This is a genomic window from Pseudomonas sp. ANT_H12B (assembly GCF_008369325.1).
Taxonomy (GTDB): Bacteria; Pseudomonadota; Gammaproteobacteria; order Pseudomonadales; family Pseudomonadaceae; genus Aquipseudomonas.
The window spans coordinates 403,049-460,719 of the sequence record NZ_VOBI01000003.1 but is presented as its reverse complement, the minus strand read 5'-3'; the positions used below and the strand labels follow the sequence as shown (position 1 = coordinate 460,719).

Genomic DNA, 57,671 nt, shown 5'->3' with positions numbered 1-57,671 from the left:
GTAAACCAGGCTCGCGCGGTCCGGACGTTTGCCCGCCAGGCCGCCGGGGGTGTAGGCGTCATCGGAACGGATTTTCTTGTCGGCGGTGTAGCGGTTGATCATCGAGTCCATGTTGCCGGCCGCGACGCCGAAGAACAGGTTCGGCTCGCCGAGCTTCATGAAGTCGTCTTTGGACTGCCAGTTTGGCTGGGCAATGATCCCGACGCGGAAGCCTTGCGACTCCAGCAGCCGGCCGATGATTGCCATACCGAAAGACGGGTGGTCGACGTAGGCATCACCGGTGACGATGATGATGTCGCATGAATCCCAGCCAAGCTGATCCATCTCCTCCCTGCTCATCGGCAGGAATGGCGCTGGACCGAAACATTCGGCCCAGTACTTGGGATAGTCAAATAACGGCTTGGCTGTTTGCATGACGATGACCGGTGTTGAGATGAAAAATCGCGGGCGCGGAATATAGCACAAAAAATAACCAATTCCGACGGCTATGGTCGGAAATTACAGCGGCGCTTTCACCGGCAAGCCCGCTCCCACAAGAACACTGAGATCCTTGTGGGAGCGGGCTTGCACGCGAAGAGGCCCTATCAGGCGCTACACAACTTAATCGTCGTCGAAGTTATAGCTGCCCGGCGCCAGGTTTTCGAAGCGGGTGTACTTACCGATGAACGCCAGTCGCGACGTGCCGATCGGACCGTTCCGCTGCTTGCCGATAATGATCTCGGCGATGCCTTTATGCTCGGTTTCCGGGTGATAAACCTCATCCCGGTACACGAACATGATCACGTCAGCATCCTGCTCGATCGCTCCGGATTCGCGCAAGTCGGAGTTGATCGGGCGTTTGTTCGGTCGTTGTTCCAGGGAGCGGTTGAGCTGGGACAGCGCCACCACCGGGCAGTTGAATTCCTTGGCCAGGGCCTTCAAGGAACGGGAGATTTCGGAAATCTCGTTGGTCCGGTTGTCGCCGCCCGAACCCGGAATCTGCATCAGTTGCAGGTAGTCGATCATGATCAGCGCGACATCGCCGTGCTCACGCACCAGACGCCGGGTCCGTGCGCGCATTTCCGATGGGCTGATACCGGCCGTATCGTCAATAAACAGCTTGCGATCGTTGAGCAAGTTGACCGCCGATGTCAGGCGCGGCCAGTCGTCGTCTTCCAGGCGACCGGCACGAACCTTGGTCTGATCGATCCGGCCGAGGGACGACAACATACGCATGATCAGCGATTCGCCTGGCATCTCCAGCGAGTAGACCAATACGCATTTGTCGCTGCGCAGCACGGCGTTTTCCACCAGGTTCATCGCAAAGGTGGTTTTACCCATGGATGGACGGCCGGCGACGATGATCAGGTCAGACGGTTGCAGGCCGCTGGTCATGCCGTCGAGATCGGTATAACCGGTGGACAGGCCGGTGATGGCGTTGTCCGTGTTGAACAAGGTGTCGATGCGGTCGATGGCCTTGGTCAACAGGTCATTCACGCTCACCGGGCCGCCGGTTTTTGGCCGGGCCTCAGCGATCTGGAAAATCTGCCGCTCGGCTTCGTCGAGAATCTCTTCCGCAGAGCGGCCTTCCGGGTTGAAGGCGCTGTCGGCAATCTCGGTGGCGATGCCAATCAACTGCCGCAAAGTTGCTCGTGCGCGAACGATCTGCGCATAGGCCTTAATGTTGGCGACGGACGGCGTGTTTTTCGCCAGTTCGCCAAGGTAACCGAGACCACCAACTTGCGAGGTCTGACCTTCCTTGTCCAATTGCTCGGCCAGGGTCACGACGTCGATTGGCGAATTCTGGTCCGCCAGTTTGGCGATCGCGCGGAAGATCAGGCGGTGGTCATGTCGATAGAAATCACCGTCCGACACCTGATCCAACACGCGTTCCCAGGCGTTGTTGTCCAGCATCAAACCACCGAGCACGGCCTGTTCGGCCTCGATGGAATGGGGCGGCACCTTCAGGGCAGCGGTTTGCAGGTCGTATTGCTCAGGAGCGGAGATATCGTTCATGGCCACTTGAATAGTTTTGTGAAAATCAGGAACTGCAGAAAGACAAAGGGCACGACCTGTAAACAGGATCGTGCCCGATGTTACCGGCAAGCACCCGAGGGTGCCAGCCGACAAGTGCTGCTTAAGCTGCTACCACGACAACGCGTACGGTGGCTTCAACTTCGGCGTGCAGGTGCACGGCTACGTCGAATTCGCCTACGTTGCGGATAGTGCCGTTCGGCAGACGAACTTCGCTTTTTGCAACTTCAACGCCAGAGGCGGTCAGTGCATCAGCGATGTCGTGGGTGCCGATCGAACCGAACAGCTTGCCTTCGTCACCGGCGGTGGCAGTGATAGTCACTTCCAGCTCAGCCAGTTGGGCGGCACGGCTTTCAGCCGAAGTTTTACGGTCTGCTGCGGCTTTTTCCAGCTCAGCGCGACGCTCTTCGAACGCAGCCAGGTTGGCAGCGGTCGCAGCGGTAGCTTTGCCGTAAGGCAGCAGGTAGTTACGACCGTAACCAGCCTTAACGTTCACTTTGTCACCCAGGTTGCCCAGGTTGGTGACTTTTTCCAGAAGGATCAGTTGCATGTGAAAATCCTCTTAACTTTTAACCTTCACCGTTCGCGCTATCGGCGTCTTTCGGCGCCGAACGACCGCGAAAATCAATCAGGCTGTCGACGATGGCCAAGACCACCAGCAACGGATAGATCAGCTGCATGAATAGCAACAGCGTGACGTACAACCCCACCAGCCAGAACCTGGCCAGTCGCTTTTGCGCCACCAGCCCGTGAATCAGGGCCAGCCCGGCGAACACCAGCGGTACACTGCACAACGGCGTCAACATGGCCATCTGTGGACCGATGTTCGGCCCAAGAAGCATGCACGCCAGCAGTAACATCGCCGGCAGAAGCGGGAACCGGATGGCGCGAAACTCGCGACCAAAACCACCCGGGTTGTACAACAACGCCTGCCAGTAGCGCCCGACAATCAGGCTCAGCACACTGACGATTTGCAACAAGGCCGCAATCAGGCCGGTCAGGACCGGTGCAATCAGGGACGCAAAATGCGCTTGCTCGTCTACCGACAACTTCTGGTAGACATCACCGAGTAGCGACGGCATGACTTTTATCAAAGCCTGCGCCAGCATCTCGATTTGGGGAGCAAAAACTGTCCCCAGCACCACTGCAAACACCAACCCCATCGCTATGCTGACCAGCAGCACGCGGTTCCAGGACTCACTTGCGCGCAAAACCAACGCAAGGCTCCAAGACCCCAGCAACACCAGAAGTGAGCGTGGGTCATCGGCGTAAAGCCACCAGATCAATGCCGGCAGCAGTCCCAGAGCAAGAACGCTCGAGGCGTCCTTCAATCCGCGCCGCAGGAGCACGAAGCATCCAGCGGCAGCACCCAACCAATACAACAACGGCAATGCTGCGCATCCAGCCACTACCAGAGTGGCCTGCATACGGCCGCGCATGATGAACTCAGCTAAGGCACGCATGCTTTCAATCCTTTGCTACGTGTCGACTGCCCGGTCTCAGCGGCCGTGGCTGTCGGTGTAGGCCAGCAGGGCCAGGAAGCGGGCGCGCTTGATAGCGGTGGCCAGCTGACGCTGATAACGTGCTTTGGTACCGGTGATACGGCTTGGAACGATTTTGCCGGTCTCGGATACATAAGCTTTCAGAGTGTTGAGATCTTTGTAATCGATCTCTTTCACGTCTTCAGCGGTGAAGCGGCAGAATTTACGACGACGGAAGAAACGTGCCATGTAATAGGCTCCTCAAAAGGTCCGTGGATTACTCGTCAGCGTTATCGCTGTTGTCGCTGTCATCACTATCAGCGCTTTCAGCGCCTTCGTGCTCAGGACGGTCGCGACGCTCACGGCGCTCACTGCGGTTTTCTTCAGCCTTGAGCATCTCGGATTGGCCGGTAACGGCTTCTTCGCGACGGATGACCAGGTTACGGATCACTGCATCGTTGTAGCGGAAGTTGTCTTCCAGCTCGGCCAGGGCCTTGCCAGTGCATTCAACGTTCAGCATCACGTAGTGAGCCTTGTGAACATTGTTGATTGCGTAGGCCAGTTGACGACGGCCCCAATCTTCCAGACGGTGGATTTTGCCGCCGTCTTCTTCGATCAGCTTGGTGTAACGCTCTACCATGCCGCCGACTTGCTCGCTTTGATCCGGGTGGACCAAAAAGATGATTTCGTAATGACGCATGAATGCTCCTTACGGGTTGTAGCCTGCCGCTCAAAAGCGGTCAGACAAGGAGTGAATGACACTTATGGACTTGCTTGCGATAGACACATGCGTGCCTGCCGTCACAGCAAGGGGCGCAATTGTAGAGAAGGGACAGGAGAGGCGCAAGGCAATTGGTGATTATTTGAACAACCACGACTAATTGCCCAAAACACAAACCACTGTGGGAGCTAGCCTGCTAGCGATGAGGAAATAACATTCAATATTGATGTTGAATGTGACTCCGCCATCGCTAGCAGGCTAGCTCCCACAGGAGGGTTTACCGCTGGATCAGGACTTCTTGGCAGTTCCGGCAGCCTTGACGCTGCGCTGGCGCTGGGCTTCAAACAGGCAGACGCCGGTTGCCACGGAAACGTTGAGACTGCTGACGCTGCCGGCCATCGGCAGGTGCACCAGGTAGTCGCACAGATCACGAGTCAGACGACGCATGCCGCTGCCTTCAGCACCCATGATCAGGATGGTCGGGCCGGTCATGTCGTGCTGATACAGACTCTGCTCGGCCTCGCCCGCCGTACCGACGACCCACAAGCCGCGCTGCTTGAGCTTTTCCAGGGTGCGCGCCAGGTTGGTCACGGCGACCAGCGGAATCACTTCCGCCGCGCCACAGGCGACTTTTCGTACCGTCGGGGTCAGCGTGGCTGACTTGTCCTTCGGAACGATCACCGCCAATGCGCCGGCCGCATCGGCCGAACGCAGGCAAGCACCAAGGTTGTGCGGATCGGTCACGCCGTCGAGCACCAGCAACAACGGTGCGCCTTCGGTGCGATCGAGCAGCTCGTCGAGCATCGCCTCGCCCCAGACCTGGCTCGGACTCACGTCCGCCACCACGCCCTGGTGCACGCCTTCAACCCAGGCATCCAGCTCACGGCGCTCGGCGTTGCCGACGGCCACGCGATTTTCGTTAGCCAGCTCGATCAGCGTCTGAACCCGCGGATCACTGCGGCCTTCGGCCAGCCAGATTTGCTTGACGCGTTTTGGGTGGTGACGCAGCAACGCTTCTACAGCGTGCACGCCGTAGATCTTTTCCAGACTCATGGCTTGACCTTCGGTTTACGCGCCCCGCCGCTTTTGGCGGCTGGAGCAGAACCCGCTTTTGGCGGGCCTTTACGGTGTTTGCTCGGTTTGGCTGGCTTGCCGCCGGGAGCCTTGTCAGGCGCCGACCGTCCGGTCGTTCCCCCAGACGCCGCTTTACCGCCGCTTTTCGCGTCAGACAGCAACGCCTGCTTCATTTCACGACTTTTGCGCAGCTCGGCATTTTTTGCCGCGGCATCGCTTGGGCGATAGGCTTCGACAGCTTTTTCCTTGGCAGGACGGCGACCGGTTTTTGCCGGAGCTGGCTCTGCTGTGGTTTTGGCAGCAGGCGCAGCAGTTTCAGCCCCACGTTTCTTGCGACCGATCGGCGCGCTGATGGTTTTTTCAGCCATCTCGAAGTCGATCTTGCGTTCGTCGAGGTCAACGCGCATCACGCGCACCTCAACGGTATCGCCAAGGCGGAAGCTGCGACCGGTACGCTCACCGGCCAGGCGGTGGTGCACAGGATCGAAGTGGTAGTAATCGCCCGGCAGCGCGGTGACGTGCACCAGGCCTTCGACGTAGATATCGGTCAGTTCGACGAACAGGCCGAAACCGGTCACGGCAGTGATCACACCCGGGAACGATTCGCCCACGCGATCTTTCATGAACTCACACTTGAGCCAGTTCACCACGTCGCGGGTCGCTTCGTCGGCACGGCGCTCGCTCATCGAGCACTGCTCGCCGAGCTGCTCCAGGATCGCTTCGTCGTACGGATAGATCCGCGCTTTCGGAATGGTCATCGCGCCAGCACGGCGAACGTGCGGGGTGTCCATTTTCGAATGGATGACGCTGCGAATCGCCCGGTGCGTGAGCAAGTCCGGGTAGCGGCGAATCGGCGAGGTGAAGTGGGTATAGGCTTCGTAATTCAGGCCGAAGTGGCCCTGGTTATCGGCGCTATACACCGCTTGGCTCAACGAACGCAGCATGACGGTCTGGATCAGATGGAAATCCGGACGGTCCTTGATGCTCGCCAGCAATGCCTGGTAATCCTTCGGCGACGGGCCGTCCTTGCCTTTGTGCAGGGACAGGCCGAGCTCACCGAGGAAGGCGCGGAGTTTTTCCAGACGCTCCGGCGGCGGACCATCGTGGACGCGATACAGCGCCGGAATTTCGTGCTTCTTCAGGAATTCGGCAGTGGCCACGTTGGCCGCCAGCATGCATTCCTCGATCAGTTTGTGCGCGTCGTTGCGAACGGTCGGACGGATTTCGGCAATTTTGCGCTCGGTCCCGAAGATGATCCGGGTTTCCTGCGTTTCGAAATCGATCGCGCCACGCACGTGACGTGCCGCCAGCAAAACCTTGTACAGCGCGTAGAGCTGTTTGAGGTGCGGCAGAACGTCGTTGTATTCGCCACGAAGCTGACGCGCTTCGGTGACTTTCGGCGTTTCCAGCATGGCGCTGACCTTGTTGTAGGTCAGGCGAGCGTGGGAGTGAATCACCGCTTCGTAGAAGCAGTAGTCGGTCATCTCGCCGGATTTGGAGATGGTCATCTCGCAAACCATGGCCAGGCGATCGACGTGCGGGTTCAGCGAGCACAGGCCGTTGGACAGCTGCTCAGGCAGCATCGGCACCACGCGCTCGGGGAAGTACACCGAGTTGCCACGAACCTGGGATTCGTTATCCAGCGCCGAACCGATCTTCACGTAGCTGGAGACGTCGGCAATCGCCACGTACAACTTCCAGCCACCGGAGAACAGGCGCAGCTTGCCCGGCTTGGCTTCGCAGTAGACCGCGTCATCGAAGTCGCGAGCGTCTTCGCCATCGATGGTCACGAACGGCAGATGACGCAGGTCGATGCGCTTCTCTTTGTCTTTCTCTTCGACTTCCGGCTTGAGCTTGGCGGCTTCTTTCAAGACCGCTTCAGGCCAGACGTGAGGAATGTCGTAAGTGCGCAAGGCGACATCGATTTCCATGCCCGGCGCCATGTAGTTACCCACGACTTCAACCACATCGCCTTGCGGCTGGAAGCGTGGTGTCGGCCAGTGAGTGATCTTCACTTCGACGAACTGACCGATCTGCGCGTTGGCGTTGCGACCCGGGGTGACCAGCACTTCTTGCTGGATCTTCGGGTTGTCCGCGACGACAAAACCGATACCGCCCTCTTCGAAGTAACGGCCGACGATGGTTTCGTGGGCACGGGAAACCACTTCGACGATCATGCCTTCACGGCGACCGCGACGGTCCAGGCCGGAAACACGCGCCAGGGCACGGTCGCCATCGAACACCAGACGCATTTGCGCCGGGCTCATGAACAGATCGTCACTGCCGTCGTCCGGGACCAGGAAGCCGAAACCGTCACGGTGACCGCTGATGCGGCCCAGTATCAGGTCGAGCTTGTCCACCGGCGCATAAGTACCGCGACGGGTGTAGATGAGTTGAGCGTCGCGCTCCATGGCGCGCAGGCGGCGGCGCAGGGCTTCGATCTGGTCTTCTGTGGTCAGACCAAACTCTTCGACCAGCTGCTCGCGGTTAGCAGGCGAACCCCGGTCAGCAAGGTGCTGAAGGATCAGTTCGCGGCTAGGAATAGGGTTTTCATATTTTTCCGCTTCACGAGCGGCCTCGGGATCGAGGGACTGCCAATCGGCCATTAGAGAGTTTTCACCTTGTCTATATGCGGGTTAGTTTGGCATAGGCGTAATGAAACGGGAAATTTCAAGCTATGACAGCCTATCTAAAGCCCTTTACAAAGCTTTGAAAGTTGATTTGAACGCCACTCGTAAAATTTTCCAGGTTTTTTCGATGCCAGGGGTTTACAGTTAAAAAGACGCTCCGTATAGTGCGCGCCATCGATGACGCAGACGCATTGCCGATATGCCCAGATGGTGAAATTGGTAGACACGCCAGCTTCAGGTGCTGGTGACCGCAAGGTCGTGGAAGTTCGAGTCTTCTTCTGGGCACCAATTTCGAGCTTGAGATTAGATCAATTTCAAGGCTCACACAAAAACCCGCGAAAGCGGGTTTTTTGCATTCTAAGCTTCTGATTTATTAAAACTAAATCAGGGGTTTACAGATCAAAATGCTCTCCGTATAGTGCGCCACATCAACAGCGGTAACGCTTGCGATAATGCCCAGATGGTGAAATTGGTAGACACGCCAGCTTCAGGTGCTGGTGACCGCAAGGTCGTGGAAGTTCGAGTCTTCTTCTGGGCACCAATTCAAATTCAAGGTCATGATCTTGAATTTCACAAAACCCGCGAAAGCGGGTTTTTGCGTTTCTGAGGTTTAAAAAGTTAGGGCGCGGGGCTCTAGCCAACGCCTGTCAGCCCCGCAAGGCGCACTTGAGAAACAATATCGTTTATCATTGTTTCAAGTTTTTGCAATGCGACAGTGAGGAACCCTGCGAATGATGTTTCGAAATACCCTGCGCCGCGGCCTGACCATCACCCTGCTCGGCCTGGCACTCACTACTCCCCTGGTCCAAGCCGCCGACCCGGCTTCCCTGACCCTCTATAACGGTCAACACAAAGAAGTCGGCGATGCCATCGCCAAGGCTTTCGAAGCCAAGACCGGGATTCACGTCAATGTGCGCAAAGGCAGCAGCAACCAGCTCGCCAGCCAGGTTGTCGAAGAAGGTGATCGCTCCCCCGCCGACGTGATCTACACCGAAGAGTCGCCGCCACTGAACAAACTCGGCGAACGAGGCCTGCTGGCGAAGACCGATGCCGCCACCCTTGAAGTGCTTCCCAAAGATTATGTTGCCGGCAACGGCACCTGGATTGGCGTCACTGCTCGGGTTCGGGTCGTCGCCTTCAATCCGAAACTGATCGACGAAAAAGACCTGCCCAAGTCAGTAATGGAATTCTCCGATCCGAAATGGCAAGGCAAGGTCGGTTTCGTACCCACCAGCGGCGCGTTCCAGGAACAAGCCGTGGCAATCATCAAAGTGCACGGCAGGGACGCGGCCGAAGAATGGCTGACTGGCCTGCGCGCTTTCGGCAAGACCTACAGTAACAACATGGTCGCGCTGAAAGCGGTGGAGAATGGCGAAGTCGCCACTGTGTTGGTGAACAACTATTACTGGTTCGCCTTGCAGCGCGAAAAAGGCCAGCTCGATTCGAAACTGCATTACTTCACTGGCGGCGACGTCGGCGGGTTGATCACCGTTTCCAGTGCTGCCGTATTGAAATCCAGCAAACACCCAAAAGAAGCCCAGCAACTCCTCGCCTACATGGCCAGCGAAGAAGGCCAGCGCGTGATCACCCAGACCACCGCCGAGTACCCGTTGCACAAGGGCATGGAATCGGATCGCGGCCTCAAACCGTTCAGCGAACTTGAAGCGCCGAAAGTCACGCCGGCCGACCTGGGCAACGCCGAAGAAGCCCTGGACCTGGAACGTGACGTTGGCTTGAACTGATGAGCGCATCGTTATCCGCCCCCGCCTCGCGCGGGGGTTACGTGCCACGGCGCAAACGGCCGTCATTCTGGCTGTTGCTGCCGGTTTTGCTGCTGGTGTTGCTCAGCCTTTTGCCGCTGGCGTATGTCGGGCTCAAGACCTGGCAGGCCGGTTGGGCCGAGGCGCTGCATTTGTTGTGGCGGCCGTACGTGTTCGGGCTGCTGCGCAACACGCTCGCGCTGATGGTCGGCGTGACGCTGGCTTGCGGCGTGATCGGTCTGTCGCTGGCGTGGTTGCTGGAACGCAGCAATCTGCCGGGGCGGCGACTGTGGGGCGTGATCCTGTGTTTGCCGTTCGCGGTGCCGGCGTTCGTCAGCAGTTTTACCTGGGTGTCCCTGAGCGCACATTTCGAAGGCCTGGGCGGGGCAATTCTGGTGATGACCCTGTCCAAATATCCGCTGATCTTTCTGCCCGTGGCGGCGACCCTGCGCAATCTTGATCCGTCACTGGAAGAGTCCGCCCGAACGCTGGGGCAGAATCGCTGGGGTGTGTTTTTCAGGATCACCCTCCCACTGCTCTGGCCGTCGCTGCTCGCCGGCTCGTTGCTGATTGCTCTGCATATGCTGGTGGAGTTCGGTGCACTGTCGATCATCGGGCTGCAGACTTTCACTACGGCGATTTATCAGCAGTTCGAGCTCGAGTTCAGCAACGCCAATGCGGCGATGCTTTCGGCTGTGTTGCTGGCGCTGTGTCTGATATTGCTATGGCTGGAGCTGCGAGTTCGGGGCAAGGGCCGTCATGTGCGTACGGGTCAAGGTGCAGCGCGGCGTGCGGAGCAAGTCCGACTCGGGCCTTGGGCTGTCGTCGGACAAGCCTATTGCCTGGCGCTGGCGATCATCGGCAGCGGCATTCCGCTGGGGATGCTCGCGTACTGGCTGGCCGTGGGCTCGTCGGCCGCATTCCCGGTGGCAGCCATCAGTGAAGCGCTGCTGTCATCCCTGGCGCTGTCGCTTGGCGGCGCAGCATTGTGCCTTGTGCTGGCCGTTCCGGTGGGATTACTGGTGGTGCGCTACAAAGGCTCATTGGCGATCTGGGCCGAACGCTTGCCGTATCTGCTGCATGCACTGCCAGGACTGGTGATCGCGCTGACGCTGGTGTATTTCGCCCTGCACTATGTGCCGGTGCTGTACCAGACTTCAGCGCTGCTGCTGATCGCTTATGCGCTGTTGTTTCTGCCATTGGCTCAGGCGCCGATTCGTACGGCACTGAACAAAGCGGCACCGCAACTGGAGGAGGCGGCACGCACGCTGGGGGCATCGTCTTTTAGTGCGTTTTGCCGGGTGACATTGCCGATCATCTTCCCGGCGCTGGGTGCGGCGTTTGCGCTGGTATTCCTGGACGCGATGAAGGAGCTGACGGCGACGTTGCTACTGAGTCCGACCGGGCTCAACACGCTGGCGACGGAGGTCTGGGCGCATACCGCGAATGTGGAGTTTGCGGCAGCGGCGCCTTATGCGGCGTTGTTGATTTTGGTGTCGGGGTTGCCGGTTTATCTGCTCACGACTCGGATGTATCTGAGCCGTTGAGACCGCCATCGCGGGCTTGCTCGCGAAGGGGCCAGACCAGAAAACCGATCAGGCCCTGAACTGCCCCAGACTAGCCTTCAACTGCGCCGCCAACCCATCCAGCACCTTGCCGCTGGCCGTGGTTTCCACCACCGCCTGAGCCGCTTTCTCAGCCTGTGCATGAATGGTCTCAACCCGACCACGCACCGCATGCGCACCTTGCGCCTGGTGAGCCGCTGCCTGCGTCGCCAAACCAATCGCCGCATGCACCTGCTCGACCGACGCCTGCACCGACTGCTGCAACCGCGCACTGTCACGCAACACCAGCAACCCTTCGCTGGCCTGACGTCCGGCCTGACCGATCGCCGCCACAGCCTCACGCGCACCTTGTTGCAAGGCAACGATGTGCGCCTGAATGTCGCCGGTAGAGCTTTGCGTCTTGCTCGCCAGCGCCCGTACTTCGTCGGCCACCACGGCAAACCCGCGACCAGTCTCGCCAGCCCGGGCCGCCTCGATCGCCGCGTTCAGCGCCAGCAGGTTGGTTTGCTCGGCGATCCCGTGAATCACCGTCAGCACCACTTCAATCTGCTCACTCTGCTGCGCCAGCCGCTCGATGACTTTCGCGCCGGTATCGACCTGCCCGGCCAGCGCCTCGATCAGGCTGCCGACTTTCGCCGACGTCCGCGTGTTTTCATCCGTGGCCGAACGAATATCCACCACTTGCTGCAAGGCTGCCTGCATGGCATGACTTTCAGACTGGGCTTCGTCAGCCATTTGTGACAACGCACGCAGGCTCTCGGCCACTTCATCGCGCTGCATGCCCGCCGCTTTATCGGCCCCGGCATTGCGCAAGGTCATCGCGCCGATTTCCACGCCAGTGCGCTGGGCGACATCACCCGCTTCGCGCACGATCGGCTGCAACTTATCCACAAAGCGATTGACCGCCGAGGCCATGTCGCCGATTTCGTCCTTGCTGTTGATCTGCACGCGCTTGGTCAGATCGCCCTCGCCCGCCGCCAGGTCATCCATGGCTGCAATCAGCAGCTTCAGGCGATTGACCACGCGACGACCCAGCACCACGGCCAGCAACAGCAACACGCCGAAGCCCACCACCGCCAGGCCCATACCGATGCGCCAGCGCAAGGTACCCGCCGCTTCCTGCACGGTGCTGGTGGTGTTGGCCTGCATCTCCGAAGCCGTGGACTGCGCCGACTTCAGGCGCGCGCCCATCGCTGCTGCACTATCAGCTGCCGCGCCCTTGAGGCTGTCGCCCACCAATTGATCACTGCTGGCGATCAGCGCCGAAAAGCGCTTGTCGAGGGCAGCCAGATCGACTTCCACGGAAGCGGTGGAGACGCCCATCAAGACCTTGCCGATTTCCACGCCATTGGGGCTGATTGAGGCTTCGAGATAGTAGACCGATGGATCGTTTTTCGCCGCATCCAGCACTTTGTCCAATGCGCGCTCGCCCTGGCCCTTCTCCAGCAGCGCTTTGTTGATCGGGTTCTCGCGGTTCAGATAGCGCGTCAGGTGCTGGCCGGTAGCGTCGTCGTAGATCACGAACAACACGTTGGGATTGCGCTGGGCCCGGCGGGCGAATTCGGACAGGGTTGGAACGTCGCTGTCCCACATGGCGCGAGGTGCGACTGAAGCCAGAAGTTGCGCCATATCATTGGCAGAGTCCTTCAGGTCTTTTTCCAATGTCCCACGCAGTTGTGCCTGCTCGTCCTTCAGACGTGACGACAGGCCGGCGGTGAGCCGCTGACGGGTATTGGTCGACAGACTGTCGAGGCTCGACGTGACTTCACGCCCCGCCTGCTCCAGCTCACCAGAGAGCTTTTGACTGTCAGCCCCCAGACGGACGCCCAAGTCGGCTTCCAATGCAGTCACCGTGCTCCGGGTCAGGGCGACGGCAACCAGCACTTGCACCAAAAGGGCGATACCAAGGGTAACGAACACAGGCCGCAGAAGACGGCTTTGTAACAGTGAGAGAATGGCTGACACTTAAAATCCCTCTGCTTGGCGCCATTAAATTGATGGCGCACTGGAAGCGATGCTTTTAATCAACATCACAGCAAAGGTCGTGCCGCCCGACAGACAGAAACGACAAAGGCCCCAAATGAGAGGCCTTTATCTTTTACATCAACGACTTATTAAGCGAACGGATGACGCAGAACGATAGTTTCGTTGCGGTCCGGGCCCGTCGAAATAATGTCGATCGGCGCACCGACCAACTCTTCAACGCGCTTGATGTAAGCACGGGCGTTAGCTGGCAGTTCTTCCATGGTTTTGGCACCCACAGTCGACTCGGTCCAGCCCGGCACTTCTTCGTACACAGGCTGCAGGCCCAAGTAGCTGTCAGCATCAGTCGGGGCAACGGCATTGCCTTGCGCATCTTTGTAGCCGACGCAGATGTTGATGGTTTCGAGGCCGTCGAGCACGTCGAGCTTGGTCAGGCAGATGCCCGAGATGCTGTTCACATCGATAGCACGACGCAGGATAACGGCGTCGAACCAGCCGCAACGACGGGCACGGCCGGTGGTAGCGCCGAACTCGTGACCTTGCTTGGCCAGGTGAGCGCCCACTTCGTCAAACAGCTCAGTCGGGAATGGGCCCGAACCTACGCGAGTGGTGTAAGCCTTGGTGATGCCCAGGATGTAATCCAGGAACATCGGGCCAACGCCCGAACCGGTCGCCACGCCACCTGCGGTGGTGTTGGAGCTGGTCACGTACGGATAGGTACCGTGGTCGATGTCGAGCAACGAACCTTGGGCGCCTTCGAACATGATGTCTTTGCCGGCGCGACGCAGGTCGTGGAGCTCGGCCGTCACGTCCAGCATCAACGGCTTGAGCAGTTCAGCGTACTCTTTGCACTCGGCCAGGGTTTTTTCGAACTCGATGGCAGGCTCTTTGTAGTAACCCACCAGCATGAAGTTGTGGTAGTCCACCAGCTCACGCAGCTTGTCTTCAAAGCGCGGCATGTTGAGCAGGTCGCCCACACGCAGGCCACGACGTGCAACCTTGTCTTCATACGCCGGGCCGATGCCGCGACCGGTCGTACCGATCTTCAGTTCGCCACGGGCCTTTTCACGGGCCTGGTCCAACGCTACGTGGAAGGACAGGATCAGCGGACAGGACGGGCTGATACGCAGGCGCTCGCGCACCGGGACGCCTTTCTCTTCCAGCTTGATGATTTCCCGCAGCAGAGCGTCGGGTGCAACCACCACACCGTTGCCGATCAGGCACTGCACGCCTTCGCGCAGCACGCCCGACGGGATCAGGTGCAAGACGGTTTTTTCGCCATCGATCACCAAAGTGTGACCAGCGTTGTGGCCACCCTGGTAGCGCACTACGGCGGCAGCATGTTCGGTCAGCAGATCAACGATCTTGCCTTTGCCCTCATCACCCCATTGGGTGCCCAGGACTACGACATTCTTACCCATAACACTTGTCCTCATTCGCGCAAACTTGGTGCCGGCGGCGGGCCGGCAGGAAAACTCAAGAAGCCAGTGGCAATACTTGCCAAAGCCCGTTCTGCTGAATCAATTGCCGGTCGCAGTCCGCTTCACGGGCGGCGGCCAAAGGTTGCCCAGGCAACGCCTGAACGACACGCTGACCCTCACTGCGCAACTGGCAAACCTGCTGCCAGAGTGCCGCATCCGTACTGTCAGGCATCCAGATACCGCCAGACGGTAACTCGATCTCAGCACGCCCCAGGGTCACCAGGGTTTTCAAATCGGTGGAAAAGCCGGTTGCCGGACGAGCCCGACCGAAGTCGGCGCCGATGTCGTCGTAACGACCGCCCTGGGCAATGGACTGGCCAACACCGGGTACGAACACCGCGAACACCACACCGGTGTGGTAGTGGTAGCCGCGCAATTCACCCAAGTCGAAGTAAAGCGGTAATTCCGGGAAACGCGTGGACAGACGTTCGGCAATCGCCAGCAAGTCGTCCAGAGCCGCCAAAACTGGCTCCGGCGCATTCGCCAGACGCTCGCGGGCAGCGCTCAATACTTCACGACCGCCACACAGGTCGACCAACGCGCGCAGCATGCCCGACAGATCGGCGGGCAAGCCTTCGGTCAAGGTAATGACCTCGTCGATGGCCTTGCGTTGCAATGCATCGAACAACTGTTGTTCAACTTCACCCGACAACCCGGCCGCGCGGGCCAGGCCACGGTAAATACCGACGTGACCGAGGTCCATGTGCACATCCGGCACGTCAGCCAGTTGCAGCATGGCCAGCATCAGGCTGATGACTTCCACGTCGCTGCTCGGGCTGGCATCACCGTACAACTCGGCGCCCAACTGGATCGGGCTACGCGAGGACGACAAGGCGCGCGGCTGAGCGTGCAGCACGCTGCCGGCATAGCAAAGACGGCTCGGGCCTTCGCGACGCAAAGTATGCGCATCGATGCGCGCCACTTGCGGCGTGATGTCGGCACGGAAACCCATCTGCCGGCCCGATTGCGGGTCGATGACCTTGAAGGTACGCAGATCGAGGTCCTGGCCCGCGCCGGTCAGCAGGGATTCCAGGTACTCGATATGGGGAGTCACGACAAACTCGTAACCCCAGCTCTGGAACAGATCCAACACCTGACGACGCGCTACTTCGATGCGCGCCGCCTCCGGTGGCAGTACTTCTTCGATGCCATCTGGCAGCAGCCAGCGGTCTACCGTTGCCATTACGCCATTCCCCTATGATCCGGGCGGCAAGCCTTTGGGCGAGCCTTGAGTGAAGCAGAAAATGATCGGTTCAGTGCACAAACCACGCGCATGAACAACGCGGCGAAAAGCCTGAAATCGACTTCGCCAACCACTTTCCTCGAAAAACCTGTCGAGTCATTCAACTCGATGTCTTGCATTAAAAACTGCAATCAAACGTGCAGACGCAAAAAAGCCGGGAATTTCCCGGCTGCCGCATCATACACACGTTTTCCCAAAGGATCACCCCGCCCGAGGTGTTAGCCGCCAGGCGGGGGGATGATTCAGGTCAACGCTGTATCAAGGCTTGGCTTTTTCCAGGTAACGGAAGAAGTCACTGCTTGGGTCCAGGACCATGACGTCGGATTTGTTCGCGAAGCTTTCACGGTAGGCGCGCAGGCTACGATAGAAACCGTAGAACTCCTGGTCCTGGCCATAGGCCTTTGAGTAGATCGCAGCGGCCTGGGCGTCACCATCACCGCGAACCTCTTCGGATTCACGATAGGCTTCAGCCAGCAGCACGCGGCGTTGACGATCGGCGTCGGCACGAATGCCTTCTGCCAGTTCGTTACCCTTGGCGCGGTGCTCGCGAGCTTCACGCTCACGCTCGGAGCTCATACGCTCGAACACACTGCGGTTCACTTCTTTCGGCAGGTCGATAGCCTTGACCCGAACATCGACCACTTCGATGCCCAGCTCTTTTTCCGCCATCGTGTTCAACGAAGCGGTGATATCGGACATCAAAGCGTCACGCTCACCAGAAACTACTTCATGGAGCGTGCGCTTACCGAACTGGTCGCGCAGGCCCGATTCCAGACGACGGGAAAGACGCTCGTCAGCAATCTGCTTGAGGCCGGAGGTTGCGGTGTAGAAGCGCTCGGCATCTTTCACGCGCCACTTGGCGTAGGCATCAACCATCACGGCTTTCTTTTCCAGCGTCAGGAAGCGCTGTGTCGGTGCATCCAGCGTCATCAGGCGTGCGTCGAATTTGCGCACCTGGTTAACGTAAGGCACTTTCACATGCAGGCCCGGCTGAACATCAGCCTGGACCACGCGACCGAACTGCAGCAGCACCGCACGCTCGGTCTGAGCCACGATGTAAAAGCAGTTCCAGGCTGCGATCGCCACAACGACAACAACAATAAGGGTGATCAGCGATTTATTGCTCATCAGCGACTCTCCCTGGTACGTGTTGGCTGTTGCTGCAGATCAGCTGCCGCACGTGCATTCGCTTCATTGCTGGTGGCAGCCGCGCCAGTCACTGACGTGCTGGTGTTGCGACCACTTTCGACCATCTTGTCCAGCGGCAAGTACAGCAGATTGCTCTGGCCGTTCTTGTTGCCGGTCACGAGAACCTTGCTGGTATTGCTGAAGACTTCCTGCATGGTGTCCAGGTACAGACGCTCACGGGTCACTTCAGGAGCCTTGCGATACTCGGCGACCAGCTTGGTGAAGCGGTCCGCCTCACCCTTGGCGCGCGAGACGGTTTCGTCGCGGTAACCATTGGCATCTTCAAGGATGCGCTGGGCCTGGCCACGGGCTTCCGGCACGACGCCGTTGGCATAGGTTTCAGCCTGGTTGCGCGAACGCTGCTCGTCTTCACGGGCGCGAATCACGTCATCGAAAGCTTCCTGCACTTCACGCGGTGCCGCTGCGTTCTGTACGTTGACCTGAGTAATGGTGATGCCGGTGCGGTAGGTATCCATGAAGCGTTGCAGACGCTCCTTGATTTCGCTGGCCATCAATTCACGACCTTCGGTCAGCACCTGGTCCATCGCGGTGGAACCCACCACATGGCGCAAGGCACTTTCGGTCGCATGCTGCAGGCTGATTTCCGGCTGATCGACACTCAGCACGAAGTCCTGCAGGTTGCTGATCTTGTACTGCACGGTCAGCGGCACTTCGACGATGTTCTCGTCTTCAGTCAGCATTTGACCCTGCTTGGTGTAGGCACGCTCACGCGTGACGTTCTCCAGGTACTTGCGATCAAGCGGCGGGAAATAGATGTTCAGGCCCGGGCCGACGGTTTCATAGTACTTGCCGAAGCGCAGCACCACGGCTTGCTCCTGCTCGTCGACGACATAGACCGCGCTATACAGCCACACGGCCGCCAACACGACCAGACCGATGCCGAGCAGACCGCCGAAGCCGCCTCTCTTGCCCGAACCACCGCCGTCATCACCACGTTTTTTACCACCACCGAACAACCCGTTCAGGCTTTCCTGCAGCTTTCGGAAGGCCTCGTCGAGATCCGGTGGTCCCTTGCGGTCGCCGTTATTGCGGCGCTTGCCACCCCAAGGATCCTGATTATTCGAGTTGCCACCCGGCTCATTCCAAGCCATAGCGCTCTCCATCTGATAAAGCAAAGACGCACCCACGGCGCGCCGACCAATGCTACAGAATGCCTGTCACCACGGCACAACCGCTTTCTCAGGCTTTTATTGCAAAGTGTGTTGCTCGATGAATTCCATCGGTTGCAAACCTTCACGGCTCACCAGTCGATTCAACTCGACTCGCGGCAAGCGAACGGCCAGCAAACTGATGCCTTCTTCGTCATGTTCTTCTTTCTGCACCGCACCGAGTTCGAAAAACTGCGCACGCAGTCGAGCAAAACGTTGCGGCAAGCGCAAGGTGCCGATAAACAACTCACTGCCCAGCAACTCGGCAATGGCTTGCTCAAGCAATTCCAGTCCACTGCCATCACGCGCCGAAAGCCAGACCCGTTGAGGCTTGCCGTTTTCGTCGCGCTGGATTTGTGGCTCAACGCCTTCAAGCAAATCGAGTTTGTTATAGACCTCGAGGATCGGCAAGTCCTGGGCACCAATCTCGCCCAGCACCACCATCACCTGCTCGATCTGCAACATGCGATCCGGTTCGGCCGCATCGATCACGTGCAACAGCAGGTCTGAGTTGCTCGACTCTTCGAGCGTAGACCGAAATGCCTCGACCAGTTTGTGGGGCAAGTGACGTATGAAACCCACCGTATCGGCCAGGACAATCGGTCCCAGGTCGTCGAGCTCCAGACGGCGCAAGGTCGGGTCCAGCGTGGCAAACAACTGGTCAGCCGCGTACACGTCGGATTTCGTCACGTTATTGAAGAGCGTGGATTTGCCGGCGTTGGTATAGCCCACAAGGGACACGGTAGGAATATCCGCACGCGAACGGCCGCGTCGCGACTGTTCGCGCTGGCTGCGCACTTTTTCCAACCGGCCTTTGATCTGCCGCAGGCGAACCCGCAGCAAACGACGGTCGGTTTCCAGCTGGGTTTCACCCGGGCCACGCATGCCGATACCGCCACCCTGACGCTCAAGGTGGGTCCAGCCACGAACCAGTCGGGTGCTCATGTGGTCAAGCTGGGCCAGTTCTACCTGGAGCTTGCCTTCATGGGTACGGGCGCGCTGGGCGAAAATATCGAGAATCAGACCGGTACGGTCGATCACGCGACACTCGAAAACACGTTCGAGGTTACGTTCCTGACTGGGCGTGAGGATGTGATTGAAGATCACCAGATCTGCCTTTTCGGCATGAACCAGGTCGCGTAACTCCTCGACCTTGCCGCTACCGATCAGGAATTTGGCGGTTGGCCGATGACGCGGTACGTTAAAAAACGCAACGGTCTCGGCGCCGGCCGAATTAGCCAATTCCTGAAACTCCTGCGGATCTTCGCGCGCCTCAGGGTCCTGTCCATCCAAGTGAACGAGGATCACTCGCTCACCACCACCGTGGCGCTCAAAGAACAAAGGAGACTCCTATCAGGCGTTACCTGGCTCAGCGTCACCTGCTTCGGATTCGGTTGCGCTAGGCAGACGAATTGGACGAACCGGCACCACTGTAGAGATAGCGTGTTTGTAAACCATCTGGCTGACGGTGTTCTTCAGCAGGATAACGAACTGGTCGAAAGATTCGATCGTACCTTGCAGTTTGATCCCGTTGACCAGGTAGATAGACACCCCAACTTTCTCTTTACGTAAAGTATTCAAGTAAGGGTCTTGTAGCGAATGCCCTTTTGACATGTGCCGCACTCCTTTAAGGATTCAATATAAAAAATAGGTAAACAGATGGCTTGTGGCCGTCACACCCCCAAGGATAGACGGCAATTGCAAGGACTCAGCTCAATATGGAGATGGTCCCAAGGTATTTCAAGGCGCGCGGCAGATTGTCGCAATCCAGGCTGTCCAACCAGTGTAAATCAGCCCAACTGCGCAGCCAGGTGAACTGGCGCTTTGCCAATTGGCGCGTGGCAATGATTCCACGCTCCTGCATCTCGGCTTGCGTCAGCTTGCCATCCAGGTAGTCCCAGACTTGTCGGTAGCCTACTGCACGTATAGACGGCAACCCGGCATGCAGGTCACTTCGCTTACGCAGGGCTACGACCTCGTCAATGAATCCCTGTTCCAACATTAAAGTGAATCTTTGTTTAATTCGCTCGTGCAGTACCTGGCGATTTGCCGGAGCAATGGCCAAGTTCGCGACAGTATAGGGCAATTGTTGACGTCCCGAAGCGGCTGCTTCAGTACTTTGCGCAGATTGTTGCAAACGAAGAGCGGTCATGCTTTGACCGCTGACGCGATAAACTTCCAGTGCTCGACTGAGCCGCTGAGGATCGTTCGGATGAATGCGGGCGGCGGATTCTGGATCGATCACCGCCAATTGTTCGTGCAGGGCTTGCCAGCCAAGGCGTGCAGCCTCCTCTTCGATCTGCGCGCGGACCTCGGGATCGGCTGCCGGCATGTCCGCCAATCCTTCGACCAAAGCCTTGTAGTAGAGCATCGTGCCGCCTACAAGCAGCGGAATTTTGCCCCGCGCGGTGATCTCCGCCATGGCCTTCAGGGCATCACGACGGAAATCCGCGGCCGAATAGCTCTCTGCCGGGTCGAGAATATCAATCAAGCGGTGCGGGAATTCGGCCAAAAGCTCTTTGGAAGGTTTGGCAGTGCCAATGTCCATGCCGCGGTAGACCAGCGCTGAATCGACGCTGATCAGCTCGCAGGGCAGGACTTTGGTGAGTTCGATGGCCAGGTCGGTCTTGCCGGCGGCGGTCGGCCCCATCAGGAAAATCGCGGGTGGTAGCTGGCTCATCAGCGACCGCGCAAGAACAGTTTGTCCAGATCGTCCAGGCCCAGTTGGGTCCAGGTCGGTCGGCCATGGTTGCATTGACCGCTGCGCTCGGTGTTTTCCATATCGCGCAGCAGACCGTTCATTTCCGGCAGTGCCAGACGCCGATTCGCACGAATCGCGCCGTGGCAGGCCATGGTGCCAAGCAGTTCGTTCAGGTGCGCCTGAATCCGGTCGCTGGTGCCATATTCCATCAGGTCTGCGAGTACATCGCTGACCAGTCGATTGGCTTCGGCCTGCTTGAGCAAGGCCGGAATCTGCCGGATCGCCAGGGATTCCGGACCCAGGCGTTGCAATTCAAAGCCCAGACGCTGGAACCACGCGACGTGCTCTTCGGCGCAATCGGCTTCACGTTGACTGACCGCCAGCGATTCCGGCACCAGCAGCGGCTGGCCGCTCAAGCCTTCGCTGGCCATGGCGATTTTCAGGCGTTCGTACATGATCCGCTCGTGCGCGGCATGCATGTCCACCAGTACCAGGCCTTGGGCGTTTTCCGAAAGAATATAGATGCCTTTGAGCTGCGCCAGTGCATAACCCAGCGGCGGAATATCATCCTGCCCGGCCGGCAGAGCGACCGCGTTCGCTTCTGGCAACGGCGCAAAAAACTCACGGTAGGCGGCCTGAGCTTCAGCCACAGGCACACCCGATTGAGGCCGCGGCGAGTACTGATATTGATAACCGGCACCAGCGCCCGAGCCTGCCGGCGTATTGAACGACGGCTGAGCCTGAGGCTGTTCCAGCAAGGCATTGGCCGCCAGACGCATTTCGCCCTGCGGACCGAACTCGCCAGCATCAATGCCGGTCGGTCGAACGATGGCCGTCGCGACAGGCGCGGCCAGATGGTCTTCCGGCCGCACATCGCCCAAGGCGCGGTGCAGGGTGCCATAGAGGAAATCGTGAACCATGCGCCCGTCACGGAAGCGCACTTCGTGCTTGGTCGGGTGCACGTTGACATCAACGCCTGCCGGATCAACCTCGAAAAACAGCACGAACGTGGGGTGCCGACCGTTGAACAGCACGTCGCGATAGGCCTGGCGCACCGCGTGGGCTACCAGTTTGTCGCGTACGGCACGGCCGTTCACAAAGAAATACTGCAAGTCTGCCTGGCTGCGATTGAATGTCGGCAACCCGACCCAACCCCACAAATGCAGGCCGTTGCGTTCGATTTCAATCGGCAGCGCCTGTTCAAGGAAACCCGAGCCGCAAATCGCCGCCACTCGCCGGGCGCGGGCAGCATCATCATGGGCCTCATGCAGGCTGAGGATGGTCTTGCCGTTGTGGCGCAGATGGAACGCCACGTCGAAGCGCGCCAACGCCAGACGCTTGATCACTTCTTGCAGGTGATCGAATTCGGTTTTTTCGGTTTTGAGAAACTTGCGTCGTGCCGGGGTATTGAAAAACAAGTCACGCACTTCCACCGACGTGCCCACCGGATGGGCCGCTGGCTGCACGCGAGGCGCCATGTCCCGGCCTTCGGTTTCGACCTGCCAGGCCTGATCGGCCTCTTTGGTGCGGGACGTCAGGGTCAGGCGTGCCACGGAGCTGATCGACGCGAGGGCTTCACCGCGAAAGCCCAGGCTCATGACCTGCTCGAGATCTTCCAGGTTGCGGATTTTGCTGGTGGCGTGTCGCGCCAGGGCCAGCGGCAGGTCATCGGCAGAAATGCCGCTGCCATCGTCACGCACCCGCAGCAGCTTGACGCCGCCCTGCTCCACATCGACATCGATACGCCTGGCGCCGGAGTCGAGGCTGTTTTCCAGCAACTCCTTGATCACCGAAGCCGGGCGCTCAACCACCTCACCGGCGGCAATCTGGTTCGCCAGTCTCGGGCTGAGCAGCTCGATGCGAGCCGTGTTGGTCAGCACCTGGTTCATTCTTTGGCCGCCAATTCAGTGCCGGGAATGGTCAAGTGCTGACCGATTTTGAGCTCATCACTCGACAGCTTGTTGGCGTTGCGCAGTGTGGCCGGAGACACCTGATATCGCACGGCAATCATCGCCAGCGTCTCGCCGGGGTTCACCCGATGGTCACGAGGACCTTGTGCGATCCCTCCGGAATCACGCAGCCAGGCGATGTAGGTGCCCGGTGGTGGGTTCTGCTGGAAGAACTGACGCACGCCGCTGCTGATCGAACGCGCCAGCGCTTGCTGGTGGTTCGCTGCGGCAAGCTTGGAAGCTTCTTTGGCGTTGGAGATGAACCCGGTTTCCACCAGGATCGAGGGGATATCCGGCGACTTCAGCACCATGAACCCGGCCTGTTCCACGCGTTGTTTGTGCAGCGGCGTGACGCGGCCGATATTGCTCAGCACCTTCTGGCCGACGTTCAGGCTGGAGGTCAGGGAAGCAGTCATCGACAGGTCGAGCAGCACGCCCGCCAGCATGCGGTCCTTGTCATCGAGGCTGACGTTGCCGGCACCGCCGATCAAGTCAGAACGGTTTTCGCTGTCGGCCAGCCAACGGGCCGTTTCCGAGGTAGCACCGCGATCAGACAGGGCAAACACCGAGGCACCGAAGGCTGCGGCCGACGGCGCGGCGTCGGCGTGAATCGAAACGAACAGGTCGGCGCCCTTCTTGCGGGCGATTTCGGTACGGCCGCGCAACGGAATGAAGTAGTCGCCGGTGCGGGTCAGTTCGGCGCGGAAGCCTTTCATGCCATTGACCTGACGTTGCAGTTCGCGGGCGATGGCCAGTACTACGTCTTTCTCGCGCTGACCGCGAGAGCCCGAGGCGCCCGGGTCTTCGCCGCCGTGGCCGGCATCGATGACTACGACGATATCGCGCTTGCCGGCCGGTGCGGGCGGCAGCTTGACCGCAGGTTCAACCGGCGTGACCGGAACCGGGGCCACCCTTGCGACGTTGGTGGGCGGCGGTATTGGCGCGGCATCGGCGGGGTTATCGAACAGGTCGACCACCAGGCGATTGCCATACTGGGCGTTCGGCGCCAGGGTGAAGCTTTTCGGGGTGACGGCTTTTTTCAGATCGATGACCACCCGCAGGTCGGTCGGGGTGCGTTGAGCCGAGCGCATCGCGGTGATCGGGGTGTTCGAACTATTGACGTTCAATGGCGCCCCGAGACTCGCGCCATTGATGTCGATCACCAGCCGGTCCGGAGCCGTCAGGGTAAAGACGCTGTGCTGCACCGGACCGGTCAGGTCGAACACCAGACGTGTATTGTCCGGCGCCCGCCACAGGCGAACGCTGCTGACCTTCGACTCGGCCACAGCGTCGACGGTCACCGCCAAATACAACATCCCTACGGCAGCAACCAACGCGCGAAAGCGCATACCTAACCCCATCATTTAATTGGATTCCAATGCCAAAGCGGCACACCACGACTCGCCACGCGAGCCCTGGGACAAAATTTTCAGCGAACGCCCGCTGTCTTGCGGGCTAATGGTAATGGTCAGGTCGGGCTTTGGCAAAAAGCCTGCACCCTTCTGGGGCCATTCGATCAGGCACAAAGCGTCGTCGTCGAAGTAATCGCGGATGCCGAGGTACTCCAGTTCTTCAGGATCGACCAGACGATAGAGGTCGAAATGGAAAGCCCGAATGTCACCAATCTCGTAGGGCTCGACCAGGGTGAAGGTCGGACTCTTTACCGCGCCGACATGTCCCAAACCCCGGATGATGCCCCTGGACAGCGTGGTTTTCCCCGCCCCGAGATCTCCCTCGAGAAAAATCAGACCGTGCCCTTTCGTGGTTTGTGCAATGCGAGCGCCAAACGCGGTCATCGCCTCTTCATCAGCCAGGTACAGGGTTACTTCAGACACGGTGCTTGCTCCTCCAACAACTGACGAATGGCTGGGATCAGGTCACTGGCCGCCAGCCCACGGCCAAATTTACCTTCTTGCGCGCCGGCATTGGCGTGCAGCCAGACCGCCAGACAGGCTGCGTCGAATGCCTGCATGCCTTGGGCCAGCAACGCGCCGACCAGACCGGCCAATACATCGCCCAAACCGGCGGTGGCCATGGCCGGATGGCCCTGATGACACAACGCCAGACGTCCATCGGGGCTGGCGATGAGACTGCCAGCGCCTTTGAGAATCACCACAGCTGTGTATTTTTTGCTCAACGCATGCGCGGCAGCCGGGCGATCAGCCTGAACCTGCGCAGTGCTTATCCCCAGCAACCGCGCCGCTTCGCCCGGATGCGGCGTGATGACACAGTCCTTGGGCAAACTCACGTGCTTTGCAGCCAGCAGATTCAACGCATCGGCGTCCCAGACTTGCGGCAGCGGCGCGTTGGCGGCGGCCGACAAAAGGCTGCGTCCCCAGGAAGCCTGACCCAAGCCCGGGCCGACCACCAGCACGGAAACCTTTTGAAGCAGTCCCATCAGTTGATTGGGGGACGATGTGCCCAACACCATGGCTTCGGGAATTCTCGCCAGCGCGGCCGGAACATGTTCGCTGCGCGTGGCCACGGACACCATGCCCGCACCACTGCGCAGGGCACTTTGTGCACTCAGCAGAATGGCGCCGCCAACACCGCGATCACCGCCGATCAGCAATACATGGCCGAATTTGCCTTTATGGGACGCTGGAGCGCGGCCGGCCAGACGCGGCAGGTTACCGGCCGTCAGGCGACGGGCAGTGATGGCCGCTCCGTCGAACAACTCCGGCGGTGCTTGCAAGTCGTTGAAGACCAACTCGCCAATTACGTCCGCCGCATCACCGGTGAAAAGCCCCAGTTTCAAACCAATGAAGGTCACCGTCAGGTCGGCTCGCACCGCAGCACCCAGTACCCGGCCAGTGTCAGCACTCAGACCCGAGGGGATATCCACCGCTACAACCGGCAACGCACAGGCGTTTATCGCAGCGATAACGCTGACATAAGGCTCGCGCACCTCACCGGTCAAGCCGGTGCCCAGCAAGGCATCCAGCACGATGCCGCGCAATTGGGACTGCGCGGTCCAGGCGTCGATGGAAACGTGCTCGGACACAGCCTCGGCGTACGCCAACGCCGCATCACCTTGCAAACGCTGCGGATCCCCCGCCGCCAGCACTCGAACCGTCCACCCGGCCCGCCGAGCCAGCACCGCCACCAGATAACCGTCCCCGGCGTTGTTGCCGTGACCGGCCAGCACACTCAGTTCACTGGCTGTCGGCCATTGACGGACCAACGCACGCCAGGTCGCATGGGCCGCGCGCTGCATCAATTCGAAGCCCGGTGTACCGGCCGCGATCAGGCTCGCATCGAGCCCTCGCACTTGCGCGGCGCTGTACAGCGCGTCGGGTAATTCATCTTTAGTGTGCGGCATGCGTATTCGGGCTCCGATGTCTGGCAGAATTATACGCATCTCAGCTCCGGTTTCTCTCGCCTCATGCCCGCTATTACCACAGACCTGCCCGCCCTCGCCCAATCCATCAAGGACTGGGGCCGCGAGCTGGGCTTTCAGCAAGTCGGCATCAGCGGCCTCGATCTCGCCGAGCATGAGCAGCACCTGGAGCGCTGGCTCGCGGCCGGCTACCACGGCGAAATGGACTACATGGGCGCCCACGGCAGCAAACGCTCACACCCGGAAGAGCTAGTACCCGGCACGCTTCGGGTCGTTTCCCTACGCATGGACTACCTGCCGGGCGACACCGAAATGGCCAAACGACTGGCACAACCGGAAAAAGCCTACGTCTCGCGTTATGCCTTGGGCCGCGATTACCACAAATTGATCCGTAAACGCGTGCAACAACTGGCCGATAAAATTCAGGCCGAAATCGGTCCGTTTGGTTTCCGCGCCTTCGTCGACAGCGCGCCGGTGCTGGAAAAAGCTATCGCCGAACAGGCCGGTCTTGGATGGATCGGCAAAAACACCTTGGTCTTGAATCGCAAGGCCGGCAGTTACTTCTTTCTCAGCGAACTGTTCGTCGACCTGCCGCTGCCGATCGACCCACCACACAGCACCGAACATTGCGGCCGCTGCACGGCGTGCCTGGACATCTGCCCGACCAATGCCTTCGTCGGCCCTTATGTACTCGACGCCCGACGCTGCATTTCCTACCTGACCATCGAATTGAAAAGTGCAATCCCGGAGGATTTACGACCACTGATCGGCAATCGGGTATTCGGTTGCGATGATTGTCAGATCGTCTGCCCGTGGAATCGCTTCGCCCGTCCGTCCGGCGAAAGCGACTTCAAGCCACGGCACAATCTGGACAACGCGGAGTTGGCAGAGCTGTTCATGTGGGATGAGGAGAAGTTTCTCAGCAGCACCGAAGGTTCGCCGCTGCGGCGGGCGGGTTATGAGCGCTGGCTGCGCAATCTGGCGGTGGGACTGGGCAATGCGCCGTCGAGCATTCCGGTGCTGGAGGCGTTAAAGGCCCGCAGGGATTACCCGTCAGAGTTGGTGCGCGAACACGTCGAGTGGGCGCTGAAGCAACACGCCGAACGTCAGGCTTCGTCGTTATAAACGAACTTCGGCATTTCCCAGTGAAATCGGATTGCCAGTAACCGCAGCAGGAAGCCACCAAACAGCGTGATCAAAATTGCCTGTTCGCCGGGTAATTGCAGATAGATGCACAGCATGTAGCACCACGCCGCAGCGAACGAAACGCTGGCGTACAGCTCGCGGCGGAAAATCAGCGGGATGTCGTTGCAGAAGATGTCGCGCAGGATGCCGCCGAAAACCCCGGTGATCACGCCGCTGACCGAAGCCACCAACATACCGTGGCCCATTTCCAGGGCGGTCATGCAGCCGATCAGCGTGAACGCCACCAGTCCCACGGCATCAAGCACCAGAAACAGCGAGCGCAGGTGACGCATCCAGCGTGCAGCGAAGACGGTGAACATCGCCGCAATTGAGGTCAGCACCAGGTATTCCGGGTGTTTGACCCACGTCAGCGGGTAGTGACCGAGCAGCACGTCGCGCACCGAACCGCCACCGAGGGCCGTGACGCAAGCGATCAGCACCACACCAAACCAATCCATGCCGCGACGGCCCGCAGACAGGGCGCCGGTCATGGCTTCGGCGGTAATGGCGATCAGGTAAAGCATCAGCAACATGGTGGCGGTCCTTGCAGGAAGGCGCGCAGTCTACTCACTTCGCTGAGGCACCAAAAGAGGGCGCCAGATAATGTTCGCTGGCCTCAACATCTCTATGTCTGGACCATCCAATCGCGGGCAAGCCCGCTCCCACAGGGTTATCGCAAATCATGTGGGAGCGGGCTTGCCCGCGATGGCGTCAGAACGGACACACCCGAATCAAAATTTGATGAAATGCTTGCGGTAGTGCTGCAGCTCGGCAATCGATTCGCGAATGTCGTCCAGCGCCAGGTGGGTGCTGCCCTTTTTGAAGCTGTCGCGCACGTCCGGCGCCCAGCGTGCGGCCAACTCTTTAAGCGTCGAGACGTCGAGGTTGCGGTAGTGGAAGAAGCTTTCCAGGGATTTCATGTGCGTATAAAGGAAGCGACGGTCCTGGCAAATACTGTTGCCGCAGATCGGGGACTTGCCCTTCGGTACCCATTTCTCCAGAAAAGCGATGGTCTCGGCTTCGGCTTCGGCCATGCTGATGCGGCTGTCGCGAACCCGTTGGGTCAGCCCGGAGCCGCCGTGTTGACGGGTGTTCCACTCGTCCATACCGGCGAGGATCTCGTCGCTGTGGTGGATGGCGATCACCGGACCTTCGGCCAAGGTGTTCAGGTCACTGTCGGTGACGATGGTGGCCATCTCGATGATGACGTCGGTATCAGGGTTCAGACCGGTCATTTCCAGGTCGATCCAGATCAGATTCTGCGGGTTTTGCATGTGTCGGCTCCTAGGCAATGCTGCGCAGTTTAGCCTAGGCCGGCGGCCGGGCGTGCTAAACTCGCGGCCGTTTTACCTAATCGCTGCATTCTTGATACGGAACACCCATGGCCAAACGCCAACTCAATCGTCGTCAAAACTGGCGCATCGAAAAGATTCAGGGCGAACGCGCTGCCCGCGCCGCCAAACGCGAATCCTCGGCTGTCGAGGCACTTGAGGGCGGCGACCTGGGTCCGGAACAAACCGGCCTGGTGATCGCGCACTTCGGTGTGCAGGTCGAAGTCGAAGCCCTCGATGGCGATTTGGCCGGCCAAGTATTCCGCTGCCACTTGCGCGCCAACCTGCCTGCGCTGGTGACCGGCGATCAGGTGGTCTGGCGTGCCGGCAACCAGGGCATCGGTGTGATCGTGGCGCAACTGCCGCGTAAAACCGAACTCTGCCGCCCGGACAGCCGTGGTCAGCTCAAGCCTGTAGCGGCCAACGTCGACATGATCGTCATCGTCTTCGCCCCGCTGCCCGAGCCCCATGCCAACCTGATCGACCGTTATCTGGTTGCTGCAGAGCACGCCGGCATCCGGCCGTTGCTGCTGCTCAACAAGTTCGACCTGATCGACGAGCAGAACGCCCCCGCACTGAATGCCTTGCTGGCGGTTTACCGCACGCTGGGTTATCCGGTGCTGGAAGTTTCGGCGCACCACGGCAACGGCATGGAGCAATTGCAGGCACAACTGGACGGGCACATCAGCGTGTTCGTCGGCCAGTCCGGCGTCGGCAAATCCTCGTTGGTCAACACCTTGTTGCCTGAAGTCGAAGCCCGTGTCGGCCCGCTGTCCGAGCTCTCCGGCCAGGGCACTCACACCACCACCACCGCGCGGTTGTTCCACTTCCCCGGTGGCGGCGAGCTGATCGACTCCCCAGGTATTCGTGAGTTCGGCCTGGGCCACGTCAGTCGTGCCGACGTCGAAGCCGGCTTCATCGAGTTCAACGACCTGATCGGCACCTGCCGCTTCCGCGATTGCAAGCACGACCGCGAGCCGGGTTGCGCTCTGCTCAAGGCATTGGAAGAGGGTCGCGTGCAGCAGCAACGGATGAACAGTTACCGGTCGATCATCGCGAGTTTGCCGGAAACCAGCTATTAAGTAGCTTCCCGCAGAGACAAAAAAGCCGCGAATATCGCGGCTTTCTCGTTTTCAACGTACAGCTTTTTCCAGCGTCCAGCCAAGCACATCCAAGGCATCACAGCCGTCCTGGATCAACATGTGGGCAGCATTGGCGAAATGTTCCAGGTCGTGACCTTCGGCTTCTTTGACGCACAGGCAGGTGACGCTGTTGAGCAGATTGCGTGCGGCTTTGAGTCGGTGGACGGCGGTTTCAAACAGATCGGAAGCGCGGGCTTCGGTGTCGATGTACAGCGTCGGGCCGACGCTGAAGTTGCCTTGGAGTGGGTGATATCTGGACATGGTTTGAATTCCTTCTGAAAAATGAAACTCCCACCCTTTTCGCGGCTAATCGAATGGGTGGCAGCTGTACGTGGGTTAGCCGACCGGTCAGAGGAACCCGGCACACCCCGAAGGTGTCCCACGCACAGCCACCATAGACAAATATGTCAGGCAGCAAATAGCGCCGCAATTATACGGGCGCTCGTGCATTCCTCTCAAACGACCGGCTAAGGTCCATCACCGATTTGTCGGCGACGGGCAAACTATAGGCGGGCCTCCAACGAAGTGAAACCCGGTTTGTACGTCTCGGAGACGCCCTACACCTTTCTCGGAAATGCCTCTTTTTTGGATTTTTTTACCGCTCTGATCGTTCCCATGTTCAGCGTGAGAACGACTACCAGACACAAAAAAAAAGCCGACATTGCTGTCGGCTTTTTTGGGGTCACTGTTTCGGTGGGTCTGCTGGCTTCGGATCATCGAACAGGTTCAACCGCTCCCGAAGCTCATGCGCCGGCAACGGTTCCTTATCTGCCGGCAACGCGTTCGGGTCGACTGGCGTGGCCGGCACTTCACCCGGGCCACCCTGCCCTTGCGTCGGTTGCGGAGCAGGCTCCGGCTCTGCACCTTGCGAACCCTCAATGGCGCGCTGGGCTTTCTTGGTCAGCACCACGATGTCGATTCGGCGGTTGACCGGATTGAACGGTTTCTCGCGATCGAACAAGGCTGACGAGGCATAACCGACGACCCGCGCCACCTGTGCATCCGGATAGCTGCCAGCGATCAGCGCACGACGTGCGGCGTTGGCACGGTTGGCCGAAAGCTCCCAGTTACCGAAATCGCCGGTGCCCATATACGGCTTGGCATCGGTGTGGCCGCTGATGCTGATCTTGTTCGGCACCGCTTTGATGGTGTCGGCCATGGCCAGCAGGATGTCTTCGAAATACGGTTTCAGGCGGGCGCTGCCGGAGTCGAACATCGGCCGGTTTTCGGCGTCCATGATCTGGATGCGCAAACCGTCCTGAGTGATTTCGAAGAGGATCTGATCCTTGAACTTTTGCAGTTGCGGATTTTCATCCACCTTGTTTTGCAGTTCTTGTAGCAACAGTTCCAGGCGTTCTCTCTCAACCTGTTCGGCCATGCCTTCGACCTGATCGGTGTCGGTGGTGATTTTGTCTGGCTGCGGCTGGGATTTCACCTCGGGGTTGAGGGTGTTTTCCGGCGCCAGGGTCGGCGAGCCGCCCAGATCGATGATATAGGGCGTGCCGCTTTCGGAAAAACCGACCGGGTCCTTGAAGTAACCGGCGATGGCGATCTTCTGCTCCGGCGTTGCCGTGGACAGCAGCCACAGCACCAGGAAGAACGCCATCATCGCTGTCGCGAAGTCCGCGAAGGCGATTTTCCAGGAGCCACCGTGATGCCCGGCCGCGTACTTCTTGACGCGCTTGATGATTATCGGCTGGTTGTTTTCCATGACTTAGCGACCGCGAACCGCTTGTTCCAGCTCAGCGAAACTTGGACGGTGCGCCGGGTACAGAACCTTGCGGCCGAACTCCACCGCCAGCGAAGGCGGCATGCCGGAAGCCGACGCGACCAGCGAAGCCTTGATGGCTTCGTAGATGTTCAGTTCTTCCTTGGCGTCGTGGGCCAAGGCGTGAGCCAGCGGACCAAAGAAACCGTAGGCGGCGAGAATACCGAAGAAGGTCCCCACCAGTGCCGCACCGACGTGCAGGCCGATCATTTTCTGGTCGCTTTCACCCAGGGAGGCCATGGTCACCACAATCCCCAACACCGCCGCGACGATACCGAAACCCGGCATGGCATCGGCAATGCCGTTGACCGCGTGGGACGGGTGATCCAGGTCTTCCTTGAGGCTTGTCAGTTCCATGTCGAACAGGCCTTCGAGCTCATGGGGAGCCATGTTGCCGGAAGACATGATGCGCAAGTAATCACAGATGTACGCGGTCATGCGTTCATCTTTCAGGACTGCCGGGTACTTGGCGAAGATCGGGCTCGCGGCAGCATCTTCGATGTCGCCCTCGATCGCCATCATGCCTTCGCGGCGGCTCTTGTTGAGGATCTCGTAGATCAGGCCCAGCACTTCCAGATAGAACGTGTGGTTGAAGCGCGAGCTGAACATTCCCAAGGATTTCTTGAGAACGCGCAGGGTCATGTGACCGGGGTTGGCCTGCAGGAATGCACCGAGTGCCGCACCACCAATAATCATCACCTCGAAGGGCTGAATCAGGGCGGCAATTTTGCCGTGGGAGAGCACGTATCCGCCGAGCACGCTCGCGAATACGACGATGATGCCGATTAATTTAGCCATAGGTAGGAGAGCACTTACTGAGTCGGGTTCAAGGTCATATTCGGAAGTTAAAAAATCTCTTCTTCTCCTTATCGGCAAAACTGCGCCAGACTATAGCCAGTTCAGGCGAAAAGCCAATTTGGCCCACTCCGGGCATAGGTAATGCAGACGATGATCGCGTCCAACCATGGCTAACGAAACGAACGTTTCAACTCCAAAACCGACCACTCTCGAAGGCTGGGTCAAGCTTCTCGATGGAGTGCGCCTGCCGGTCCCGCAAGTCAGCCATGACCTTGTCTGCAAGGCCATCGCCAACAGTCGCAGCTCTCTGCGCGATATCGCCGAACTGATGCAAGACAGCCCGGCCCTGGCCTTGAGCGTGATTCGCGAAGCCAACCGGCACACCCATGGCAGCATGACCGAACCGGCGGAAAACCTTGAGGTGGCGATCAATCGCCTCGGTTTGAAACGCACCGAAGAACTGCTCGCCCGTCTGCCCGCCGAGCCTCAATCGCAAATTCCCGTCGCCCTGCGCCAGCTGCAACTGATCAGCCAACACGCGACCCAACAGGCCAACGGTTTTTTCGCCAGTCGCCTGGCGCGGCTGTGGCAGGACATCCACTGGGGCAGCCTGCTGTTTCTCTCGCCGCTCTGGCCGATGGCGTTGACCCATCCGCAGTTGCTCGAAGAATGGGAGTTGCGGGTCATCCACAAAGGCGAGTCGGCGCGCACAGTCGAAAAGCAATTGTTCGGCGCGCGCCTGCTGGATATCTGCCTGGCGCTCGTGGACATATGGCGTCTGCCGATCTGGGTGCAGCAGGGTTATCGGCTGCTGCTCAACGAGCAACGTGAACTGGTGAAAGTGCTGCGCATCGCTCGCGACAGCGATCATCCGTTGCGCCAGCAAAACCGACTCGATGACGACCCGACCCTGCGCCGCTGGCTCAACCAACCGGCCAATACGGTGCTGTTGGCCAACGGTCTGGCGCTGTCGGCGCAACAGGCCTGGGACACCCCCCACAGTGAACGCTGGCAGTACCTGACCAGCCTTTACCTGCAAATGCCGATGGACGACGTGCAGCAGCAGTTGCACCAGCAGGCCGCCAACAGCGCCCGCCATCACGCCATGCCCGACCTGTGGCACCCGGCGGTGTCGCTGATCTGGCCGTGGGGCATGAACCGTATCCACGCCGGTTTGCTGCCAGCCCCGGCACCGACCGCTGAAGACCTTGCGAAATGGCGCAAGCAATGTGCCGAGCTGCTGGTCGAGCCAAGTCGCTTCACCAATGCCATGCACTTGACCACTTTTGCGCGGGACGCATTAGTCGCGTGCGGCATGCGTCGGGTGATGATTCTGATGGCCGACCGCACGCACGCCAATCTGCGAGTGCACCAGATCGCCGGGTTGCCGAAAGAAGTGGCCGGCCTGAATTTCCTGGTCAGCCAGAGCACTGTGCTGCAACGCCTGCTCTCGCAACAGGCCCAAGTTCGACTGTCACCGGCCAACAATGCACAATTTTCGGCCCTGCTGCCGGCCAGCCTGCGCTCGCAGTTCGGCGGTGAACACCTGCTGCTGCGCTCACTGATCAACAATGGCCGGGTGATCATGATCGTCGTGGCGGATCAGGGCGGTGGGCCGTTCTCGGAAATCACCGTGCAAGCCTTCGGCAAAACCGCGCAGTGCATCGAAAAGGCACTGCACAGCTTTAGTCACCGCGGCCAATGACGCTGCGCTACAATCCTCCCCTTTGTGCTCTGGAGACCTCACATGTCTGACTTCTCTGGTTTGCCGCTGGTGATCGAACCGAGCGACTTGCTCCCTCGTCTCGACGCCCGCGAGCTGATTCTGGTGGACCTGACCAGCAGCGCCCGCTATGCCGAAGGGCATATTCCCGGTGCGCGCTTTGTCGATCCGAAACGCACCCAACTCGGTCACGCACCTGCGCCGGGACTGATGCCGCCGCAAGCGGCACTCGAAGCGTTGTTCGGTGAACTGGGACACAACCCCGATGCGGTCTACGTCGTCTATGACGATGAAGGCGGCGGTTGGGCCGGGCGCTTTATCTGGCTGCTGGATGTCATCGGCCACAGCAAGTACCACTATATCGACGGCGGCCTGAAGGCCTGGCTGGCAGAAGGCTTGCCCATGTCGATCCAGATCCCGGCTCCGGTCGGCGGCCCGGTTGCGTTGACCCTGCACGACGAACCCACTGCCACCCGTGAGTACCTGCAAAGCCGTCTTGGTGCCGCCGACCTGGCGATCTGGGACGCACGCGGGCCGCTGGAGTACTCGGGCGAGAAAGTCCTGGCGGCCAAGGCCGGGCACATTCCCGGCGCGGTCAATTTCGAATGGACCGCGGGCATGGATCAGGCACGCAACTTGCGCATCCGCACCGACATGCCGCAGATCCTGGAGAAACTCGGGATCACCAAAGACAAAGAAGTGATTACCCACTGCCAGACTCACCATCGTTCTGGCTTCACCTATCTGGTGGCCAAATCCCTCGGTTATCCGCGGGTCAAAGGCTACGCCGGTTCCTGGGGCGAATGGGGCAACCATCCCGATACGCCCGTAGAGATTTAAGGTTTTTAAGGACAGTCAATGAATAAGCGTTTGTTTATCCTCAGCCAATACCTGCTGCCCCATCACCTGTTGTCGCGACTGGCCGGCTGCATCGCCGAATGCCGTGTGCGCTGGTTCAAGAACGCCTTTACCGCCTGGTTCGCCAAGCGCTATCAGGTGGACATGTCCCAGGCGCTGGTCGAAGACCTGACTGCCTACGAGCACTTCAATGCGTTCTTCACCCGCGCCTTGAAAGACGGCGCTCGTCCACTTGACGAAACCCCGGGCGCGATCCTCAGCCCGGCCGACGGTGCAGTCAGCCAACTTGGCCCGATCGAACACGGCCGCGTATTCCAGGCCAAGGGTCACAGCTTCAGCGTGCTGGAATTGCTGGGCGGCGACGCGGCCAACGCAGCGCCGTTCATGGGCGGTGATTTCGCGACTATTTATCTGTCGCCAAAGGACTACCACCGCGTGCACATGCCATTGGCCGGCACCCTGCGCGAGATGGTCTACATCCCGGGCCGGATCTTCTCGGTCAACCAGACCACCGCCGAAAACGTTCCGGAACTGTTCGCCCGCAACGAGCGTGTGGCGTGCATTTTCGACACCGAACGCGGGCCGATGGCCGTGGTGTTGGTGGGCGCAATGATCGTGGCATCGATCGAAACCGTCTGGGCCGGGCTGGTGACGCCGCCCAAGCGTGAGCTGAAAACCTTTCGTTATGACGAAGCTGCCCGTGCGCCGATCCATCTGGAAAAAGGTGCGGAACTGGGCCGCTTCAAACTGGGTTCGACCGCTGTCGTACTGTTCGGGCCTGATCAAGTGAAGTGGGCTGAAGAATTGGCGGCCGGCTCGCCGGTGCAGATGGGCCAGGGTATGGGTCTGCCAAAAACCTGATCTTCTGATTCGCCCCCTCGAACCGGTTCGAGGGGGCGAACCATGACCATCTCTTAGCCATAACTGCTAAAGTCCGGTCATTCACTGCCCATTTCCCGGTTGGAGTTTGTCCACGGCATGAATGAGACCAGTCCTCACCTGCTGCTACGCGCCCCGATCCCGACGCAGTTACGCCTGTCGTTCTGTGAAGCCACACCGCGCGACCTAAAGCGCTGGATCGCCAATCTACCCAGAGCCAACATCGGTGAAACCGCTCGCCAGTTGTATCAAGGTTTGAGCGAACTCAACCAACTCATCACGCCCAGCGACAACCGCCTGCAACTGCTCGAACTGCTACGGCCCGAGGTGTATTACGTCTGCAAACACCTGGAGCGGCATTTCCTGCATCAGGCGATTGTTCTCGACGAGCGTTCGCGCAAGATCGCCAACCTCTGCCAGGCGCTGCAAAGTCACCTGGCGATTGGCTATAAACAGATCGTCGTGCGCATTACACCGCGCTTCAGCAAGGATCGTGGGCCGCTACTGGCCCAGGCGCTTCAACGGGCGATTCACTGTCTTAACGGACCGTTGATTCGCTCTACCTCGCTTTATTGTCCGGTGCCGGAAGGCCTGTGGCTGGAACTGCATCAGCTGTATCGGATCGCCTGCGCGCTCCGACTCCAGCATTTGAGCCTGCGAGACGAACAGGCCAGCCAGACGCAAAACCTGAGCATCGAACAGACTTACGTGGTCGCCCTGCTGCTGGGTGCGTCACGCTGCAACCAACTGCGCCAGAACCAGATTGCCCGGGTCGCCGAAGTGCTGGAGCCCTGGAGCAAATGGATCAAATTGCAACCCGACAAATCGGCCGAGGGGCTGTTTGGCGTTGCGCCGGACCTCGACACAGGGCCGCGATACCGCTCCAATTTCCGCCCCGAGCAGCAAGGGAGCTTGCTGGGGATCGACCCGCAGCCACTCGTCGCAGCCATCGAAGCGCACCTGCAAAAAACCGACAGTGCGTCGCCGCTGCTCGTGCCTGCGGGGTTGAGTGCGGATACGCTGCAACATCTTCATGCCGCCTGGGGCCAGACCGCCGAGCGCAGCTTCAAGCGCACGGTCGGCCAAGGCACCTTGACCCTGTGCGTGGGCATGAGCGCGTTGCACTTCTTTCTGGGCGGGCAACGTTCGTTCAGCGACATCCTGAAAACCCCGAGCCTGCGCCCCGCACAATTTTCTGCAACATCCCCGGCGAAACGGGAAAAGGACCAATGGGGCCATGTCTTTGATGCGGCGTCACATGACAGCGCGAGCGCCCTGCTGCCTTACGAAGAAATCGAATACCCACAGCTCCAGAGCGATGACAGCCAAGAAGCGTCCGACCGCAACCGACAGTTTGCGACGTATGTCCTGCCAGTAATCAACCACAGCCCGGGCGGTTATTGCCTGGCCTGGCCGAACGTGGTGCCCACTGAGCTACAGGCTGGCGAGATAGTGGGTATCGAGGATTCGGCTGGCAGTGGCTGGAGCATTGCGGTGGTTCGCTGGATCCGCCAGGTACGGGGTGGCGGTACGCAAATGGGTATCGAGCAAGTCGCGCCTTATGCCGAACCTTGCGGCCTGCAACTGGTGCGCACCCGTGACGACCACAGCCATTATTTACGCGGTCTGTTACTGCCGGCCATCAGCGCAATAGAACTGCCGGCCACCCTGCTCGCCCCTCGGCTGCCCTTTCAGGAAGGCAACAAGGTGATGATCAACACCAATGGCGAGGAACGCCGGGCCGGGCTGGATCGGCGGGTGGCGAGCACCAACAGCTTCAATCAGTTCGCCTATCGCTCACTGGAAAACGCAGAGAGTGGCGCGGTCGGTGTTGAAGATGACTTTGATTCGTTGTGGAAGTCGCTTTGAGTGTGAGTCTGTAGAACCGCGGCGCGCCTTTCGCGAGCAGGCCCGCTCCCACATTTGTTCTCTGTTTGACGCAAATCCAGTGTGGGAGCGGGCTTGCTCGCGAAGAGGCCCTGTCAATCACTACAAGACTTAAAGCTGCCCGTCGCGATCCCGGAAGCCCAGCAGATAAAGCACACCATCAAGCCCAAGGGTAGAAATCGCCTGCTTCGCCGACTGTTTGACCAGCGGCTTGGCGCGGAACGCCACGCCCAGCCCGGCAATCGCCAGCATCGGCAGATCGTTGGCGCCGTCGCCGACCGCAATGGTCTGCTCCAGACGCAAACCTTCCTGGTGCGCCAGCTCTTTCAACAAATCAGCCTTGCGCTGCGCATCGACAATCGGTTCGACCGCTACGCCGGTGACCTTGCCGTCGACCACTTCCAGTTCGTTGGCGAACACATAATCGATGCCCAACTTCGCCTGCAACTGTTTGGCAAAATAGGTGAAGCCACCCGACAGGATCGCTGTCTTGTAGCCCAGACGCTTGAGTTCGGCGAACAGGGTTTCGGCGCCCTCGGTCAGGCGCAACGAAGCGCCGATCGAGTCCAGCACGCTCACGTCCAGCCCTTTCAACAAGGCCAGGCGCTCCTTGAAGCTGGCGCGGAAGTCCAATTCGCCGGCCATCGCCCGCTCGGTGATCGCAGACACCTGATCGCCCACGCCGGCAGCCTTGGCCAGTTCGTCGATCACTTCGGCTTCGATCAGCGTCGAGTCCATGTCGAACACCGCCAGGCGACGATTACGGCGGAACAGCGAATCTTCCTGGAAAGCGATGTCGACGTTCAGTTCCTGAGCGACGCTGAGGAATTCGGCCCGCAGCGCCTGCGGATCAGCCGCTTCGCCGCGAACGGAAAACTCGATGCAGCCCTTGCCCTGATCGGCTGGGGTGTCCAGCGGCATGCGCCCGGACAGACGATCGATGTGGTCGATGTTCAAGCCATATTTGGCGGTGATCGAGCTCACGCGCTGCAATTGCTCGGCGGTCACTTTGCGGGTCAATAGCGTCACGATGTGGCGTTTTTTGCCCTGATTGCCGACCCACTGCTGGTAATCCTCTTCGGACACCGGCGTGAAACGCACCTGCTGATCGAGCTTGTAAGCGGTGAACAGGATGTCCTTGAGCACCGACTTGCCTTGCTCGGTGTCAGGAATTTCAACCAGAATGCCGAACGACAAGGTGTCGTGGATCACCGCCTGACCAATGTCGAGAATGTTCACACCACCCTGGGCCAGAACGCCGGTAATGGCCGCAGTCAGACCCGGACGGTCGACTCCCGTGATGTTTATCAGGACGATTTCGCGCAAGGCGCACCCCCGCAAGTGGAAAAAAACCGCATTCTACCCACATTCAGTGACCATCGGGCACCGTCAGCGCTTTGCCGGTCTAGGGCCTGTCGCTATACTGCGCGTCAACTTCACGGACAAAAGAGCCGAGCTCAAGTGAACCGGCCTACGCCAGTCAAAACCGATAACTTCTTTCTGCTGATCTTCCGTGCACTGCGTCACCGCCGTGTACCGATTGCATTGCGCATCGCCAGCCATAACGTGATCCTGGTCGCTCTGGCCCTGGTGATCTATGCCTGTGTGATGGGTTTGCAGTTCAAGCAGGCCATGCACGAGCAGGCGGATGCCCTGGGCGAAAGCCTGACCACCCAGACTGCCACGTCCGCCACGGAGCTGTTGGTGTCCAACGACATCCTCAGCCTCAACGTGCTGCTCAACAAACTGACCAAAAACAAGCTGGTGGCTCACGCTGCCATCTACAGCATGGATAACCGCATCCTCGCCGAAGCCGGTCAGCGCCCCAAGCACAGCTTGCTGGGCGAAGCCGAAGGCATGTACCAGAGCAAGATCACTTTCCAGGATGTGACCGCCGGGCAACTGCGCATCAGCCTGGACATGGATCAGTTCCAGCAGCCGATGACCATCAGCCTGCAAAGCATGGGTATTTTGAGCGCGATTCTGCTGGCCCTGTCCCTGGCCTTGAGCCTGCGCCTGGGTCGGCACATCTCCACGCCGTTGCTGCAATTGCGGGTGTGGCTGCGCCATATCGACGAATATACCCCGGCCACCGAGCGTCAGGATGAGATCGGCGACCTGGCTCGCCAGCTGCACGCCGACTTCGCGCCGGAGCCGGCCGAGCCGGAACCTGTTCCCGAGCCTGAGTACGACGAAAGCGACTACGAAGACGCGGACGATAACGAGCCGACCTTCGAAGTGCGCAATTTGCGTGACCCGAGTTTCGATGAAACCAAGCCTGTGGCCGGCCTCAAGCCTGCGCCACGGCGCATTGTCAGCACCGTTGATGACGACGACGATGCATTTGCCGACCTGCGTGACGAATCAGCTTCGACCGCGCCGAAACCGGTAGCAAAACCGCAAGTATCGAACGTACCGCAACACAGCGCGGTGCTGGCCGTGCAACTGGGCGCCCAGGATCAGCTGCGGCGCTTGCCCCGTGCTCGCCTGGAAGAACTGCTCAAACGCTACCGCGATTGCCTCGATCAGGCCGCTTCGCTCTATCAGAGCGAACTGCACACACTGAACGACGGCAGCACGCTGATGCTGTTCCATACCGAAGACAGCGGTGATGACTACCTGACCAACGCAATCTGCTGCGGTGAGTTGCTGCGCGCCCTGGGCCATCAGTTGCAGATCGAAGTCGCCGACAGCGGCATCACCCTGCAATTGCAGTTGGGCCTGACGCTGGGCGACGAGCTGTTCGGCCTGAGCCAGATCGACCTGCTACTGACCGAAACCGCCCAGGACGCCCTGGCCTTGTCGCAACACAGCCGCAACCTGCTGCTGGTGGAGCGCAAGATCAGTGACGACGCGCTGATCCGCCAACGTGCTCGGATCCGGCCGATCGCCAGCCCCGAAGGCGCTTGCTGCGTAGAGCGACTGATGGAGCCTTATCCATCGATGCTGGAGCGACAACTGGCGCGGATGCACGAACGCCGGGCGTAATAGCCCTGCTATGAAGAAGCCCGCAGACGAGTGATCGTCTGCGGGCTTTTTGTTGTCTGTCCTGACGCCTTCGCGGGCAAGCCCGCTCCCACAGGTCCTGCATCGTTCGCGCGATAGGTGTACGACACAAAACCTGTGGGAGCGGGCTTGCCCGCGAAGGGGCCAGGTCAGGCAACATGGATCCCAACCTGCAGAAACAACAAAGCCCGCACTAGGCGGGCTTTGTTCTGGCTTCAATCCAGGTTTAGAACCTGAACACTTCCATATCGGTCCGGATCGGCGAGGCCATCGGGATCTTTGGCTGCTTTTCCGCTTCTGCCGCCGGCGCTGCCGGCTTGGCAGCCGGCTTCTTAGGGGCCTCAGCAATCGGTGGCTGATTGGCCAGCGGCTTGAGCGCCGTCGACAGTTGCTCGGCCAGACGCTGCAGCAATACGCCCTGAGCCTGCACCTGAGCCGCGGTGCCGCCAGCGTGCTGTTCCTGCAGATGAATGATGCGGTTATCACGCACCTGCCCACGACGGTCGATCAGGCGCCATTGCGCATCAAGGATGGCCGGCTGCGATTCACCCGAATCCAGACGCGTGATGGTCAGCAGTACCTGAACATCCGGCGTGAAGCCTAAAGTCGCAGGCGCCAGCACTACGCGCTGGCTGTCCAGATGACCCGCTACCTGACGCAGCAACAGCTGATCGATGTCCGACGAAAGGCTACCCGCCCAACGACCGTCAACCGAAGCTTGCAGACTGCCATCCGGCTGACGCTGCAACAGCGTTTCGCGTTGCAGGTAGTCGGCAACCGTTACCGGGCCCAACAATACGGCCATGCCAGCGCTTTGCGCAGGCTCGACCGGACTTCCACTGTCCAGTTGATACAGCGACACCGGTTGGTGAACGCTGCAACCCGCCAGGCCAAGTACCCCAGCGAGCATCAAAATAAAAGGAAGGCGCAGAGCAGTCATCGTCCCGTCCAGGTGATTGCCACAAGGCTAACCACAGTGAAAATACTCAATAAATATGAAGAACGCTCGACCACGCCGGCGCTTGAAAGGCCATATCATCCGTGAATATGCGTTCCGACTCCAGCGGCAAAGTGTCGATCTACGCGTTAAATCGTAGATCGAGCGCTCTGGGACGCCTAATTGAGGTTTTCGACGAGCAGCGCATCTACCCTTTGAAAGCCACGTGGCAGTTTGTTACCACGACGTCCACGCTCACCTTTGTAGTGTTCGAGGTCGTCTGCTTTCAGTGACAAGGTACGTTTTCCGGCCTGCAGCACCAAAGTGGCGCCATCCGGCAGAACGGCGATGTCCGTGACATATTCTTCCCGGCTGGCAACGCGCTCACCGGAAATCCCGATGATCTTATTACCTTTACCTTTACCTAATTGTGGCAGATCGCTGATCTTGAAGATCAGCAGGCGACCTTCGGTGGTCACCGACGCCAGCCAGTTCTGCTCACGATCGGCCACCGGACGCGGCAGAATCACCTTGGCGTTGTTTGGCAGGCTCAACAAGGCCTTGCCCGCCTTGTTCTTGGCTTGCAGGTCTTCACCCTTGACCACAAAACCGTAACCGGCGTCGGAGGCGATCACGTACAACGAGTCGTCTTCGGGCATCAACACGCATTCGAAACTCGCCCCTGGCGGCGGCGTCAGACGACCGGTCAGCGGTTCGCCCTGGCCACGTGCCGATGGCAGCGTGTGCGCGGCCACTGAATAACTGCGACCGGTGGAGTCGATAAACACCGCAAACTGGTTGGAGCGACCGGGCGCCAAGGCCTTGAAACCATCCCCGGCCTTGTAGGACAGCCCGGTGGCGTCGATTTCGTGGCCCTTGGCGGAACGAACCCAGCCTTTTTCCGACAGGACGACAGTCACTTTCTCGTTCGGCAGCAGATCGTGCTCGGTCAGGGCCTTGGCTTCGGCGCGCTCGACGATTGGCGAGCGACGGTCGTCGCCGTAGGTTTCGGCGTCCTTGATCAGCTCGGTGCGGACCAGTTTTTTCAGCTTGGCTTCGCTGCCCAGCAGGGCTTGCAGCTTGGCTTGTTCCTTGAGCAGTTCATCCTGCTCGGCACGCAGCTTCATTTCTTCCAGTCGCGCCAACTGACGCAAACGGGTGTCGAGAATGTAGTCGGCCTGGATTTCGCTCAGGGCGAAACGCGCGATCAGTGCAGCTTTCGGGTGTTCCTCGGTGCGGATGATATGAATCACTTCATCCAGGTTGAGGTAAGCGATCAACAAACCGTCCAACAGGTGCAGGCGACGCTCGACCTTGTCCAGGCGAAATTGCAGACGACGACGCACGGTGTTGACGCGGAACTCCAGCCATTCGACCAGCAATGCCCGCAGGTTTTTCAACTGCGGCTTGCCGTCCAGGCCGATGATGTTGATGTTGACCCGGTAGCTCGACTCCAGCTCGGTGCTGGCGAACAGGTGGGTCATCAATGCATCGTGGTCGAAGTTTTTTCGTGCACCCGGAATGATCACGATCCGGCACGGGTTTTCGTGGTCGGATTCGTCGCGCAAGTCAGCGATCTGCGGAGCCTTGGACGGTTTGGCCTGCATCATGGCCGCGATCTGTTCCAGCACCTTGGCACCGGACACCTGATGCGGCAGCGCGGTGACGATGATGTCGCCGTCCTCGATGTGGTACACGGCGCGCATGCGCACCGAGCCCTTGCCGGTTTCGTACATTTTCAGCAGGTCGGCGCGGGGCGTGATGATTTCCGCTTCGGTCGGGTAATCCGGGCCCTGGATGTGTTCGCAGAGTTGCTCGACCGTGGCTTTGGGCTCATCGAGCAAACGCACGCACGCTGTTGCGACTTCGCGCAGGTTGTGCGGCGGCACGTCGGTGGCCATGCCCACGGCGATGCCGGTGGTGCCGTTGAGCAGAATGTTCGGCAAACGCGCAGGCAACACCAGCGGCTCGTCGAGCGTACCGTCGAAGTTCGGGCCCCAGTCCGCAGTGCCCTGACCCAGTTCGCTGAGCAGCACTTCGGAATAACGCGACAGCCGCGCTTCGGTGTAACGCATGGCGGCGAAGGACTTGGGATCATCCGGCGCACCCCAGTTGCCCTGGCCATCGACCAGCGTGTAGCGGTAGCTGAACGGCTGGGCCATCAGGACCATGGCTTCGTAGCAGGCCGAATCGCCGTGCGGGTGGAACTTGCCGAGCACGTCACCGACGGTACGCGCCGACTTCTTGTGCTTGGAATCGGCGTCCAGCCCCAACTCGCTCATCGCATAGATGATGCGCCGCTGTACCGGTTTCAGGCCGTCGCCGATATGCGGCAAGGCACGGTCCATGATCACGTACATGGAGTAGTTGAGGTAGGCATTTTCGGTGAAGTCAGCCAGTGACCGGCGTTCTACACCGTCCAGGCTGAGATCAAGGGAGTCGCTCATGCGGGCCTCATCGGTTCGTTGTCTGGCGCAGCAGCATGGTGCCACCGCGCTGGGTAAATTCAAGTTTGTTCAGCGCGCTCATACCGAGCAGCACTTGATTGCCGTCCAGGCCAGGCACAACGATGGCGCGAACATCACGCAACACAATGTCGCCCAGTTGCAGCCGGTCGATACGGGTTCTATAGCCTTCGGTACGACCGCTGGCCGTGCTCAGGGTCACCCCGAAGCCTTTTTCCAGTTTCAGCCGTTCGGCCATACCACCCGGGATTGCCACTTCGGTTGCCCCGGTATCGAGCATGAAATCCACCGGCTGGCCGTTGATCTGGCCGCTGGCGACAAAATGTCCCTGGTTGTTGCTGGCCAGTTTCACTTCGATAAAACCTTCGCCCTGCTCCGAGCTGACAACCGCGTTGGGATTTTGCTGACGCTGCTCCCACTGGCCGAAAAACCGCGTCGCCAGAAACAACGCGGCGCACCAGGCCAGCACCATGAACACCCGGCCAGCGCGTTTGCCCGGTGTTTGTTGACTCATGGCTTGGCACTCCAGCCACCTTGCGGCGCGGCGAAGCGCCAGACGATCGGGAGAACCTCGCCATCGACGCGGGTACCGGTGTTGTTGTCGATGCCGATCCAGGCACCGTCGGCGTCCACGATCAGTGCTTCTTCCAGGCCATAGGCCTGTGGATAACGCCGGTTTTCCTGCAACACCTCGGCAGCGTATGACCAGCAGCGCTCGACCTTGGCCGTCTGCGCGTCACGGCGGCAAATCTTGTAGACGTTGCGCTCAAGGGTAAACAGCTTGCCGTTGAACAATGACAGATCGGCAAAATCCCGGGGCAACGCTCTGGCTCTGGGAAATTGTGCAGGTTGCATTTCCTTCCCGGCTTCGCTCAGCAGCACACAGCCGCCATCGCAGTCCCAGACGGTTTGCTTGCGCTTGATCAGCAGCAGCCCGCGACTCCCGCGCTCGGCGGCCAGCCACAATTTGTCACCTTCGGGGTTGATCGCCAGGCCTTCGAACAATGCATTGAAGCGCAGCAACATGCCACTGGCGCGGGCTTCGCGAACCATGATTGGAGAGATTTTCAGCCAGGATGCCGGCCCCGTGGGTGGCACTTGCAGCACCGCCGCGTGGGACTCGCTGACAATGTAGCGATTACCGGCACTGTCACAGGTGATGCCTTCGAAATCCAGATCGCCACCGCGGATGAACGATGCTGCCCACGCTCGTGAACGCAATCCCCCGGGCAAACCGCTGTCCGGCACCGGTGGTACGCCGATGCCGACGGCTTCGGCCTGCCAGACAGTGTTGCGAGTATCGAGGCGGTAGATCTGATCATCATCGCGATCGGAAATCGTCCACAAATCCTTGCCGCACTGGGCCAACCCGGACAGATTGCCGCCGCGCATGCCGTCGACGGGATGCTCTGACAACAGGCGCAGTTCCGGCACGGATTCGGCAAACGCCGAAACCGAGGTCAGAAGTAACGCACACGCCAGGGCAAAGCCAACCCGCATCAGCCAAGAACCTCGGCCAGATTGCCTTTGGATTCCAGCCAGGACTTGCGATCGCCGGCGCGTTTTTTCGCCAGCAGCATGTCCATCATTTCCGAGGTCGCTTCGAAATCGTCCAGCGTCAACTGCACCAGACGCCGAGTGTTCGGGTCCATGGTGGTTTCGCGCAGCTGCGGCGGGTTCATTTCACCCAGACCTTTGAATCGGGTGACCTGCGGCTTGCCGCGTTTCTTCTCGGCCACCAGACGATCGAGGATGCCATCGCGCTCGGCTTCGTCCAGGGCGTAGTAAATCTCTTTACCCAGGTCGATACGGTACAACGGCGGCATGGCGACATAGACGTGACCGGCATCCACCAGCGGGCGGAAATGCTGGACGAACAACGCGCACAGCAAAGTAGCGATGTGCAGACCGTCGGAGTCGGCGTCGGCGAGGATGCAGATTTTGCCGTAGCGCAGCTGGGCAATGTCTGCCGAGCCCGGATCGACACCAATGGCCACGGCGATGTTGTGCACTTCCTGGCTGGCCAGTACTTCACTGCCATCGACTTCCCAAGTGTTCAGAATCTTGCCGCGCAACGGCAGGATCGCTTGAAATTCTTTGTCTCGCGCCTGCTTGGCCGAACCGCCGGCGGAATCACCTTCCACCAGGAACAGCTCGGAGCGCATCGGGTCCTGCCCGGCGCAGTCGGCGAGTTTGCCCGGCAGTGCCGGCCCCGCCGTAATGCGCTTGCGCTCGACCTTCTTGCTGGCCTTCAGACGACGGCCGGCGTTGTTGATCGCCAGTTCCGCCAGCAGCATGCCGGTTTCCGGGTTGGCGTTGAGCCACAGGCTGAACGCGTCCTTGACCACACCGGAAACGAATGCCGCCGCTTCACGGGAGGACAGACGTTCTTTGGTCTGGCCGGAGAATTGCGGCTCTTGCATCTTCATCGACAGCACGAAAGCGATGCGTTCCCAGACATCTTCCGGCGCCAGCTTCACGCCGCGTGGCAGCAGGCTGCGGAACTCACAGAACTCGCGCATCGCATCAAGCAAGCCCTGACGCAGACCGTTGACGTGAGTACCGCCCTGAGCCGTCGGAATCAGGTTGACGTAACTTTCCTGAACGCTGTCGCCACCTTCCGGCAACCACAACAGCGCCCAATCAACCCCTTCTTTATTACCGGCCAGGCTGCCGCAGAACGGCTCGTTGGGCAGGCGCTCGAATTCGCTGACTGCATCTTCCAGGTAGGAGCGCAGACCATCTTCGTAATGCCATTCGACTTTCTCGCCGGTGGCCTTGTCTTCAAAACTGACCAGCAGCCCCGGGCACAGAACGGCCTTGGCCTTGAGCACGTGCTTGAGGCGGCTGATGGAGAATTTCGGGGAATCGAAGTACTTCGGGTCCGGCGCGAAAAATACGCTGGTACCGGTGTTGCGCTTGCCGACGGTGCCGATCACTTCCAGCTCGGTGGCCTTGTAGCCGTTGGCGAAAGTCATCTGGTATTCGTTGCCGTCTCGCTTGACGCGCACCCGGACTTCGGTCGACAAGGCGTTGACCACGGAAATACCCACCCCGTGCAAACCGCCGGAGAACTGGTAGTTCTTGTTGGAAAACTTGCCGCCCGCGTGGAGTTTGGTGAGGATCAGCTCGACGCCCGACACGCCTTCTTCGGCGTGAAGATCCACCGGCATGCCACGGCCGTCATCGCTGACTTCCAGGGAGTGATCGGCGTGCAGGATGACCTGCACCGAGGTCGCATGCCCGGCCAAGGCTTCGTCGACGCTGTTATCGATGACTTCCTGGGCGAGGTGGTTCGGCCGACTGGTGTCGGTGTACATGCCGGGGCGTTTGCGCACCGGGTCGAGGCCCGAGAGGACTTCGATGGCGTCTGCGTTATAAGAGCTAGCGCTGGGAGTGGCCATGGGGTCTCGTCGTCAGTGTTTATTGAAAAAGAGGCGAGGATTCACAAAGCAGTGAAATCAATCGCCTGATACAAATCTGCGCCGATGCCGGCAAAACTCAACATTGCCGGCAATCGCTCGGCAAAGCCTTGGAAACTATGGTCGCCGCCAGCCTGAATGCGCAAGGCACAGGCGCGGTAATACTGCTGGGCGAGGCGATAGTCCAGCGTTTCATCGCCGGTCTGCAACCACACCTGATACCGCTGCGGATCCTGCGGCGCCGGCACCTCCAGCGCGGCCAGGCCCGTCACGTGGTCGTGGGTCATTTCCCAGGCCTCATCGGTATACAGGTTTTTCTGCGTTCCCAGATACCCGTCGAACATCCGGTGCGGACTGACGGCAGGGTTGATCAACAGGGCCTTGAGGCCATGGCGCTCGGCCAAGTGAGTCGCATAGTAGCCGCCGAGTGAGCTGCCGACCAGCAGTGGCCGCCCCAGCTCCTCAATCGCCTTGTTTAGCTGACCGATGGCCTCACGCGGATGGTGATGCAAGGCCGGGACGCGCAACTGATCGCTCAAACCCAGACGTTCCATTACGTGTACCAACTGCGTGGCCTTTTTAGACGAAGGCGCGCTGTTGAAACCGTGGATATAAAGGATCGAACCAGACATTTGAGTTCCCTGTGCGTCGGGTAAAGAGGCGCAGTTTACAGGGAGTCGGGGATATCGGGGATATCCGTGGGAGTCAGGTTGTCTTGGCGGACGCCATCGCGAGCAGGCTCGCTCCCACAGGGGTATGCATTCCAATGTGGGAGCGAGCCTGCTCGCGATGGCCGCGCCGCGGTCTTTCTGAGAGTTCAGTAACCGTTGGAGCCGTAATCGATCTGAAAGTCGAACCCGGTGATGCGCTCCACGCCGGTTTCGAGCTGGCCATCAGGTAAAAGTCGCAACCAGCGATACCCCGGCGCCTGATCCCCCACCTTGAAATCCTCACTCCCCGGTTCGAACTGAATACACGTGGAAGGCGAGGCAATCAGCCGCACACCATTGCGATCCTGGTCGATCTCCTGATGCACATGCCCCCACAAAACAGCCCGCACCTGCGGAAACCGATCCAGCACCGCAAACAACGCCTCAGGATTACGCAAACCGATAGGCTCCATCCACTCACACCCGATCGACACCGGATGATGATGGAAGCACACCAGATGATGCCTCTCAGGCGCCTCACTCAACGAACGGGCCAGCAACTGCAACTGCTCATCCTGCAAATACCCCGGCACCGAACCCGGAACAGCCGAATCGAGCAACGTGACCCGCCAGTTACCAACATCCACCACCGGCTCCAGCAAGGCACTCTGCACGGCAGCCTCGGCCATGATCTGCGGTTCATCATGATTGCCGGGAATCCAGCGCGCCGGCGCATCGAGTTGCCGCGTCAGGTCCCGAAACTGCTGATAGGACTCCAGCGTCCCGTCCTGAGACAAATCACCACTGGCGACAATCAGATCGATACGCGGCTGCTGAAGCCGTACCAGCTCGATGACTTTTTGCAGGCTGTCGCGCGTATTCATGCCCAGCAACGTCCCGTCCGTGTCGGCAAACAGATGACTGTCGGAGAGTTGCACCAGTAACGCCGAATCGGCGGTGGTCAATGTGGATACGCTCGGCAAGGCGTTCTCCCAGGGCTGAATCACGGAATTGAATGAGTGCCGCGATTATGCTGGGGGACGATCAAAAGGGGAAACCTGCGAACCTGACGCAGTTCACATCTATCGAACGACGGCGTATTCGTGCCCACACGCCAGGCAATGGCTCAGCCACTCCCCCAGAAACATATTCAGCTGGGCCTTTTCGTCCGGCTGATGCATCGAAGCGTTCGGGTAAGGATAGATGCCGCGAAAGCGTCGCGCATGTTCGGCGCTGACCACTTCGGCCATGCACGCGTCGTGATAGACCTGAACCTCCAGTTGTGGTACCGGCAGCCACGGCAGGCTGTGTTCCTGGCGCACTTGCAAGGTCGTGGTGTACGGACAAACTTGAAGCACTTCGAGGGCCAGTACACCGAGCATCTGCTCGCCGTGGGTCACGGCTATGCGCCGCGCCTCCGGCTCGTTGCGCATATCGGGCAGCAGTCGCATCAGGCGCGCGTAGTTCGCCTCGCAGGACGCTTGCAGCCCCACCAGGTCCACCCTATAGCGATCGCGCAGCTTGTTTACGACCATAACCCCCTCACTTCAACGCGGTTCAAAGCTAACCATTGCAAGGCAATGATGCTGGCCGCGTTGGCAATTCGTCCGTCGCGTACGGCCTGCAGGGCATCTTCGAACGCCCAGACCGTGACGCGGATATCTTCTGCTTCTTCCTCCAGCCCATGCAGGCCGCCGACGCCGGTGCTGTCGCAACGCCCCAGGTACAAGTGCACAAATTCATTGCTGCCGCCCGGCGATGGAAAGTATTTGGTCATCGGCCAGAGCGCCCCGAACACAAGCCCAGCTTCCTCCTGCGCTTCACGGTGAGCAACTTCTTCCGGCACTTCATCCTTGTCGATCAGACCAGCGACCAATTCGATCAGCCATGGATTGTCGGTCTTGCCCATGGCGCCCACGCGAAACTGCTCGATCAGCACCACTTCATCGCGCTGCGGATCGTATGGCAGCACACACACCGCATCGTGACGAACAAACACTTCACGATTGATCTCGCGACTCATGCCACCGGCAAACAACTCGTGACGCAAGTGCACACGATCGAGCTTATAAAAGCCCTCATAGCACTTTTCGCGCCGAACGATATCAACGGTGGTCGGAATGGCGTTGGCAAAATCAGTCATGACAATCCTCGTTTACTGCAAATCCGATCCGAGGCTCTTTTTTGTTACTTGCAACCTCGACTTCGCGCCATCCTAACGCGCCCGTGACGTTTGATGCAGCCCCTTTCCAGCCATCGGGATAGACGGTGAGGGCGAAACCAACTCTAATTAGCTTAGTGGCGAACTGACTGCTTCGTTGAGAGTCGAAGCGGATAACTTTTCGCCTTTCCCTGTTTTATGAAGGACGCCCATGTCGCTTTTTAAAATCGCCTCCGTGGCTGCAATCGCCCTGACTCTGGGCGCATGCCAGAGCCTGTTCCAGCCCAATTACCGAGCGCCACTGGAAACCACCCGCGACGCCTCCGAACAGCTGAAATCAGGCTGCACCAACCAGGATTGCCCGTTGGTGAACATCGACACCCTGCGCTTCCCGGCCGAACCGCAACTGGATGGCATCATCGAAAAACGTCTGCTGCAAATGACCCGCACCTCTCCCGACGCCCCGGTGGCGCCGACGTTGGCGGCGTATCGCGAGCAATTTTTGAGCAGTGCCGGCCCGCGTTACAGCAGCTATCTGCAAGCCAAGGTACGTGAGCAGCATGACGGCTTGGTGATCGTTGAATTCTCCAGCTACCTGGACACCGGCGGTGCTCATGGCACGCCGGGCCGTAGTTTCATCAACTATTCACGTCAGCAGCACAAGGTGCTGACCCTGTCGGATATGTTGGTGCCCGGGCAGGAAGAGGCGTTCTGGAAAGCCGCGCAGGTGGCGCACAACAGCTGGCTGATCAGCACCAAACTCGATCAGGAACCGGAGTTTGTGAAGAGCTGGCCCTTCGTGAAAACCCAGAACGTGGCGCTGACGTACGGCGGGGTGATCCTCAAGTACGAAGTGAGCACCATCGCGCCTTACGCGCTGGGTCACGTCGAACTGAAGATCCCTTACCCACGCCTGAACGGCATTCTCAAGCCCGAGCTGTTTCCCGGCCGTAACTGAAGGCCCGGCCCAGCACCAGCTGAAGCAGCCCTGCCAGCACCAGAGCCGGCAGGGTTGCGCCGATGTCCGGATACAGATTAGCCAGCAAATGATAGGTGCTCACCCCGCCCAACCAGGCGAGCAACGCCGGCCAGCGCAATGCGGCTGACGCCACCTGAGCACTGCGTTTGCGCAGGATGAAGTGATCCACCAGCACCACGCCGAACAGCGGCGCAAACACCGAACCGATCAACAGCAGGAAATTCTGGTACTGAGCCAATGGCGCCAGCAAGGCGATCAATGTGCAGATCACGCCGATGACCAGCGCCAGATGCTCGACTTTCAAGCGCAACAAAATTCCGCTGGAAACCGCTGCCGAATGAATGTCGGCGAAGGCGTTTTCAGATTCATCCAGCAGAATCAGCAGCAGCGGAATCCCCAGGCCAGCACCGGCCAGTGCCAACAGCAAGGCATTCACTTCACCGCTCGGCGCAAACGCCAGGGTGTAAGCCACGCCCAGACTCATCAACCAGAAATTACCGATAAAGAAACCGATAGCGGTGCCACCGAAGACGTTTTTCGCGCGCTTGCCGAAACGTGAATAGTCGGCAATCAGCGGCAACCACGACAGCGGCATGGCGATGGCAATGTCGAAGCCCACGGCGAACGGCATCGAACCATCACCGGCCTGCGCCCACAACGCGGCCAGATCGGCCTTGGCGAAGAGGTTCCAGGTCAACCAGATGCACGCGGCCAGCAGCAGCCAGATGCCCCACTTGCGCAGGATCTGTCGCACGAAGGTTAACGGGCCACTGACGGCCAGCAAAGTCGCCAAACCACCAAAGAACACAGTCCACAGCAGTGGACTCGACAGCAGACTGCCTTCGCTGAACGCACGCGCGCCGAGCAGGCTGGCGGCATCGCGCATGACGATGATTTCGAACGAACCCCAACCGATCAGTTGCAGCAGGTTCAGCACGGCCGGCAGGCTCGCGCCACGTTTGCCGAGGCTGAGTTTGAGCGCCGCCATGGACGACAGGCCGGTGTCACTGCCGATCACGCCGACGGCGGCCAGCAGTAGAACGCCGATCAGGGTGCCGAGGAAGATCGCCAGCAGCGAGCCGGACAGGCCCAGGCCTGGCGCGAGAAGCGCGCCCGTCTGCAGGACCATCAGGCCGATGCCGAGGGAGAACCACAGGGAAAACAGATCGCGGCCACCGAAGACACGTTTGTCTTTGGGTACCGCGATATCAGGGGAATACGTGCTGGGTTGAATGCTCAAGGGTGTTATCTCAGAGGGACATTTGTTGTTGTGTAGATCGCTATCGCCAGCAGGCTGGCTCCCACAGGGGACTTGTGAACACCACAAATCCAGTGTGGGAGCCAGCCTGCTGGCGATGGGGCCGGTGCAGGCCCCACCTTTTCAGGTCAGATCAAACCTTCTTGTACAGCTGGCTGCCTTCCTGTTTAAACCGCTCGGCCTGTTCCGCCAATCCCCGGGCGACCTCGGCATCGACCGTTTCGATGCGCTGGTTGGCCGCGTATTCGCGGACTTCCTGGGTGATCTTCATCGAACAGAATTTCGGTCCGCACATGGAGCAGAAGTGCGCGACCTTGGCCGAATCCTTCGGCAGGGTCTCATCGTGATACGAACGAGCGGTGTCCGGATCGAGGCCCAGGTTGAACTGGTCTTCCCAACGGAATTCGAAACGCGCCTTGCTCAAGGCATTGTCGCGGATCTGCGCGCCCGGATGCCCTTTCGCCAGATCGGCGGCATGCGCGGCGATCTTGTAGGTGATGATCCCGGTCTTCACGTCATCCTTGTTCGGCAGGCCCAAGTGTTCCTTCGGCGTGACGTAGCAGAGCATGGCGCAACCGAACCAGCCGATCATCGCCGCACCAATGCCGGAGGTGATGTGGTCGTAGCCCGGCGCGATGTCGGTGGTCAGCGGGCCGAGGGTGTAGAACGGCGCCTCGTCGCAGCACTCAAGCTGCTTGTCCATGTTCTCTTTGATCAACTGCATCGGCACGTGGCCCGGGCCTTCGATCATGCATTGCACGTCGTGCTTCCAGGCGATCTTGGTCAGCTCGCCGAGGGTTTCCAGCTCACCGAATTGCGCAGCGTCGTTGGCGTCGGCAATCGAGCCCGGACGCAGGCCATCGCCCAGCGAGAAGCTGACGTCGTAGGCCTTCATGATTTCGCAGATGTCTTCGAAATGGGTGTAGAGGAAGTTCTCTTTGTGATGCGCCAGGCACCACTTGGCCATGATCGAACCGCCACGGGAAACGATCCCGGTGACGCGCTTGGCGGTCAGCGGCACGTAGCGCAGCAACACGCCGGCGTGGATGGTGAAGTAGTCGACGCCCTGCTCGGCTTGTTCGATCAGCGTGTCGCGAAACAGCTCCCAGGTCAGGTCTTCGGCAGCGCCGTCGACTTTTTCCAGGGCCTGATAAATCGGTACCGTACCGATCGGCACCGGCGAGTTGCGGATGATCCATTCGCGGGTTTCGTGAATGTGTTTGCCGGTGGACAGGTCCATGACCGTGTCCGAACCCCAGCGAATGCCCCAGGTCAGTTTCGCCACTTCTTCTTCGATGGACGAACCCAAGGCGCTGTTGCCGATGTTGCCGTTGATCTTCACCAGGAAGTTACGGCCGATGATCATCGGTTCCAGTTCGGTGTGGTTGATGTTGGCCGGAATGATCGCGCGACCGCGGGCGATCTCTTCACGGACGAATTCGGGAGTGATGATTTTCGGCACGCTGGCGCCGAAGCTGTGACCGGCGTGTTGCTGGTCCAGCAGGCCAGCGGCGCGGGCCACTTCAAGCTTCATGTTTTCGCGGATGGCGACGTATTCCATCTCGGCGGTGATGATGCCTTTGCGGGCGTAGTGCATCTGGCTGACGTTGGCCCCGGCCTTGGCGCGGCGCGGGTTGTTCACGTGGGCGAAACGCAGCTTGGTCAGCTCGGCATCGGCGAGGCGTTCCTGGCCGAAGTTCGAGCTCAGACCTGGCAGACGCTCGGTGTCGCCACGGGATTCGATCCACGGCGAACGCACATCGGCGAGGCCTTTGCGCACGTCGATGATGACGTTGGGGTCGGTGTACGGGCCCGAAGTGTCGTACACAACGACAGGCGCGTTGATCTCGCCGCCGAAGTCGGTCGGGGTCACATCAAGGCTGATTTCGCGCATCGGCACGAGGATGTCCGGGCGGGAGCCCTGAACATAGATTTTTTGCGAGCGGGTAAACGGTTGAACCGATTGTTGATCGACTTGGGCCGAGTCACTCAGGTTCGTAGTGTTTTTTAGTTTTATCGTCATCACGGGCTCTCCGAACACATCCAGGCAGTGGATTTTTTGTCGGAGCGAACCTGTAAACGAATGGACGCACGCGTCGCTAAAACTAGCGGGTGCTGTGCTCAGTGCTCGAGGGGTGTTCGATTGTCGAACAACATCCCGGACGAAGCACAAGAGGACTCGCCGGGTGACGAGAAATCTTGTTCCCTACGCAGGCGCTAACCTGATCAGGTTCAACGGGATCCGAAATTATTCGATCTCAGCCTCATAGCAAGGCACCCCGACAAGAACCCGGCCAGTCTAGACACAACCGGCAAAGAACGCCAACACCGCGGTAAACACCGTGATGAATGGCGCAATTACAGGATTGTTGCCGCACGTGTGCGCAACTACACTCGCAACGGCCATGTTGCACATTGACGGTACGTGGCCCGCGCCGTACCTTTGGCGCTCAAATTATCAGCGTAATTTTTTAGGGATCGCCTCATGCTGCGCAAACTCTCACTGGCCGTTGCCGTGTCTTGTGCGTCCAATGGAATGGCCTGGGCAGCAGAAGCGCCCTTATCGACCAAAACCGATCTGGTCAGCGTCTATCAGGAAGCGGTGGACAACAACGCGGACCTCGCCGCAGCCATCGCTCAATATGGCGCCCAGAAAGAAGTTGTGCCCCAGGCTCGCGCCGGGCTGCTGCCCAATCTCTCGGGCGGTGCCGAACTTGCCAACGTGCGCACGGTGATCGATCAGCCTTCGGCCACCGCCAACCGTAACGCTCACTCCTATCAAGCGACCTTGGCGCAACCGCTGTTCCGTGCCGATCGCTGGTTCCAGTTTCAGGCCGCCAAAGACGTCAACGAACAGGCCGCGCTGCAACTCTCGGCGACCCAGCAAAACCTGATCCTGCAAACCGCCGAAAGCTACTTCAACGTGTTGCGCAGCCAGGACACCCTCGCCTCGACCAAGGCCGAGGAAGCCGCGTTCAAGCGCCAGCTCGATCAGTCCAACGAACGCTTCGACGTCGGTCTTTCCGACAAGACCGACGTGCTGCAATCCCAGGCCAGTTACGACACCGCGCGGGCCAACCGGATCGTCGCGCAGCGCCAGGTGGACGATGCGTTCGAAGCGTTGATCACCCTGACCAACCGTCAGTACAACTCGGTCCAGGGCATCGTTCACACGCTGCCGATCCTCGCGCCGGTACCGAACGACGCCAAAGCCTGGGTCGACACGGCGGCGAAACAGAATCTCAATCTGTTGGCCAGCAACTACGCCGTCAGCGCCGCCGAAGAAACCCTCAAGCAGCGCAAGGCCGGCCATGCGCCCACCGTGGATGCCGTGGCGAAATACGAGAAGGGTGACAACGATGCCATGGGCTTCAGCAACCCGAACGCCTTTGGCCAGCCTTACGGTGGCAACGTCGAGCAAACGACGGTAGGCCTGCAATTGAACATCCCGATCTACAGCGGCGGCCTGATCAACTCCCAGGTGCGCGAATCGTACTCACGCCTCGACCAGACCGAGCAGCAACGCGAATCCCTGCGTCGGCAAGTGGTGGAAAGCACCCGCAACCTGCACCGCGCGGTGAACACCGACGTCGAGCAGGTGCAGGCGCGCAAACAGTCGATCATCTCCAACCAGAGCGCGGTGGAAGCGACTGAAATCGGTTACCAGGTGGGCACGCGAAACATCGTCGACGTACTGGATGCCCAGCGTCAGCTGTACACCTCGGTGCGCGACTACAACAACACGCGTTACGACTACATCCTCGACAACCTGCGCTTGAAGCAGGCCGCCGGCACGTTGAACCCGGGGGATTTGCAGGACCTGGCGCGGTATCTCAAGGCCGACTACAACCCGGACAAGGACTTCCTGCCACCGGATCTGGCGAAGGCTGCGGCGGATCAGTTGAAAGCCAGACCGGGTCAGTAAAAAGCAAAAGCTTCGCGAGCAGGCTCGCTCCCACATTGGTTCTGCGAACGACGCAGTCCATGTGGGAGCGGGCTTGCTCGCGAATGCAGGCGACGCGGTCTACCGGTCGGTCAACCGCCCCAACCCCTCCAGCAACCGCTGCAACGCGCCCTGATTGGTGCGCATGACTTTCAACCCCGCCTCCGCCATCCGCTGCGTATCGCTTGGCAACTCGAACAGCCGCTGCACCGCCAGCGCCAGACCTTCGGCATCCTCCACTTCCTGCAACGCGCCAGCGCTACGCAACTGCGCGGCGATTTCGAGAAAGTTGAACAGGTGCGGTCCGCTCAATACCGGTTTGGCCAACGCCGCAGGTTCCAGCAGGTTGTGCCCACCGTTCGGCACCAGACTGCCGCCAACAAAAGCGCTGTCGGCCAAGGCGTAGAGAAACAGCAACTCGCCCATGGTATCGCCCAGCAGCACCGACGTTTGCGCGGTCACCGGCTCGCCCGTGGATCGACGCACGGTGGTGAAACCCTGCTGCCGACACAACTCGAACACCGGGTTGAAACGCTCTGGATGGCGCGGCACCAGAATCAGCAACGCATCGGGATGGTTGGCAAGCAATTGACGATGAGCCGCCAGCACCACTTCGTCTTCACCGTCGTGAGTGCTGGCGGCGATCCACACCGGACGCTCCTGCGCCTGCCATTGCGTACGCAACTCGGTGGCACGCTGAAGCAGTGCCGGGTCGATGGTCAGGTCGAACTTGATCGAACCGGTCACTTCAACCGTTTCCGCTCGTGCGCCCAATTCACGGAAGCGCTGAGCCTCGGCTTCGGTCTGCACGGCAAACAGGCTCATCTCAGCGAGCATCGGCTGGGTCAGTTTACGGAAACGGCCATAGCCCTTGGCCGAGCGCTCGGACAATCGAGCATTGGCCAGCGCCACGGGAATTCCACGTTTGGCGCACTGGTGAATGTGGTTCGGCCAGAGCTCGGTTTCCATGATCACCGCCAG

Annotated in this window: 49 protein-coding genes, 2 tRNA genes and 1 riboswitch (2 of these 52 running past the window's edge); of the genes, 13 read left to right on the top strand and 38 right to left on the bottom strand. The window is 59.8% G+C overall.

All coding sequences use genetic code 11. The annotated features are described in order from the left end of the window. The 8 genes from FQ185_RS07315 to rnr form a co-directional block, all read right to left on the bottom strand. Window positions 1-414, bottom strand: partial view of a YgiQ family radical SAM protein gene (locus FQ185_RS07315; RefSeq protein ID WP_149416925.1) — the beginning only. 1,890 nt of this gene lie to the left of the window's left edge; only the first 414 of its 2,304 coding nucleotides appear in the window; its start codon is at window positions 412-414; its stop codon lies off the left edge, out of view. Window positions 415-600: 186 nt separating this feature from the next. Beyond that, a complete protein-coding gene (gene dnaB, locus FQ185_RS07310; protein WP_149416924.1) occupies window positions 601-1,995 on the bottom strand; it encodes a replicative DNA helicase in 1,395 nt (464 codons plus the stop codon). Window positions 1,996-2,116: 121 nt separating this feature from the next. Next, a complete protein-coding gene (rplI, locus tag FQ185_RS07305; protein ID WP_003197251.1) occupies window positions 2,117-2,563 on the bottom strand; it encodes a 50S ribosomal protein L9 in 447 nt (148 codons plus the stop codon). 19 nt (window positions 2,564-2,582) lie between these two features. Next, window positions 2,583-3,476 carry a hypothetical protein gene (locus FQ185_RS07300; protein WP_149416923.1) on the bottom strand — a complete coding sequence of 298 codons (894 nt, stop codon included), beginning with the start codon at window positions 3,474-3,476 and terminating at the stop codon, window positions 2,583-2,585. 36 nt (window positions 3,477-3,512) lie between these two features. After that, the gene (rpsR, locus tag FQ185_RS07295; protein ID WP_002551829.1) at window positions 3,513-3,743 is read right to left on the bottom strand and encodes a 30S ribosomal protein S18; all 231 of its coding nucleotides are present in this window, start codon (window positions 3,741-3,743) and stop codon (window positions 3,513-3,515) included. A gap of 28 nt (window positions 3,744-3,771) precedes the next feature. Then, window positions 3,772-4,194 carry a 30S ribosomal protein S6 gene (gene rpsF / locus FQ185_RS07290; RefSeq protein WP_003217491.1) on the bottom strand — a complete coding sequence of 141 codons (423 nt, stop codon included), beginning with the start codon at window positions 4,192-4,194 and terminating at the stop codon, window positions 3,772-3,774. A 309-nt stretch (window positions 4,195-4,503) separates the two neighbouring features. Further along, window positions 4,504-5,268, bottom strand: a complete 765-nt coding sequence (gene rlmB, locus FQ185_RS07280; RefSeq protein ID WP_149416922.1) for a 23S rRNA (guanosine(2251)-2'-O)-methyltransferase RlmB — start codon at window positions 5,266-5,268, stop codon at window positions 4,504-4,506. Further along, window positions 5,265-7,895: a ribonuclease R gene (gene rnr / locus FQ185_RS07275; protein ID WP_149416921.1), complete on the bottom strand. Its 2,631-nt coding sequence runs from the start codon at window positions 7,893-7,895 to the stop codon at window positions 5,265-5,267. The genes rlmB and rnr overlap by 4 nt, the downstream gene beginning before the upstream one ends. 225 nt (window positions 7,896-8,120) lie before the next feature. On the opposite strand from rnr, the gene FQ185_RS07270 reads away from it, so the two are divergent. The 4 genes from FQ185_RS07270 to FQ185_RS07255 all read left to right on the top strand — a co-directional run bounded on the left by FQ185_RS07270 (window position 8,121) and on the right by FQ185_RS07255 (window position 11,226). Next, window positions 8,121-8,207 (top strand) — tRNA-Leu (locus FQ185_RS07270). A gap of 166 nt (window positions 8,208-8,373) precedes the next feature. Further along, a tRNA-Leu gene (locus FQ185_RS07265) sits at window positions 8,374-8,460 on the top strand. Window positions 8,461-8,650: 190 nt separating this feature from the next. Then, window positions 8,651-9,661 (top strand): extracellular solute-binding protein, encoded by a 1,011-nt coding sequence (locus tag FQ185_RS07260; RefSeq protein WP_149416920.1) that lies wholly within the window; start codon window positions 8,651-8,653, stop codon window positions 9,659-9,661. Continuing rightward, on the top strand, window positions 9,661-11,226 hold the full coding sequence (locus FQ185_RS07255; protein ID WP_149416919.1) for an iron ABC transporter permease: 1,566 nt from the start codon (window positions 9,661-9,663) through the stop codon (window positions 11,224-11,226). The genes FQ185_RS07260 and FQ185_RS07255 overlap by 1 nt, the downstream gene beginning before the upstream one ends. A 48-nt stretch (window positions 11,227-11,274) precedes the next feature. On the opposite strand, the gene FQ185_RS07250 is transcribed toward FQ185_RS07255, so the two are convergent. The 12 genes from FQ185_RS07250 to FQ185_RS07195 all read right to left on the bottom strand — a co-directional run bounded on the left by FQ185_RS07250 (window position 11,275) and on the right by FQ185_RS07195 (window position 26,280). Then, on the bottom strand, window positions 11,275-13,209 hold the full coding sequence (locus FQ185_RS07250; protein WP_149416918.1) for a methyl-accepting chemotaxis protein: 1,935 nt from the start codon (window positions 13,207-13,209) through the stop codon (window positions 11,275-11,277). A gap of 149 nt (window positions 13,210-13,358) precedes the next feature. Then, window positions 13,359-14,648, bottom strand: coding sequence for an adenylosuccinate synthase (locus FQ185_RS07245; RefSeq protein ID WP_149416917.1), 1,290 nt, complete (start codon window positions 14,646-14,648; stop codon window positions 13,359-13,361). A 55-nt stretch (window positions 14,649-14,703) separates the two neighbouring features. Continuing rightward, the gene (locus FQ185_RS07240) at window positions 14,704-15,891 is read right to left on the bottom strand and encodes an ATP phosphoribosyltransferase regulatory subunit (RefSeq protein WP_149416916.1); all 1,188 of its coding nucleotides are present in this window, start codon (window positions 15,889-15,891) and stop codon (window positions 14,704-14,706) included. 318 nt (window positions 15,892-16,209) lie between these two features. After that, the gene (hflC, locus tag FQ185_RS07235) at window positions 16,210-17,079 is read right to left on the bottom strand and encodes a protease modulator HflC (protein WP_017336255.1); all 870 of its coding nucleotides are present in this window, start codon (window positions 17,077-17,079) and stop codon (window positions 16,210-16,212) included. Then, window positions 17,079-18,251, bottom strand: coding sequence for an FtsH protease activity modulator HflK (gene hflK, locus FQ185_RS07230; protein ID WP_149416915.1), 1,173 nt, complete (start codon window positions 18,249-18,251; stop codon window positions 17,079-17,081). Before hflK ends, hflC begins: the two co-directional genes overlap by 1 nt. Window positions 18,252-18,347: 96 nt before the next feature. After that, window positions 18,348-19,649: a ribosome rescue GTPase HflX gene (hflX, locus tag FQ185_RS07225; RefSeq protein WP_149416914.1), complete on the bottom strand. Its 1,302-nt coding sequence runs from the start codon at window positions 19,647-19,649 to the stop codon at window positions 18,348-18,350. Window positions 19,650-19,661: 12 nt separating this feature from the next. Continuing rightward, window positions 19,662-19,922, bottom strand: a complete 261-nt coding sequence (hfq, locus tag FQ185_RS07220) for an RNA chaperone Hfq (RefSeq protein ID WP_007902656.1) — start codon at window positions 19,920-19,922, stop codon at window positions 19,662-19,664. 94 nt (window positions 19,923-20,016) lie between these two features. Further along, window positions 20,017-20,988: a tRNA (adenosine(37)-N6)-dimethylallyltransferase MiaA gene (gene miaA / locus FQ185_RS07215; protein ID WP_149416913.1), complete on the bottom strand. Its 972-nt coding sequence runs from the start codon at window positions 20,986-20,988 to the stop codon at window positions 20,017-20,019. Continuing rightward, complete coding sequence (mutL, locus tag FQ185_RS07210; protein WP_111449261.1) at window positions 20,988-22,898, bottom strand: DNA mismatch repair endonuclease MutL; 1,911 nt, start codon at window positions 22,896-22,898, stop codon at window positions 20,988-20,990. Before mutL ends, miaA begins: the two co-directional genes overlap by 1 nt. Continuing rightward, window positions 22,895-24,322 (bottom strand): N-acetylmuramoyl-L-alanine amidase, encoded by a 1,428-nt coding sequence (locus tag FQ185_RS07205; RefSeq protein ID WP_149416912.1) that lies wholly within the window; start codon window positions 24,320-24,322, stop codon window positions 22,895-22,897. The genes mutL and FQ185_RS07205 overlap by 4 nt, the downstream gene beginning before the upstream one ends. Beyond that, window positions 24,323-24,793: a tRNA (adenosine(37)-N6)-threonylcarbamoyltransferase complex ATPase subunit type 1 TsaE gene (gene tsaE, locus FQ185_RS07200; RefSeq protein ID WP_149416911.1), complete on the bottom strand. Its 471-nt coding sequence runs from the start codon at window positions 24,791-24,793 to the stop codon at window positions 24,323-24,325. It lies immediately after the preceding gene. Next, a complete protein-coding gene (locus tag FQ185_RS07195; RefSeq protein WP_149416910.1) occupies window positions 24,781-26,280 on the bottom strand; it encodes an NAD(P)H-hydrate dehydratase in 1,500 nt (499 codons plus the stop codon). Before FQ185_RS07195 ends, tsaE begins: the two co-directional genes overlap by 13 nt. A 63-nt stretch (window positions 26,281-26,343) precedes the next feature. On the opposite strand from FQ185_RS07195, the gene queG reads away from it, so the two are divergent. Continuing rightward, window positions 26,344-27,423 carry a tRNA epoxyqueuosine(34) reductase QueG gene (gene queG / locus FQ185_RS07190; RefSeq protein WP_149416909.1) on the top strand — a complete coding sequence of 360 codons (1,080 nt, stop codon included), beginning with the start codon at window positions 26,344-26,346 and terminating at the stop codon, window positions 27,421-27,423. On the opposite strand, the gene FQ185_RS07185 is transcribed toward queG, so the two are convergent. Next, window positions 27,405-28,016 (bottom strand): trimeric intracellular cation channel family protein, encoded by a 612-nt coding sequence (locus FQ185_RS07185; RefSeq protein WP_094469417.1) that lies wholly within the window; start codon window positions 28,014-28,016, stop codon window positions 27,405-27,407. The two genes, queG and FQ185_RS07185, sit on opposite strands and share 19 nt — an antisense overlap. A gap of 198 nt (window positions 28,017-28,214) precedes the next feature. After that, the gene (orn, locus tag FQ185_RS07180) at window positions 28,215-28,757 is read right to left on the bottom strand and encodes an oligoribonuclease (RefSeq protein ID WP_008035288.1); all 543 of its coding nucleotides are present in this window, start codon (window positions 28,755-28,757) and stop codon (window positions 28,215-28,217) included. 107 nt (window positions 28,758-28,864) lie between these two features. On the opposite strand from orn, the gene rsgA reads away from it, so the two are divergent. Beyond that, on the top strand, window positions 28,865-29,896 hold the full coding sequence (gene rsgA, locus FQ185_RS07175; protein ID WP_074873186.1) for a small ribosomal subunit biogenesis GTPase RsgA: 1,032 nt from the start codon (window positions 28,865-28,867) through the stop codon (window positions 29,894-29,896). Between the two features lie 51 nt (window positions 29,897-29,947). Here rsgA and FQ185_RS07170 read toward each other — a convergent pair whose 3' ends face one another. The 3 genes from FQ185_RS07170 to motA form a co-directional block, all read right to left on the bottom strand. Further along, window positions 29,948-30,217 carry a hypothetical protein gene (locus FQ185_RS07170; RefSeq protein ID WP_149416908.1) on the bottom strand — a complete coding sequence of 90 codons (270 nt, stop codon included), beginning with the start codon at window positions 30,215-30,217 and terminating at the stop codon, window positions 29,948-29,950. Between the two features lie 421 nt (window positions 30,218-30,638). Beyond that, window positions 30,639-31,667, bottom strand: coding sequence for a flagellar motor protein MotB (motB, locus tag FQ185_RS07160; RefSeq protein ID WP_149416906.1), 1,029 nt, complete (start codon window positions 31,665-31,667; stop codon window positions 30,639-30,641). Between the two features lie 3 nt (window positions 31,668-31,670). Further along, window positions 31,671-32,522: a flagellar motor stator protein MotA gene (motA, locus tag FQ185_RS07155; RefSeq protein WP_149416905.1), complete on the bottom strand. Its 852-nt coding sequence runs from the start codon at window positions 32,520-32,522 to the stop codon at window positions 31,671-31,673. Window positions 32,523-32,688: 166 nt separating this feature from the next. Here motA and FQ185_RS07150 point away from each other — a divergent pair, with 166 nt between their 5' ends. The 4 genes from FQ185_RS07150 (at window position 32,689) to FQ185_RS07135 (ending at window position 37,851) form a co-directional block, all read left to right on the top strand. Beyond that, window positions 32,689-34,227, top strand: coding sequence for an HDOD domain-containing protein (locus FQ185_RS07150; protein ID WP_149416904.1), 1,539 nt, complete (start codon window positions 32,689-32,691; stop codon window positions 34,225-34,227). A gap of 42 nt (window positions 34,228-34,269) precedes the next feature. Next, window positions 34,270-35,085, top strand: coding sequence for a thiosulfate sulfurtransferase (gene rhdA, locus FQ185_RS07145; protein ID WP_149416903.1), 816 nt, complete (start codon window positions 34,270-34,272; stop codon window positions 35,083-35,085). An 18-nt stretch (window positions 35,086-35,103) separates the two neighbouring features. After that, entirely contained in the window at window positions 35,104-35,964 is an 861-nt protein-coding gene (gene asd, locus FQ185_RS07140) for an archaetidylserine decarboxylase (RefSeq protein WP_149416902.1), read from the top strand. A gap of 117 nt (window positions 35,965-36,081) precedes the next feature. Continuing rightward, window positions 36,082-37,851: a molecular chaperone gene (locus tag FQ185_RS07135; protein ID WP_149416901.1), complete on the top strand. Its 1,770-nt coding sequence runs from the start codon at window positions 36,082-36,084 to the stop codon at window positions 37,849-37,851. A gap of 129 nt (window positions 37,852-37,980) precedes the next feature. On the opposite strand, the gene serB is transcribed toward FQ185_RS07135, so the two are convergent. Continuing rightward, on the bottom strand, window positions 37,981-39,195 hold the full coding sequence (gene serB / locus FQ185_RS07130) for a phosphoserine phosphatase SerB (RefSeq protein ID WP_149416900.1): 1,215 nt from the start codon (window positions 39,193-39,195) through the stop codon (window positions 37,981-37,983). A 135-nt stretch (window positions 39,196-39,330) separates the two neighbouring features. On the opposite strand from serB, the gene FQ185_RS07125 reads away from it, so the two are divergent. Then, window positions 39,331-40,857 carry an AhpA/YtjB family protein gene (locus FQ185_RS07125; RefSeq protein ID WP_149416899.1) on the top strand — a complete coding sequence of 509 codons (1,527 nt, stop codon included), beginning with the start codon at window positions 39,331-39,333 and terminating at the stop codon, window positions 40,855-40,857. Window positions 40,858-41,101: 244 nt separating this feature from the next. On the opposite strand, the gene FQ185_RS07120 is transcribed toward FQ185_RS07125, so the two are convergent. The 9 genes from FQ185_RS07120 to FQ185_RS07080 all read right to left on the bottom strand — a co-directional run bounded on the left by FQ185_RS07120 (window position 41,102) and on the right by FQ185_RS07080 (window position 50,492). Next, window positions 41,102-41,815, bottom strand: coding sequence for a membrane integrity-associated transporter subunit PqiC (locus FQ185_RS07120; protein WP_149416898.1), 714 nt, complete (start codon window positions 41,813-41,815; stop codon window positions 41,102-41,104). 176 nt (window positions 41,816-41,991) lie between these two features. Then, a complete protein-coding gene (gene parC / locus FQ185_RS07115) occupies window positions 41,992-44,259 on the bottom strand; it encodes a DNA topoisomerase IV subunit A (protein WP_149416897.1) in 2,268 nt (755 codons plus the stop codon). A gap of 7 nt (window positions 44,260-44,266) precedes the next feature. Beyond that, entirely contained in the window at window positions 44,267-44,791 is a 525-nt protein-coding gene (locus tag FQ185_RS07110) for a TIGR02281 family clan AA aspartic protease (protein ID WP_149416896.1), read from the bottom strand. Next, the gene (locus tag FQ185_RS07105; protein ID WP_149416895.1) at window positions 44,788-45,777 is read right to left on the bottom strand and encodes an esterase-like activity of phytase family protein; all 990 of its coding nucleotides are present in this window, start codon (window positions 45,775-45,777) and stop codon (window positions 44,788-44,790) included. The genes FQ185_RS07110 and FQ185_RS07105 overlap by 4 nt, the downstream gene beginning before the upstream one ends. After that, on the bottom strand, window positions 45,777-47,681 hold the full coding sequence (gene parE, locus FQ185_RS07100) for a DNA topoisomerase IV subunit B (RefSeq protein ID WP_149416894.1): 1,905 nt from the start codon (window positions 47,679-47,681) through the stop codon (window positions 45,777-45,779). The genes FQ185_RS07105 and parE overlap by 1 nt, the downstream gene beginning before the upstream one ends. 41 nt (window positions 47,682-47,722) lie before the next feature. Then, entirely contained in the window at window positions 47,723-48,331 is a 609-nt protein-coding gene (locus tag FQ185_RS07095; protein WP_149416893.1) for a YqiA/YcfP family alpha/beta fold hydrolase, read from the bottom strand. Between the two features lie 185 nt (window positions 48,332-48,516). Next, window positions 48,517-49,332, bottom strand: coding sequence for a 3',5'-cyclic-AMP phosphodiesterase (cpdA, locus tag FQ185_RS07090; RefSeq protein ID WP_149416892.1), 816 nt, complete (start codon window positions 49,330-49,332; stop codon window positions 48,517-48,519). Window positions 49,333-49,431: 99 nt separating this feature from the next. After that, window positions 49,432-49,884: a DUF1249 domain-containing protein gene (locus FQ185_RS07085; protein ID WP_074873145.1), complete on the bottom strand. Its 453-nt coding sequence runs from the start codon at window positions 49,882-49,884 to the stop codon at window positions 49,432-49,434. Further along, on the bottom strand, window positions 49,875-50,492 hold the full coding sequence (locus FQ185_RS07080) for an NUDIX domain-containing protein (protein ID WP_149416891.1): 618 nt from the start codon (window positions 50,490-50,492) through the stop codon (window positions 49,875-49,877). The genes FQ185_RS07085 and FQ185_RS07080 overlap by 10 nt, the downstream gene beginning before the upstream one ends. 229 nt (window positions 50,493-50,721) lie before the next feature. Between FQ185_RS07080 and FQ185_RS07075 the strand changes: the two genes are divergently transcribed. Continuing rightward, window positions 50,722-51,468 carry an RsiV family protein gene (locus FQ185_RS07075; protein ID WP_149416890.1) on the top strand — a complete coding sequence of 249 codons (747 nt, stop codon included), beginning with the start codon at window positions 50,722-50,724 and terminating at the stop codon, window positions 51,466-51,468. Here the strand turns inward: FQ185_RS07075 and cytX are convergent. Both cytX and thiC read right to left on the bottom strand, forming a co-directional pair. Then, on the bottom strand, window positions 51,437-52,729 hold the full coding sequence (cytX, locus tag FQ185_RS07070) for a putative hydroxymethylpyrimidine transporter CytX (RefSeq protein ID WP_149416889.1): 1,293 nt from the start codon (window positions 52,727-52,729) through the stop codon (window positions 51,437-51,439). The genes FQ185_RS07075 and cytX overlap by 32 nt on opposite strands. Window positions 52,730-52,880: 151 nt before the next feature. Next, window positions 52,881-54,770: a phosphomethylpyrimidine synthase ThiC gene (thiC, locus tag FQ185_RS07065; RefSeq protein WP_149416888.1), complete on the bottom strand. Its 1,890-nt coding sequence runs from the start codon at window positions 54,768-54,770 to the stop codon at window positions 52,881-52,883. Between the two features lie 163 nt (window positions 54,771-54,933). Then, window positions 54,934-55,039, bottom strand: a riboswitch (TPP riboswitch). A gap of 193 nt (window positions 55,040-55,232) precedes the next feature. Between thiC and FQ185_RS07060 the strand changes: the two genes are divergently transcribed. Beyond that, window positions 55,233-56,672 (top strand): TolC family outer membrane protein, encoded by a 1,440-nt coding sequence (locus tag FQ185_RS07060; RefSeq protein WP_149416887.1) that lies wholly within the window; start codon window positions 55,233-55,235, stop codon window positions 56,670-56,672. 99 nt (window positions 56,673-56,771) lie between these two features. Here the strand turns inward: FQ185_RS07060 and waaA are convergent, their stop codons facing one another. After that, window positions 56,772-57,671 carry the 3' portion of a lipid IV(A) 3-deoxy-D-manno-octulosonic acid transferase gene (waaA, locus tag FQ185_RS07055; RefSeq protein ID WP_149416886.1) on the bottom strand. 378 nt of this gene lie beyond the right edge of the window, so the window shows 900 of its 1,278 coding nt (coding positions 379-1,278); its start codon lies beyond the right edge, outside the window; the stop codon is at window positions 56,772-56,774.

Excerpts from the sequence above, each read along its gene's own strand:
- FQ185_RS07150 (WP_149416904.1), top strand. The coding sequence starts at position 32,689 with ATGGCTAACGAAACGAACGTTTCAACTCCAAAACCGACCACTCTCGAA.
- hfq (WP_007902656.1), bottom strand. The coding sequence starts at position 19,922 with ATGTCAAAAGGGCATTCGCTACAAGACCCTTACTTGAATACTTTACGT.
- FQ185_RS07095 (WP_149416893.1), bottom strand. The coding sequence starts at position 48,331 with ATGTCTGGTTCGATCCTTTATATCCACGGTTTCAACAGCGCGCCTTCG.
- FQ185_RS07260 (WP_149416920.1), top strand. The coding sequence starts at position 8,651 with ATGATGTTTCGAAATACCCTGCGCCGCGGCCTGACCATCACCCTGCTC.
- rnr (WP_149416921.1), bottom strand. The coding sequence starts at position 7,895 with ATGGCCGATTGGCAGTCCCTCGATCCCGAGGCCGCTCGTGAAGCGGAA.
- FQ185_RS07080 (WP_149416891.1), bottom strand. The coding sequence starts at position 50,492 with ATGACTGATTTTGCCAACGCCATTCCGACCACCGTTGATATCGTTCGG.
- FQ185_RS07120 (WP_149416898.1), bottom strand. The coding sequence starts at position 41,815 with ATGACTGCTCTGCGCCTTCCTTTTATTTTGATGCTCGCTGGGGTACTT.
- thiC (WP_149416888.1), bottom strand. The coding sequence starts at position 54,770 with ATGACGATAAAACTAAAAAACACTACGAACCTGAGTGACTCGGCCCAA.
- motB (WP_149416906.1), bottom strand. The coding sequence starts at position 31,667 with ATGGAAAACAACCAGCCGATAATCATCAAGCGCGTCAAGAAGTACGCG.
- FQ185_RS07255 (WP_149416919.1), top strand. The coding sequence starts at position 9,661 with ATGAGCGCATCGTTATCCGCCCCCGCCTCGCGCGGGGGTTACGTGCCA.
- FQ185_RS07075 (WP_149416890.1), top strand. The coding sequence starts at position 50,722 with ATGTCGCTTTTTAAAATCGCCTCCGTGGCTGCAATCGCCCTGACTCTG.
- orn (WP_008035288.1), bottom strand. The coding sequence starts at position 28,757 with ATGCAAAACCCGCAGAATCTGATCTGGATCGACCTGGAAATGACCGGT.
- hflK (WP_149416915.1), bottom strand. The coding sequence starts at position 18,251 with ATGGCTTGGAATGAGCCGGGTGGCAACTCGAATAATCAGGATCCTTGG.
- mutL (WP_111449261.1), bottom strand. The coding sequence starts at position 22,898 with ATGAACCAGGTGCTGACCAACACGGCTCGCATCGAGCTGCTCAGCCCG.
- queG (WP_149416909.1), top strand. The coding sequence starts at position 26,344 with ATGCCCGCTATTACCACAGACCTGCCCGCCCTCGCCCAATCCATCAAG.
- FQ185_RS07195 (WP_149416910.1), bottom strand. The coding sequence starts at position 26,280 with ATGCCGCACACTAAAGATGAATTACCCGACGCGCTGTACAGCGCCGCG.
- FQ185_RS07185 (WP_094469417.1), bottom strand. The coding sequence starts at position 28,016 with ATGTTGCTGATGCTTTACCTGATCGCCATTACCGCCGAAGCCATGACC.
- asd (WP_149416902.1), top strand. The coding sequence starts at position 35,104 with ATGAATAAGCGTTTGTTTATCCTCAGCCAATACCTGCTGCCCCATCAC.
- FQ185_RS07135 (WP_149416901.1), top strand. The coding sequence starts at position 36,082 with ATGAATGAGACCAGTCCTCACCTGCTGCTACGCGCCCCGATCCCGACG.
- rhdA (WP_149416903.1), top strand. The coding sequence starts at position 34,270 with ATGTCTGACTTCTCTGGTTTGCCGCTGGTGATCGAACCGAGCGACTTG.
- FQ185_RS07060 (WP_149416887.1), top strand. The coding sequence starts at position 55,233 with ATGCTGCGCAAACTCTCACTGGCCGTTGCCGTGTCTTGTGCGTCCAAT.
- rpsF (WP_003217491.1), bottom strand. The coding sequence starts at position 4,194 with ATGCGTCATTACGAAATCATCTTTTTGGTCCACCCGGATCAAAGCGAG.
- FQ185_RS07110 (WP_149416896.1), bottom strand. The coding sequence starts at position 44,791 with ATGAGTCAACAAACACCGGGCAAACGCGCTGGCCGGGTGTTCATGGTG.
- rsgA (WP_074873186.1), top strand. The coding sequence starts at position 28,865 with ATGGCCAAACGCCAACTCAATCGTCGTCAAAACTGGCGCATCGAAAAG.
- FQ185_RS07245 (WP_149416917.1), bottom strand. The coding sequence starts at position 14,648 with ATGGGTAAGAATGTCGTAGTCCTGGGCACCCAATGGGGTGATGAGGGC.
- parC (WP_149416897.1), bottom strand. The coding sequence starts at position 44,259 with ATGAGCGACTCCCTTGATCTCAGCCTGGACGGTGTAGAACGCCGGTCA.
- parE (WP_149416894.1), bottom strand. The coding sequence starts at position 47,681 with ATGGCCACTCCCAGCGCTAGCTCTTATAACGCAGACGCCATCGAAGTC.
- rplI (WP_003197251.1), bottom strand. The coding sequence starts at position 2,563 with ATGCAACTGATCCTTCTGGAAAAAGTCACCAACCTGGGCAACCTGGGT.
- motA (WP_149416905.1), bottom strand. The coding sequence starts at position 32,522 with ATGGCTAAATTAATCGGCATCATCGTCGTATTCGCGAGCGTGCTCGGC.
- FQ185_RS07205 (WP_149416912.1), bottom strand. The coding sequence starts at position 24,322 with ATGATGGGGTTAGGTATGCGCTTTCGCGCGTTGGTTGCTGCCGTAGGG.
- FQ185_RS07105 (WP_149416895.1), bottom strand. The coding sequence starts at position 45,777 with ATGCGGGTTGGCTTTGCCCTGGCGTGTGCGTTACTTCTGACCTCGGTT.
- FQ185_RS07085 (WP_074873145.1), bottom strand. The coding sequence starts at position 49,884 with ATGGTCGTAAACAAGCTGCGCGATCGCTATAGGGTGGACCTGGTGGGG.
- rlmB (WP_149416922.1), bottom strand. The coding sequence starts at position 5,268 with ATGAGTCTGGAAAAGATCTACGGCGTGCACGCTGTAGAAGCGTTGCTG.
- miaA (WP_149416913.1), bottom strand. The coding sequence starts at position 20,988 with ATGAGCCAGCTACCACCCGCGATTTTCCTGATGGGGCCGACCGCCGCC.
- rpsR (WP_002551829.1), bottom strand. The coding sequence starts at position 3,743 with ATGGCACGTTTCTTCCGTCGTCGTAAATTCTGCCGCTTCACCGCTGAA.
- FQ185_RS07240 (WP_149416916.1), bottom strand. The coding sequence starts at position 15,891 with ATGGCAACGGTAGACCGCTGGCTGCTGCCAGATGGCATCGAAGAAGTA.
- FQ185_RS07300 (WP_149416923.1), bottom strand. The coding sequence starts at position 3,476 with ATGCGTGCCTTAGCTGAGTTCATCATGCGCGGCCGTATGCAGGCCACT.
- hflC (WP_017336255.1), bottom strand. The coding sequence starts at position 17,079 with ATGAGCAATAAATCGCTGATCACCCTTATTGTTGTTGTCGTTGTGGCG.
- dnaB (WP_149416924.1), bottom strand. The coding sequence starts at position 1,995 with ATGAACGATATCTCCGCTCCTGAGCAATACGACCTGCAAACCGCTGCC.
- FQ185_RS07170 (WP_149416908.1), bottom strand. The coding sequence starts at position 30,217 with ATGTCCAGATATCACCCACTCCAAGGCAACTTCAGCGTCGGCCCGACG.